This window comes from Vibrio cholerae ATCC 14035 (assembly GCF_000621645.1).
Taxonomy (GTDB): Bacteria; Pseudomonadota; Gammaproteobacteria; order Enterobacterales; family Vibrionaceae; genus Vibrio; species Vibrio cholerae.
Map to the genome: position 1 here is coordinate 57,672 of NZ_JHXR01000003.1, position 57,671 is coordinate 115,342.

The 57,671-nt window shown below is 49.7% G+C and carries 46 protein-coding genes and 1 other RNA gene (2 of these 47 cut by a window edge); 35 read left to right on the forward strand and 12 right to left on the reverse strand.

Translation table 11 applies throughout. The features are described 5' to 3' along the window. From T411_RS0103780 to hldE, 5 genes are all read left to right on the forward strand, one after another. Positions 1-687 carry the end of a CYTH and CHAD domain-containing protein gene (locus tag T411_RS0103780; protein WP_000447083.1) on the forward strand. The gene continues 831 nt to the left of window position 1, outside the view, so the window shows 687 of its 1,518 coding nt (coding positions 832-1,518); its start codon lies beyond the left edge, outside the window; the stop codon is at positions 685-687. Between the two features lie 175 nt (positions 688-862). Then, positions 863-1,003 carry a hypothetical protein gene (locus T411_RS1000000121065; protein ID WP_001912247.1) on the forward strand — a complete coding sequence of 47 codons (141 nt, stop codon included), beginning with the start codon at positions 863-865 and terminating at the stop codon, positions 1,001-1,003. A gap of 166 nt (positions 1,004-1,169) precedes the next feature. Beyond that, a complete protein-coding gene (locus T411_RS0103790; RefSeq protein WP_000224548.1) occupies positions 1,170-2,426 on the forward strand; it encodes a methyl-accepting chemotaxis protein in 1,257 nt (418 codons plus the stop codon). A gap of 123 nt (positions 2,427-2,549) precedes the next feature. Next, positions 2,550-5,396 carry a bifunctional [glutamate--ammonia ligase]-adenylyl-L-tyrosine phosphorylase/[glutamate--ammonia-ligase] adenylyltransferase gene (glnE, locus tag T411_RS0103795; RefSeq protein ID WP_000056830.1) on the forward strand — a complete coding sequence of 949 codons (2,847 nt, stop codon included), beginning with the start codon at positions 2,550-2,552 and terminating at the stop codon, positions 5,394-5,396. Between the two features lie 63 nt (positions 5,397-5,459). Next, entirely contained in the window at positions 5,460-6,890 is a 1,431-nt protein-coding gene (hldE, locus tag T411_RS0103800; protein WP_000805768.1) for a bifunctional D-glycero-beta-D-manno-heptose-7-phosphate kinase/D-glycero-beta-D-manno-heptose 1-phosphate adenylyltransferase HldE, read from the forward strand. Positions 6,891-6,995: 105 nt separating this feature from the next. Here hldE and tolC read toward each other — a convergent pair whose 3' ends face one another. Beyond that, positions 6,996-8,312 (reverse strand): outer membrane channel protein TolC, encoded by a 1,317-nt coding sequence (gene tolC, locus T411_RS0103805; RefSeq protein WP_000735334.1) that lies wholly within the window; start codon positions 8,310-8,312, stop codon positions 6,996-6,998. 231 nt (positions 8,313-8,543) lie between these two features. Between tolC and nudF the strand changes: the two genes are divergently transcribed. From nudF to parC, 6 genes are all read left to right on the forward strand, one after another. Next, complete coding sequence (nudF, locus tag T411_RS0103810) at positions 8,544-9,170, forward strand: ADP-ribose diphosphatase (RefSeq protein ID WP_001150037.1); 627 nt, start codon at positions 8,544-8,546, stop codon at positions 9,168-9,170. 6 nt (positions 9,171-9,176) lie between these two features. Continuing rightward, on the forward strand, positions 9,177-9,623 hold the full coding sequence (locus T411_RS0103815) for a DUF1249 family protein (protein ID WP_000080930.1): 447 nt from the start codon (positions 9,177-9,179) through the stop codon (positions 9,621-9,623). Positions 9,624-9,647: 24 nt separating this feature from the next. Continuing rightward, on the forward strand, positions 9,648-10,466 hold the full coding sequence (gene cpdA, locus T411_RS0103820; RefSeq protein WP_000868844.1) for a 3',5'-cyclic-AMP phosphodiesterase: 819 nt from the start codon (positions 9,648-9,650) through the stop codon (positions 10,464-10,466). Between the two features lies 1 nt (position 10,467). Then, complete coding sequence (gene yqiA / locus T411_RS0103825; RefSeq protein WP_000126995.1) at positions 10,468-11,055, forward strand: esterase YqiA; 588 nt, start codon at positions 10,468-10,470, stop codon at positions 11,053-11,055. A 328-nt stretch (positions 11,056-11,383) separates the two neighbouring features. Continuing rightward, positions 11,384-13,264, forward strand: a complete 1,881-nt coding sequence (gene parE / locus T411_RS0103830) for a DNA topoisomerase IV subunit B (RefSeq protein WP_000139795.1) — start codon at positions 11,384-11,386, stop codon at positions 13,262-13,264. A 3-nt stretch (positions 13,265-13,267) separates the two neighbouring features. Beyond that, a complete protein-coding gene (gene parC, locus T411_RS0103835; RefSeq protein WP_000102510.1) occupies positions 13,268-15,553 on the forward strand; it encodes a DNA topoisomerase IV subunit A in 2,286 nt (761 codons plus the stop codon). A gap of 48 nt (positions 15,554-15,601) precedes the next feature. Here parC and yacG read toward each other — a convergent pair whose 3' ends face one another. The 8 genes from yacG to nadC form a co-directional block, all read right to left on the reverse strand. Continuing rightward, complete coding sequence (yacG, locus tag T411_RS0103840; RefSeq protein ID WP_000162865.1) at positions 15,602-15,799, reverse strand: DNA gyrase inhibitor YacG; 198 nt, start codon at positions 15,797-15,799, stop codon at positions 15,602-15,604. A 141-nt stretch (positions 15,800-15,940) separates the two neighbouring features. Continuing rightward, entirely contained in the window at positions 15,941-16,681 is a 741-nt protein-coding gene (zapD, locus tag T411_RS0103850) for a cell division protein ZapD (protein WP_000207198.1), read from the reverse strand. 31 nt (positions 16,682-16,712) lie between these two features. Then, the gene (coaE, locus tag T411_RS0103855) at positions 16,713-17,321 is read right to left on the reverse strand and encodes a dephospho-CoA kinase (protein WP_000011557.1); all 609 of its coding nucleotides are present in this window, start codon (positions 17,319-17,321) and stop codon (positions 16,713-16,715) included. Beyond that, positions 17,318-18,193, reverse strand: coding sequence for a prepilin peptidase (locus tag T411_RS0103860; protein WP_000418747.1), 876 nt, complete (start codon positions 18,191-18,193; stop codon positions 17,318-17,320). Before T411_RS0103860 ends, coaE begins: the two co-directional genes overlap by 4 nt. A 57-nt stretch (positions 18,194-18,250) precedes the next feature. Continuing rightward, positions 18,251-19,477, reverse strand: a complete 1,227-nt coding sequence (locus T411_RS0103865; RefSeq protein WP_000648511.1) for a type II secretion system F family protein — start codon at positions 19,475-19,477, stop codon at positions 18,251-18,253. A 42-nt stretch (positions 19,478-19,519) separates the two neighbouring features. After that, entirely contained in the window at positions 19,520-21,208 is a 1,689-nt protein-coding gene (pilB, locus tag T411_RS0103870) for a type IV-A pilus assembly ATPase PilB (RefSeq protein ID WP_000957200.1), read from the reverse strand. After that, positions 21,208-21,669, reverse strand: a complete 462-nt coding sequence (locus tag T411_RS0103875; RefSeq protein WP_000649326.1) for a pilin — start codon at positions 21,667-21,669, stop codon at positions 21,208-21,210. Before T411_RS0103875 ends, pilB begins: the two co-directional genes overlap by 1 nt. 244 nt (positions 21,670-21,913) lie before the next feature. Beyond that, a complete protein-coding gene (nadC, locus tag T411_RS0103880) occupies positions 21,914-22,804 on the reverse strand; it encodes a carboxylating nicotinate-nucleotide diphosphorylase (protein ID WP_000665274.1) in 891 nt (296 codons plus the stop codon). Between the two features lie 295 nt (positions 22,805-23,099). Between nadC and ampD the strand changes: the two genes are divergently transcribed. Further along, positions 23,100-23,645, forward strand: a complete 546-nt coding sequence (gene ampD, locus T411_RS0103885; RefSeq protein ID WP_000567318.1) for a 1,6-anhydro-N-acetylmuramyl-L-alanine amidase AmpD — start codon at positions 23,100-23,102, stop codon at positions 23,643-23,645. 222 nt (positions 23,646-23,867) lie between these two features. On the opposite strand, the gene fldB is transcribed toward ampD, so the two are convergent. Beyond that, the gene (gene fldB, locus T411_RS0103890; RefSeq protein ID WP_000690112.1) at positions 23,868-24,386 is read right to left on the reverse strand and encodes a flavodoxin FldB; all 519 of its coding nucleotides are present in this window, start codon (positions 24,384-24,386) and stop codon (positions 23,868-23,870) included. A 137-nt stretch (positions 24,387-24,523) separates the two neighbouring features. Here fldB and xerD point away from each other — a divergent pair, with 137 nt between their 5' ends. From xerD to recJ, 3 genes are read left to right on the forward strand one after another with little or no spacing between them, the layout of a single operon-like run. Continuing rightward, a complete protein-coding gene (xerD, locus tag T411_RS0103895; RefSeq protein WP_001287472.1) occupies positions 24,524-25,432 on the forward strand; it encodes a site-specific tyrosine recombinase XerD in 909 nt (302 codons plus the stop codon). A gap of 16 nt (positions 25,433-25,448) precedes the next feature. After that, positions 25,449-26,201 (forward strand): bifunctional protein-disulfide isomerase/oxidoreductase DsbC, encoded by a 753-nt coding sequence (gene dsbC / locus T411_RS0103900; RefSeq protein WP_000115055.1) that lies wholly within the window; start codon positions 25,449-25,451, stop codon positions 26,199-26,201. Between the two features lie 58 nt (positions 26,202-26,259). Next, on the forward strand, positions 26,260-27,999 hold the full coding sequence (recJ, locus tag T411_RS0103905; RefSeq protein ID WP_000570154.1) for a single-stranded-DNA-specific exonuclease RecJ: 1,740 nt from the start codon (positions 26,260-26,262) through the stop codon (positions 27,997-27,999). Between the two features lie 44 nt (positions 28,000-28,043). Here recJ and T411_RS0103910 read toward each other — a convergent pair whose 3' ends face one another. Then, positions 28,044-29,948 carry a bifunctional metallophosphatase/5'-nucleotidase gene (locus T411_RS0103910; RefSeq protein ID WP_000751250.1) on the reverse strand — a complete coding sequence of 635 codons (1,905 nt, stop codon included), beginning with the start codon at positions 29,946-29,948 and terminating at the stop codon, positions 28,044-28,046. A gap of 483 nt (positions 29,949-30,431) precedes the next feature. Here T411_RS0103910 and pdhR point away from each other — a divergent pair, with 483 nt between their 5' ends. The 19 genes from pdhR (at position 30,432) to lpxC (ending at position 54,780) form a co-directional block, all read left to right on the forward strand. Then, positions 30,432-31,202 (forward strand): pyruvate dehydrogenase complex transcriptional repressor PdhR, encoded by a 771-nt coding sequence (pdhR, locus tag T411_RS0103915; protein WP_000331318.1) that lies wholly within the window; start codon positions 30,432-30,434, stop codon positions 31,200-31,202. 49 nt (positions 31,203-31,251) lie between these two features. Continuing rightward, positions 31,252-33,912: a pyruvate dehydrogenase (acetyl-transferring), homodimeric type gene (gene aceE, locus T411_RS0103920; RefSeq protein ID WP_001281965.1), complete on the forward strand. Its 2,661-nt coding sequence runs from the start codon at positions 31,252-31,254 to the stop codon at positions 33,910-33,912. 18 nt (positions 33,913-33,930) lie between these two features. Next, positions 33,931-35,826 carry a pyruvate dehydrogenase complex dihydrolipoyllysine-residue acetyltransferase gene (aceF, locus tag T411_RS0103925; protein ID WP_000963632.1) on the forward strand — a complete coding sequence of 632 codons (1,896 nt, stop codon included), beginning with the start codon at positions 33,931-33,933 and terminating at the stop codon, positions 35,824-35,826. A 267-nt stretch (positions 35,827-36,093) separates the two neighbouring features. Beyond that, positions 36,094-37,521 carry a dihydrolipoyl dehydrogenase gene (lpdA, locus tag T411_RS0103930; protein WP_000031534.1) on the forward strand — a complete coding sequence of 476 codons (1,428 nt, stop codon included), beginning with the start codon at positions 36,094-36,096 and terminating at the stop codon, positions 37,519-37,521. A gap of 173 nt (positions 37,522-37,694) precedes the next feature. Further along, positions 37,695-38,096: RNase P RNA component class A (gene rnpB, locus T411_RS1000000119855), an RNA gene on the forward strand. A gap of 181 nt (positions 38,097-38,277) precedes the next feature. Beyond that, a complete protein-coding gene (gene rsmH, locus T411_RS0103935) occupies positions 38,278-39,228 on the forward strand; it encodes a 16S rRNA (cytosine(1402)-N(4))-methyltransferase RsmH (RefSeq protein ID WP_000127220.1) in 951 nt (316 codons plus the stop codon). 9 nt (positions 39,229-39,237) lie between these two features. Continuing rightward, complete coding sequence (gene ftsL / locus T411_RS0103940; RefSeq protein WP_001137975.1) at positions 39,238-39,558, forward strand: cell division protein FtsL; 321 nt, start codon at positions 39,238-39,240, stop codon at positions 39,556-39,558. Then, complete coding sequence (locus T411_RS0103945; protein WP_000725937.1) at positions 39,555-41,297, forward strand: penicillin-binding protein 3; 1,743 nt, start codon at positions 39,555-39,557, stop codon at positions 41,295-41,297. The genes ftsL and T411_RS0103945 overlap by 4 nt, the downstream gene beginning before the upstream one ends. 16 nt (positions 41,298-41,313) lie before the next feature. Then, positions 41,314-42,801 (forward strand): UDP-N-acetylmuramoyl-L-alanyl-D-glutamate--2,6-diaminopimelate ligase, encoded by a 1,488-nt coding sequence (gene murE / locus T411_RS0103950; RefSeq protein WP_001091880.1) that lies wholly within the window; start codon positions 41,314-41,316, stop codon positions 42,799-42,801. Further along, positions 42,798-44,159: a UDP-N-acetylmuramoyl-tripeptide--D-alanyl-D-alanine ligase gene (locus T411_RS0103955; RefSeq protein ID WP_000621833.1), complete on the forward strand. Its 1,362-nt coding sequence runs from the start codon at positions 42,798-42,800 to the stop codon at positions 44,157-44,159. Before murE ends, T411_RS0103955 begins: the two co-directional genes overlap by 4 nt. After that, positions 44,156-45,238 carry a phospho-N-acetylmuramoyl-pentapeptide-transferase gene (mraY, locus tag T411_RS0103960; RefSeq protein WP_000587840.1) on the forward strand — a complete coding sequence of 361 codons (1,083 nt, stop codon included), beginning with the start codon at positions 44,156-44,158 and terminating at the stop codon, positions 45,236-45,238. The genes T411_RS0103955 and mraY overlap by 4 nt, the downstream gene beginning before the upstream one ends. Before the next feature lie 23 nt (positions 45,239-45,261). Then, a complete protein-coding gene (gene murD, locus T411_RS0103965; RefSeq protein ID WP_000376400.1) occupies positions 45,262-46,584 on the forward strand; it encodes a UDP-N-acetylmuramoyl-L-alanine--D-glutamate ligase in 1,323 nt (440 codons plus the stop codon). A gap of 16 nt (positions 46,585-46,600) precedes the next feature. Further along, positions 46,601-47,797 (forward strand): cell division protein FtsW, encoded by a 1,197-nt coding sequence (gene ftsW / locus T411_RS0103970; protein ID WP_000480004.1) that lies wholly within the window; start codon positions 46,601-46,603, stop codon positions 47,795-47,797. After that, positions 47,784-48,845, forward strand: coding sequence for an undecaprenyldiphospho-muramoylpentapeptide beta-N-acetylglucosaminyltransferase (gene murG / locus T411_RS0103975; protein ID WP_001038923.1), 1,062 nt, complete (start codon positions 47,784-47,786; stop codon positions 48,843-48,845). Before ftsW ends, murG begins: the two co-directional genes overlap by 14 nt. 13 nt (positions 48,846-48,858) lie before the next feature. Further along, entirely contained in the window at positions 48,859-50,319 is a 1,461-nt protein-coding gene (gene murC / locus T411_RS0103980) for a UDP-N-acetylmuramate--L-alanine ligase (protein ID WP_000152805.1), read from the forward strand. Positions 50,320-50,500: 181 nt separating this feature from the next. Further along, on the forward strand, positions 50,501-51,283 hold the full coding sequence (locus T411_RS0103985) for a cell division protein FtsQ/DivIB (RefSeq protein ID WP_000608980.1): 783 nt from the start codon (positions 50,501-50,503) through the stop codon (positions 51,281-51,283). Beyond that, on the forward strand, positions 51,276-52,538 hold the full coding sequence (gene ftsA / locus T411_RS0103990; protein ID WP_000169466.1) for a cell division protein FtsA: 1,263 nt from the start codon (positions 51,276-51,278) through the stop codon (positions 52,536-52,538). The genes T411_RS0103985 and ftsA overlap by 8 nt, the downstream gene beginning before the upstream one ends. A gap of 30 nt (positions 52,539-52,568) precedes the next feature. Beyond that, complete coding sequence (gene ftsZ, locus T411_RS0103995; protein ID WP_000462806.1) at positions 52,569-53,765, forward strand: cell division protein FtsZ; 1,197 nt, start codon at positions 52,569-52,571, stop codon at positions 53,763-53,765. 97 nt (positions 53,766-53,862) lie between these two features. After that, positions 53,863-54,780 carry a UDP-3-O-acyl-N-acetylglucosamine deacetylase gene (lpxC, locus tag T411_RS0104000; protein WP_000621097.1) on the forward strand — a complete coding sequence of 306 codons (918 nt, stop codon included), beginning with the start codon at positions 53,863-53,865 and terminating at the stop codon, positions 54,778-54,780. A 104-nt stretch (positions 54,781-54,884) separates the two neighbouring features. On the opposite strand, the gene T411_RS0104005 is transcribed toward lpxC, so the two are convergent. Further along, on the reverse strand, positions 54,885-55,358 hold the full coding sequence (locus T411_RS0104005) for a DUF721 domain-containing protein (protein ID WP_001204646.1): 474 nt from the start codon (positions 55,356-55,358) through the stop codon (positions 54,885-54,887). Positions 55,359-55,711: 353 nt separating this feature from the next. Between T411_RS0104005 and secA the strand changes: the two genes are divergently transcribed. Next, positions 55,712-57,671: the 5' portion of a preprotein translocase subunit SecA gene (gene secA, locus T411_RS0104010; RefSeq protein WP_000628943.1), read on the forward strand. The gene runs 752 nt beyond the window's last position; 1,960 of the gene's 2,712 nt are visible here — the first part of the coding sequence; it begins with the start codon at positions 55,712-55,714; its stop codon lies beyond the right edge, outside the window.

The following is a 57,671-nucleotide window of genomic DNA, read 5'->3' on the forward strand; positions in this document are numbered from 1 at the left end:
GCCAGCGCGATTTTGCGCCAAGAGCTCAAATGGTTAGAGCAAGAGTTACAGTGGCTAAAAGAGTTTGAATATCTGGAAAGTTTGCAAGAAGACAAGGGCTACGCGCTGCGTAAACTGGATGCGCGTAAGTTTTTAGTCACCGCGTTGAAAACCTTGCAAGAAAGCTTGCCACAGCGTGAAGATACACTGCGTTTACTGAGCAGTGCCCGTTATACCGGCTTGTTACTGGATCTAAGTCGTTGGGTGCTGACACGTGGTTGGCAGCCGTTTTTAGATGACAAAGCACGAGAAAAAATGGCGCAGCCGCTGGAAGCGTTCTCCGTAAAACAACTTGACCGCACATGGGCGGAGTTGATGGAAGCTTTTCCACCGGGTAAAACCTTAACCGTACAAGAATACCTCGATCAGCAGTATCGCCTAATGCGTAACCTTTACACTGGGGTGAGTTTTGCAAGTTTATACGATGCTGAAAACCGTCAGGCATTTCGGATGCCGTGGGCGGATTTGTTGCACGGTATTGATGATTTATTGCGCCTCAAACCATTAGAGCGTTTGGTGGATTTGCTACAAGGTGAAGAGCAAGATCAACTGAAACGTTGGCTGATTCGTCAAGAGAACTCCATTTTGCATGCGATGGAGCAAAGCCGCACGATGGGTGTTGAAGCGCATCCGTATTGGCGTGAGTAGCTCTGGCTAACGCATTGATATCGATAAATAAGGGAGGCGGGGGCTTCCCTTTTCTTTTTATCGCTTTTCCCCATCTTGGTGATCCTTCACTATGCATGCCCACATCTCGTTATCGTGAGAAAAGACTCTAGATACGTCAGTTTATGCCGATAACACATAGTGAGTTTGATGAGTGATGGATAGAGATAATATCCCCTTCCTACTTGAAGCTGCGGTGGTGTTGGCTACGTTTGTTCACCAATCACATAGTCTGTCTATGTTCATGGGGATGAACTCACTTGCCGTCTACCTGCAACTCCAAGTCGTTTGGGTATAAGTCAAAGATCACAAATAGCGTGATGAATAAGAGAATTAGCGATAACAAACTGATGGGTTTTGTTTCATTTTTGATATTATCGGCTTTCATACGAGGCTCGAAATAATAGGTTGCGGATCTTTTGCATCCTCACTCAGTGGCAATCAAAAAGAATGGAGAACTGACAATGGCAACGATGTCGTTTAAGCCGTGGGAGCGGGTAATTACAGATGTTCGTCTCGTCCCGAAAATGGTGATGCTGATGGTATTCAGCACGGTGTTGATCATTGGCAAGCAGCTTTGGGACGCAGATATCTTTTACCAATCTTTATTGGCGGCTACCAACAGTGTGGAAGTCGCACAGCAGCACTACGATAACTATCTGGTGCAAGTGTTCTGGCAAACCTTGTTACTGATTGTGGTGTTTGTGGTGCTGTTGCTGTTTGCCGCGCGCGTCATGCTGCGACAAACTCATTATCTGAGTGATGTGATCAAGCTGATGGCGCAGCGTAACCTCTCAGAGCCGATCAAAATGGATTGTAAAGATGAGTATGGGGATGTCGCGCGCGAGTTGGAGAAAACCCGCCGCCAGCTACAAGACCTGATCAAGTTGCAAATTGATGCCTCGCAAGAGCTGACCTCGCTCACTGAAGTGATGACCATGAGCATGTCGGAGACCAAAGATTCAGCGCAAGAAGAGTTCAACGAAATTGACCAATTGGCCAAAGCGATGAGTGAAATGTCGTCAACGGTTCAAACGGTCGCGGAACATGCGCAGAACGCCTCTTCCTTAACCGAAAATGCGTCTCAGCAGGCTCAAACCGGTCAGCAGTTTGTCAAAAGCACCATCAGTAAAATGAGTGAGCTTTCGAAAGACATCAGCTCTTCTGCGCAAGCCGTCAATCAGGTGGAAGAGCGAGTGGTGGCGATCAGCAGCGTGGTGGGCACGATTCGCAGCATTTCAGAGCAAACCAATTTGCTGGCACTGAACGCGGCGATTGAAGCGGCGCGAGCAGGAGAAGCCGGGCGCGGTTTTGCTGTGGTTGCCGATGAAGTACGAAATTTGGCACAGCGTACCCAAAATGCGACCGTTGAAATCCAAGAGATGATTTCACAGCTGCAAACTAGTGCCAATAGCGCTGTGAATTTAATGGAAAAAAGTGTGGTGCAAGCGGCGGATGGGGTAGAGCTCATCACCAACGCTGGTAGCGAGTTGGATGGCATCGTTAATCAGGTTCAATTGCTCAATGACATGAACTTCCAAATTGCCGCGGCAGCAGGCCAGCAAAGCAATGTGGCCGAAGAGATGAACGAAAACCTCAACAATGTGCGTGAGTTGGTGGAAGGTTCGGTCACTGTGATGACTGAGCTGCTCGAAACTTCAGAAATCATGCAAAGTAACGCGGAAGAGCTGGATAGAAAAATTACCGCATTTCGCGTGTAGGCTGAGCTATTCAGCAAAACCGCAAAAAATTATTCACCAACCGCCCACAACTGCTCTGTGGGCGTTTTTTTTCCGCCAGAGTTTGCGATATAACTAGTGAACATTCAAAGACAAGGAAGCATCATGTCACTGCCCAGCGCGCTTTTGCCGACCGCCGAATTGCATTATCAATCACTGATTTCTGAACATCCACACATCGCCAATTGGCCTTCATCTGTACTGAATCAATTGCGCTATGTGCTCGGTTTAAGCCAGTTTGTAGCCCAAACCTTGCAGCGCGATGACCCATTGTGTCAGGTGCTCCCCTCGTTATTAGCCGAGCCAAGCCGTGAGCAAGATTATCGCAGTGAATTAGCGCAGTGGCTGGCCGAGTGTCAGGATGAAGCGGTCGCGCAGAAGCGTTTACGCCAGTTTCGTAACCAAGAGATGGTGTATATCGCATGGCGGGATTTTTGTGCGAGCTGGACATTAGAAGAGAGCCTTTCTCACCTTTCCCAACTGGCGGAAGCGCTGATCTTTGAAAGCTATCAATGGCTCTATCAGCGCTGCTGTCTTGAAATGGGCACGCCTTGTAATGCGCAAGGCGAAGCGCAGCCCATGCTGATCATCGGAATGGGCAAACTCGGTGGCGGTGAGCTCAACTTCTCCTCCGATATCGATCTGATTTTCACTTATCCTGAAAATGGCGAGACGCAAGGCGCGCGCCGCTCGATTGCCAATGCGCAATTTTTCACACGCTTAGGTCAGCGCTTGATCAAGCTACTGGATCAATCCACACCGGATGGTTTTTGTTACCGAGTCGATATGCGCTTGCGCCCGTTTGGTGACAGCGGCCCACTCGCGATGAGCTATGCCGCATTAGAGGATTACTACCAAGAGCAGGGGCGTGACTGGGAACGCTACGCGATGATCAAAGCGCGAGTGATGGGGCGGGAAATGTACCCGCAATACCAAGAGCTGCGCCAGATGCTGCGCCCGTTTGTGTTTCGCCGCTACATTGACTTCAGCGCCATTCAATCCCTACGCCGAATGAAATCCATGATCAGCAGTGAAGTGCGCCGCCGTGGTTTGAGTAACAACATCAAGCTCGGTGCGGGCGGCATTCGTGAAGTGGAATTTATTGCGCAAGTGTTCCAATTGATCCGCGGTGGCCGCGAGCCAAGCTTGCGCAAACGCGGCTTGCTAGAAACCTTGGATGCGATTGCGGAGCTTGAACTGCTAACGCGCGAACAAGTGCAAGATTTACGTGATGCTTACCGCTTTTTGCGCCGCTTAGAAAACTTGCTGCAAGCGATGGCCGATAAGCAAACTCAAACGTTACCGGATAAAGAAGACGATCAACTGCGCCTTTCGATCGCAATCGGATTGGCCGACTGGCCAAGTTTACAGCGTGAGGTGAGCGAGCACATGCAGCGCGTGCATCGCGTGTTTGCCACCTTGATTGGCGAAGAAGACGAAGAAGAGGAACACACGGTAGCTCGTCATTTCCATGAGCTGTGGGATATGGCGCATAAACCGGAAGTGATTGAACACATCATTGAGCAAGATCTTGGGTTGAGCGACGCAGGTGAGCAAATTCGCACCATCACTCAATTTAAAGATGATCTGGCTAAACGCACCATTGGTCCGCGTGGGCGCGAGGTGCTTAACCGGTTAATGCCGAAAGTGTATCAGGCCGTGTTTGCTCATCCCGATGCAGAATTTGGTTTGTCGCGCGTATTGGCATTGCTGCACAGTATCGCCACACGCACCACTTACCTTGAACTGCTCGATGAGCATCCCGCTGCTTTGGTGCAATTGGTGCGCTTGTGTACCGCTAGCCCAATGATTTCCGAGCAGCTCGCGCGTTATCCTATCTTGCTTGATGAGCTGATTGATCCACAGCATCTGTATAACCCAATTCCATTGGAGTCTTATCAAACCGAGCTGCGGGATTTTCTGGCGCGCATTCCAGAAGAAGATATGGAGCAGCAAATGGAAGGGCTGCGCCAATTTAAGCAGATCTCTATCCTGCGCATTGCCGCAGCGGATATCGCTGGCGTGCTTCCGGTGATGAAAGTGAGTGACCACTTAACCTATCTTGCCGAAGCGATTGTTGAAGCGGTCGTGAGTCAAGCTTGGTTGCAAGTGAGCAGCAAATACGGCGAACCTACTCATCTCAAAGAGCGTGATGGCCGAGGTTTTGCGGTGGTGGGCTATGGCAAAGTCGGAGGCTGGGAGCTGGGCTATAACTCCGACCTCGACATCGTATTTATGCACGACTGCCCAGTTGAGGTGAACACGGATGGTGAGAAAAGCATTGATGGCCGCCAGTTCTATCTACGTTTAGCACAGCGCATCATTCATATTTTCTCTACCCGCACAGCCTCGGGTATTTTGTATGAAGTGGATACCAGACTGCGCCCCTCTGGTGCATCCGGTTTGCTCGTGAGTCCAACCGATGCCTTTGATGAATATCAGCGTCAAGAAGCATGGACTTGGGAGCATCAAGCCCTAGTTCGCGCGCGGATGATCTATGGTGATGCGCCGCTGCAACAAGCGTTTGCCAACACACGGCATCAGATTCTCTGTTTGCCCCGAGAGGAGCACAAGCTTAAACAAGAGGTGGTCGAGATGCGGATCAAAATGCGTGATCATCTCGGCGGTAAAAAAGCGGGGCGCTTTATGCTCAAGCAAGATGAAGGCGGGATCACCGATATTGAATTTTTAGCGCAATATCTGGTCTTACGCTTCAGTCATCAACAACCTAAGTTAACGCGTTGGTCGGATAACGTACGCATTTTTGAATCCTTGATGAACCATCAAGTGATGAGCGAGTCACAAGCGCTGGCTCTGACTCATGCCTACACCAGTATGCGCGACCAGATTCATCGCCGTAATTTACTCAATCAATCGGCCGATGTGCGAGATTCACAATTTGTGGTTGAACGTGAACAAGTGATACAAGCTTGGCAGCAGTGGCTCGGTTGAGCACTTCTGCCACCTTGGCGGCTGTGATAAACTCCGCCCCAATCTGAATATTGGAGATTGAGAATGAAACCAGTGCTACCTGACTACAGCAAAGCGGGTGTGTTAATTGTCGGTGATGTCATGCTTGACCGTTACTGGTATGGCCCAACGGGACGTATCTCGCCGGAAGCACCAGTACCTGTAGTGAAAGTAGAGCAGAGTGAAGAGCGTCCGGGCGGTGCCGCTAACGTTGCGATGAACATCGCTTCTTTAGGTGGCCACGCGCACATCATTGGCCTGACAGGGCAAGATGAGCCGGCGAATGTGCTTGCCAACAAGCTCACCTCACTGAAAGTCCATTGTGATTTTGTGGCGCTGCCGGATTACCCGACCATCACTAAATTGCGTGTATTGAGCCGCGGTCAGCAGTTGATCCGTCTGGATTTTGAAGACAAATTCGAAAACACGGATGCGCAGCTTATCTTATCGCGCATGGAAAGTGCGCTACCTAAAGTGCGCGCGGTGATCCTGTCTGATTATGCGAAAGGTGCGTTAGAGCACGTACAGCAGTTTATTCAGAAAGCCAAGGCGGCTGGTGTACCTGTGTTTATCGATCCTAAGGGCAGCGACTTTGAACGCTATCGTGGTGCATCGCTGCTTACGCCAAACATGTCTGAATTTGAAGCTGTGGTCGGCAAAGTCAAATCTGAGCAAGAGCTGGTTGAAAAAGGTTTTGCCCTGATTGAAAAGTTCGATCTCGGCGCATTACTGGTGACTCGTAGCGAACACGGTATGACTCTGCTGCGCCGTGGACTGGAACCTTTCCATTTACCCACCCAAGCCAAAGAAGTGTATGACGTGACAGGCGCCGGGGATACGGTGATTTCTGTGCTTGCGGCGTCGGTTGCGGCAGGTAAAGCGCTGGATGAAGCTTGCGCTCTGGCTAATGCTGCCGCCGGTGTGGTGGTCGGTAAACTGGGTACGTCTACTGTTTCTACCATTGAATTGGCGGAAGCCGTGCACGGCAGCAAAGACACTGATTATGGCGTGATCAGCGAAGATGCTCTGATTGAAGCCGTGAAAAAAGCGCAAGCGCGTGGCGAAAAAGTGGTGATGACCAACGGCTGCTTTGACATTTTGCACGCAGGCCATGTTTCTTACCTTAACCATGCGGCAGAGCTTGGCGATCGCTTAATCGTTGCGGTGAACACCGATGAATCGGTGAAACGCTTGAAAGGCCCTGGCCGTCCGGTCAACAGTACCGATCGTCGTATGGCGGTATTGGCGGGTCTTGGCGCGGTGGACTGGGTCGTGCCATTTAGCGAAGATACACCACAGCGTTTGATCGCAGCCATATTGCCAAACCTACTGGTGAAAGGTGGCGACTACAAACCGGAAGAGATTGCGGGTGGCAAAGAAGTGATTGCCGCGGGTGGTGAAGTCAAAGTATTGAACTTTGAAGAAGGCTGCTCAACCACCGAAATCATCGAAGCGATCAAAGGTGGTCGTGGTTAACGTGGATTGATAAGTAATGTGATACTTATCAATTACTTAATCGATATATAGCAAAAGGGGCCAAATGGCCCCTTCATTTATTTCATGCAGCTCAAAAGAGATGGATTACTTCTTCGCGACTTTTAGGCCTGCGTTGACATCCATCACGTCTTGCTCACTCAGAGTACCAATCGCTTGGCGCAGTTGCAGCACACTGAGAATGTAGTCATAGCGAGCATTCGAGAGATTTTTGTTCGCATCATACAGGCGACGTGTGGCATCGAGTACATCGACAATGGTACGCGTACCGACATCAAAACCTGCTTCGGTCGCTTCCAGTGCTGACTTCGCAGAAATCACTGCCTGCTCATAAGCACGCAGTGCACCAATTGAAGCGTTGATGTTGTTGTTGTATGCACGCACATCTTTAACCACTGAGCGGTAAGCGGCTTCCAGATCTTGACTGGCGGCTACATACGCAAATTCAGCCTGCTTGGTCAGTGACGTGGTGTTGCCACCTGTGTACAGCGGTACTTTGAGGTTCACGCCGATTTTGAAATCGTTGTACTCTTCGCCTGAAGTGTTTTTCGCATTGTCGTTGCTATTGTTGCCATAGTTGTAACCACCATCTAAGGTCAGTGATGGCAGATGGCCAGAGCTGGCAAGCGAAATGTTGTCACGTGCGACATCTTGGCTGATACGAGCAGCAAGCAGCGATAAGTTTTGCTGTTGCGCTTTTTCGATCAACGCTTCGCTCGATTCGGTCGTACGACTCGCAGCAAAACGTTTGGTATCGAGCACCGCAAGCTTAGAGTATTCCTGACCCGTAATTTCACGCAGAGCTTCATAGCTATTGGTGAGGCTGTTTTCCGCCAACACTTCATCGGCTAATACACCATCGAATTGTGCCTGTGCATCATGTACGTCGGTAATCGCTGACAAACCGACTTCAAAGCGTTGCTTGGTTTGCTCTAATTGGCGACCTACCGCCGCTTTTTCGGCGCGCACGAATTCAAGGTTATCTTGAGCGCGGAGCACTTCAAAATAAGCCTTCGCCACACGTAAGATTAAGCCTTGTTGCGTGGCAGCGTATTGAGAGTCTGCTTGGCGGGCTTTTTTCTCAGCCGTGTCTAAGCTTACCCAGCTAGAGCGTTGGTACAGTTCTTGTGAAAAGTTGATGCCTGCAGAGAGAAGATCACTTTCGCGTGGATCTTGATCACTGCGGTTGATGTTGTAACCCGCCGTCAGATTAATTTGTGGTAAAAGGGCACTACGGCTAGAAGTCACCGCTTCAAACGCAGCATCACGTTGAGCCGCTACGCTGAGTAATTGGGGATCATTTTCTTTTGCTTGGTTATAAATCTCTGCCAGGTTTTCTGCCCAAACGGCAGAGCTTAGTGTGCCTAGCGCAGCACTAACAAATAATGGAAGCAGTTTTTTCATCGGTCCTATTCCTGACGTGATGTGAAAGGATTTATTCCTCAAGAGTTTAACTCAAATTGATGGTAATTCACTCGAAACTTTGCACTTTTTTACACTTAACTATCCAACTGTGCAATAAAAATTATGAGCCACTTAAAAAATAAGATAATTTTTATATAAAAAGTTGAGCCATCACTTGGTAGTCGGCAAATTCCACGAGTAAACTATAAAGTTCATCAATAGGAGGTACGAATGCAAGACGCGAATCAGCAGCCAGTCTCTTTTAATAAGAAAGATGTCGAAATCCTTAATAAAGAGACACTGTTTAAAGGCTTTTTCCGCATGGTGAAGTACCGTTTTAAGCATAAACGTTTTGCGGGAGGCTGGAGTGAGCCTGTCGAGCGTGAAATGTTTGAACGTGGTCATGCCGCAGCGATGTTGCCGTACGATCCTATTCGTGACCAAGTGGTGATCATCGAACAGATCCGCGTCGGTGCGCTAGAACATGCACAGCCTTGGCAACTGGAAATTGTCGCTGGAGTGATTGATACCGATGAGAGTGCTGAACAAGTCGTGCGCCGTGAAGCGGTAGAAGAAGCAGGGCTGACTGTAGGCAGAATTGAAAAAATTACCTCTTATTATCCTTCTTCTGGGGGATGTTCTGAAAAATTGGATGTCTTTATAGGTGAAGTCGATTGTTCACAAGCGGGTGGCATTCATGGTTTAGACTGTGAAGGAGAGGACATCAAAGTGCATGTGATGAGTCGGACTGAAGCGTATCAATTGGTCAAAGATGGGCGAATTGAAAATGGGGCATCAATCATTGCCTTACAGTGGTTGGCGCTGAATTATCAGCCATTACAACAGCAATGGCAGTAACGAGTAATGAGTCAATTGACAGTTAAAAAAACGTATCATGTTGATCTCCCTGAATTAATGCGGGTGTATGAGACCAACTACGCCAAACTGAATGCTCTGCTGCCTGTGCAGCCGGAGGTCGGAGAGTTGCGTTGTTACCAAGCTGCTCAAATGACCTACCAACTGCAAGTGCTAGAGGTCACAAAGTACACAACTTTGTTGGAGGTCTGTCAAAGTGATGACTTGTCAGTATTTCCATTGCCGACCATGTCTGTCAGGCTGTACCACGATGCTCGCGTGGCCGAGGTTTGCAGTAGTGAACAGTTAGGTCGAGTGCAAGCGCGCTATGATTATCCGAACGAAAACATGGTGCAACCCGATGAAAAAGCGCAACTGAATCGCTTTTTAGGCGATTGGCTGACTTTTTGCCTCAAGCATGGCATCAGTCGCAGTCCAATCACCCTATCACAATAAATAACAGAGTTAGGTTTACCGATTTTGAAAGTGTCGTCTCAATCAGAGGATTCATCGATCAAGCTTATTCAGATCACGGACACCCATTTGTTCGCGGCGGAAGATGGTAGCTTGCTCAGTGTGAATACGGCTGACAGCTTTGCGGCTGTGGTTGCGGCCATTGGTGAAGAGCAGGTCGAATTTGATGCTATTCTCGCCACCGGGGATATTTCACAAGACCACACACCCGAGTCTTATCAACGCTTTGTGCGCGGTATTCAGCCGCTAAAAAAAGCGTGTTATTGGCTGCCCGGTAATCATGATTACAAACCGAGTATGCACGGTGTACTGCCCACTCAGCAAATTCAAGCCGTTGAACATGTGCTGCTGGGGGAGCATTGGCAAGTGGTGTTACTCGATTCGCAAGTGGTTGGCGTGCCGCACGGCAAACTGAGTGAGCAGCAGTTACAACTGCTGGATAACAAGCTGACCGAGTACCCAGAGCGTCACACTTTAGTGCTGCTGCACCATCATCCGCTCTTGGTGGGAAGCGCTTGGCTTGATCAGCACACACTCAAAGAGAGCGAGCGTTTTTGGGATGTCGTCGCCAAGCACAGTAATGTGAAAGCCATTTTGTGTGGGCATGTGCATCAGGATATGGATCGTATTCACCTTGGCGCGCGTGTGATGGCGACCCCCTCAACCTGTGTGCAGTTTAAGCCTAATTCACAAGATTTCGCGTTAGATAACTGCTCACCCGGCTGGCGTGAATTAACCCTTCACGCGGATGGGCAAGTGAGCACCCAAGTGAAGCGACTTAAACAAGGCCGATTTTTACCTGATTTTAACTCGAACGGATACTGATATGACTGCTCGTCCAGCTTTGCTGCTCTACATCCATGGTTTTAACAGCTCACCGTTGTCACACAAAGCGCAAGTGATGCAGCAGTATTGCCAGCAGCACAGGCCTGATATCAAAGTCGTGGTGCCCAAGTTACCGAGCTTTCCTGCGCAAGCGGCGCAGCATCTGTTGTCTGTCGTGGAGCAATATCGCGCGCAATATCGGATCGGGTTGGTCGGCAGTTCATTAGGCGGTTATCTCTCCACTTGGTTAAATGCCCAATTTGGCTTTCGCGCGGTACTGATCAATCCTGCTGTGAAGCCTTACGAGTTATTAGCCGATTTTCTCGGTGAGCAGGTTAATCCTTACACCCAAGAGCATTACGTGCTCGAAGCGTGTCATATTGATGAGTTGAAAGCGCTCGATACGCCAGTGCTGAAACAGCCAAGCGATTTTTGGCTACTGCAGCAAAAAGGCGATGAAGTGCTGGATTATCGACAAGCGGTTGAGAAGTACCAAGCAGCTAAACTGACCGTGGAAGAGGGCGGTGACCACAGTTTTGTGGATTTTGAACGTTACCCAGAGCAGATTATTCACTTCCTTGAACTTTGATTGATGACTGACTTTTGTTGTTTTCGGATTCAATCTGCGTTTTGCTGCGCAAAGCCTCATAAATTTACCTGATCCTTGCGCTGTGCCCTTGACATCAGAGGGCGGCTTCCAGACTATGTTGCCCTTAGACTTTAGCGCCAGCTGTGCGGCGGTGTAAGGGCAGAACGCGAGCTTGCTTGGTCAGTGTCCTCTCGCTCCCATCGTTCAGCTTGCTGAACTGAACACCTGAAATAATGCGATTTTTCGCACAATTTATGCACAAAAAATCAGGTTTTCACACGGCGCTGATAAAGTTACCAATCATTGAGCAAATAAAGCATTCCGTATTATGACTGAACAATATAATGCTGGGGCCATTGAGGTTCTCAATGGCTTAGAACCAGTGCGTCGCAGACCGGGAATGTATACCGACACCACGCGCCCCAATCACCTTGGGCAAGAAGTGATCGACAACTCCGTCGATGAAGCGCTGGCCGGATACGCCTCCAAAATTCAGGTAATTCTTCATGCCGATCAATCGCTCGAAGTGATTGATGACGGGCGAGGCATGCCCGTCGATATTCACCCCGAAGAGAAGGTCTCAGGGGTGGAGCTTATCCTGTGCAAACTGCACGCCGGTGGTAAGTTTTCCAACAAAAACTACCAATTTTCCGGTGGCTTGCATGGGGTGGGTATTTCGGTGGTGAATGCGCTCTCCAAACGGGTAGAAGTGGCGGTTCGCCGTGATGGTCAAGTGTATGAAATTGCCTTTGAACATGGCGATAAAGTGACTGAGCTGACGGTTACGGGGACTTGCGGCCGTCGCAATACCGGTACTAGCGTCCATTTCTGGCCAGACACCAAATATTTTGACTCACCGAATTTCTCCGTATCGCGCCTGATTAATAACTTGCGTGCCAAGGCGGTACTTTGCCCCGGTTTAGAAATCATCTTTACCGATAAGGTCAATAACAACGAGCACCGCTGGTTGTACGAAGATGGTCTAAAAGATTATCTGGCCGAAGGGGTGAAAGGTTATACCTTACTGCCGGAAGAGCCGTTTACCGGCGAATTTACTGCGCAAACCGAAGCGGCAACGTGGGCGGTGATTTGGCTACCCGAAGGTGGCGAGCTCATCACCGAAAGCTACGTTAACCTGATCCCAACTGCGCAAGGTGGTACCCATGTCAACGGTTTACGCCAAGGCTTGCTGGATGCGATGCGCGAGTTTTGTGAGTTCCGCAATCTGCTGCCACGCGGGGTAAAATTGACAGGCGAGGACGTGTTTGACCGCTGTGCTTATGTGCTGTCGATCAAGATGCAAGATCCGCAGTTTGCTGGCCAAACCAAAGAGCGCCTATCTTCACGCCAATCGGCGGCGTTTGTCTCCGGTGTGGTGAAAGATGCCTTTAGCTTGTGGCTTAACGAAAAACCACAACTGGCAGAGCAGTTAGCCGAAGTTTGTATTGCTAATGCGCACAGCCGAATGCGTGCCAGCAAGAAAGTGGTACGTAAGAAGATCGCTTCAGGCCCTGCCTTACCGGGTAAATTAACCGACTGTACAGTGCAAGACCTTAACCGCACCGAACTCTTCCTGGTGGAAGGGGATTCGGCGGGCGGCTCGGCGAAGCAAGCGCGGGATCGTGAATTCCAAGCGGTGATGCCACTGCGCGGCAAAATCCTCAATACATGGGAAGTTTCTGCCGATCAAGTATTGGCTTCACAAGAAGTACACGACATCTCAGTTGCATTGGGGATTGACCCTGACAGCGATAACCTCGAAGCACTGCGTTACGGCAAGGTCTGTATCCTTGCCGATGCGGACTCGGATGGTCTGCACATTGCGACCTTGCTTTGCGCCCTATTTACCCGCCATTTCCGCGCGCTGGTGAAAGCGGGTCACGTCTATGTTGCCATGCCGCCGCTCTACCGCATCGACTGTGGTAAAGAGGTGTTCTACGCACTCGATGATCAAGAAAAAGAGGGCGTGTTAGAGCGTCTGAGCCAGAAAAAAGCCAAAGTGAACGTGCAACGCTTTAAAGGCTTGGGTGAAATGAACCCGCTGCAATTGCGTGAAACCACCATGGATCCCAACACTCGCCGCTTGGTGCAACTGACCATTGATGATGCTGAAGCGACCGACGAGATGATGGATATGCTGCTGGGTAAAAAGCGTGCGGATGACCGCCGAGCTTGGCTGCAACGTAACGGCGATATGGCAGAGGTGTAACGAATGTCTACTGAAATCAGCTTTGATGGCGTTGAACAACTGCCGCTGCGCAAATTTACTGAAGACGCTTATCTCAACTATTCGATGTACGTCATCATGGACCGTGCCTTGCCCTACATTGGCGATGGCTTAAAACCGGTTCAGCGACGCATCATCTACGCGATGTCTGAGTTGGGTCTCTCGGCATCGGCCAAATACAAAAAATCAGCACGTACCGTGGGTGACGTACTGGGTAAATACCATCCGCATGGCGATTCGGCCTGTTACGAAGCCATGGTGTTGATGGCGCAGCCATTCTCTTATCGCTATCCGTTAGTGGATGGTCAAGGTAACTGGGGGGCACCGGACGATCCGAAATCGTTCGCGGCCATGCGTTATACCGAAGCCAAACTGTCAAAGTTTGCCGAGATTCTGCTTAGCGAATTAGGCCAAGGCACCGTAGATTGGCAACCAAACTTTGACGGCACCATGCAAGAGCCGAAAATGTTGCCAGCGCGTCTGCCGCACATTCTGCTCAATGGTGTCACCGGCATCGCGGTAGGTATGGCCACCGACATTCCACCGCATAACGTGCGTGAAGTGGCGGATGCGACGATTCACCTCATCGATAATCCTAACGCGCCGCTGACCGATTTAATGCAGTACGTCAAAGGCCCAGATTTCCCGACCGAAGCGGAAATCATCACCCCAACGGTTGAGCTAGAGAAGATTTACCGCTCTGGCCGTGGCAGCATCAAAATGCGTGCTGTGTGGTGCAAAGAAGGCTCGGATATCGTGATCACCGCGCTGCCGCATCAAGTCTCTGGCGCGAAGCTGCTGGAGCAGATCGCCGCGCAGATGCGTGCTAAGAAACTGCCGATGGTGGAAGACTTACGCGATGAATCGGATCACGAGAACCCAACGCGTATCGTGATCGTGCCGCGCTCAAATCGCGTCGATTGCGATCTGCTGATGAACCACTTGTTCGCTTCTACGGATCTGGAAAAGAGCTTCCGCGTTAACCTGAATATGATTGGTCTCGACAATCGTCCTCAGGTCAAAGGCTTAGTGCAGATCTTGAGCGAGTGGATCTCGTTCCGCCGTGAAACGGTACGCTCACGTTTGCAATATCGCCTCGATAAAGTGCTGGCTCGTTTGCACATTTTGCAAGGTTTGCTGATTGCTTATCTCAACCTTGATGAAGTGATTGAGATCATCCGCAACGAAGACGATCCGAAAGCGGTGTTGATGGCACGCTTTGATCTGACCGATATTCAAGCGGACGCGATCTTAGATACCAAGTTACGCCACTTGGCGAAACTGGAAGAGATGAAGATCCGCGGTGAGCAAGATGAGCTAGAAAAAGAGCGTAAAAAACTGGAAGAGCTACTCGGCTCTGAACGTCGCCTCAATAATCTGCTCAAAAAAGAGATCAAAGCGGATGCCGATAAGTTTGGCGATGATCGCCGCTCACCACTGGTCGAACGCGAAGAAGCCAAAGCGCTGACCGAGCGTGATTTGATGCCAAGCGAAGCGATCACCGTCGTGCTGTCTGAAAAAGGCTGGATCCGTCACGCCAAAGGTCATGATGTGGATTGCCAAAGCTTGAACTACAAAGCAGGCGATAATTACCTCACACATGCCTGTGGTAAGAGCAACCAGCAAGCAGTGTTCTTGGGCAGTGATGGCCGCAGTTACTCGCTCGAATCGCATACGCTGCCATCAGCGCGCGGTCAAGGTGAGCCGATCACGGGGCGTTTGAACGTAGCGGAAGGCACTACGATTCGTCAGGTTGTGATGGGCGAGGAAGATCAGCTCTGGTTGGTGGGTTCAGATGCCGGCTACGGCTTTGTGTGTAAAGGCGATGACCTACTGTCGAAAAACCGCAGTGGTAAAGCTTTGATCAATCTGCCAGAAAACTCGGAAGTGATGACGCCACAAGTGATCGCCGATCTCGATAACGATGAGATTTTAGCCATTACTAACCAAGGGCGAATGTTGCTGTTCCCGATTAAGGATCTGCCGCAACTGAGCAAAGGTAAAGGTAACAAGATCATCAACATTCCTGCGGCGAAAGCGAAAACCCGTGAGGAAGTGCTGTCCAACCTGATGGTGTTGCCACAAGGCGCATCGATTACCCTGTATGCAGGCAAACGTAAGCTAGGCTTGAAGGTGAGCGATCTGGATAACTTCCGTGGTGAACGCGGCCGTCGTGGCGCTTTGTTGCCCCGTGGCTTGCAACGCGTGACCGCGATTGAGATTGAAACCTCAGCGGAGCCAGAATCAACCCCGCATTCGGAAGATGAATAGACTAGAGGAGCCATTTGGCTCCTCTTTCTTTACTCTCAACCCCGTGAACTAATACTGATCTTCTGACCAGCCATCGCTGTCGGACATATCCGGTGCGCCGGGAATGGCTTTCTCTTCATCTGCCCATTCGCCAAAATCAATCATTTGACACTGCTTACTGCAAAATGGACGGTGTGGGCTCTGTTCGCCCCATTCCACATCGGTGCCACATTGTGGGCATTTCACTATGGTGAGTTTTTTGGTCATAACGCAGTCCTATTGAAAAGCAGCCATGGCTTATCCCCTTAAAACCGGCAACGCCAAGTTGTGTGGGGATACTCTTCATCAAAGCCAAGCTGATAATGTATTTTTGGTTCGCAACATTGTTTCGAGAAAAGGTCGCGAGTTTTAGCAGCACACCGCCAAATCAAAGGCGATATCTTGAGTGCAGGCTTGCCCGCTGTGAAAATCGATAAACTTGATAGCAAAGCGGTTTTTGTGCCCAGAAATCATCGGGTACACACCGTATTCGAGCGGAATCGCAAGGCGTAGGATATTGGCATCTTCCGCATCACTTTGGTAGAAACCGTTGCTTGCCATGCGTGAGCGGTAGTGGCCGGTTTCGCGAGTCAATTTAAGCCAGAGTTTGAGTGCATTCGAAAGCGGCGTCACGGTTTGCATCCACTGCTGGGCATCACGCATTTTGCGATCCAGCGGCAGATGCAGCCAGTAGTGCAGCGCTGGCAGATCAAAACAGCAGGAACCACCCGGTAAATTAAAGCGCTGACGAATTGCACTGAGGAAACGGTCTTCTTTGAGTGATTGGCCAAAACGCTCGGCACTCATCAGATCCCGATGAACTTCATCGACTTCGGTGAGCAGCGAGTTAAGCATCTCTTGATCTACGCCTTCTACATGGAGCCAACTGCGGTATGTTAAGCGCTGTTTTTCCATATCTTTAGCCAGTTCACTTTTCAGTTGGATCTGCTCAAAAATCTCCAGCATATCGAACAGTGAGCGGAAAAAGAGTTGATGTTGAATCCCATCACTGAAAGTGGACGCTCGCTCCATCTGATTGAGCAGCGCTTCGACACGCAGGTAGATGCGCGTTTTTTCATTGAGAGGGTGTTCAAACTGGTGCGTAGTCATTGGGCTAGCCTTGGATTCTTTGCGCTTATTCTCACAAATTTTGCCTGCTCATGGCTAGATACTTTTGGTGCAATAGTGTGATTTGAGGCAAAAGTTTCTGGTTTTCTGCGTCATTTTTGAGCACATCATCAGCAATCGCCAAACGTTGAGCGCGTGAGGCTTGCGCAGCAAGGATAGCCTCAGCTTGTTCGCGTGATACTTTATCGCGTGCCATGGTGCGCTCAATCTGTATTTTTTCATCCACATCGACCACTAACACGCGATCGGCCATGGTTTGCAGCTGGTTTTCGACCAACAGGGGCACAATCAACAGCGCATAAGGTGAGGTCGTTTGGGTAAGCGCGTTGCGCATACCTTGGCGGATCATCGGATGCAGCAGTTGGTTTAGCCACGCTTTTTCATTAGGGGCGGCAAAGATGCGTTCACGCAGCGCGGCGCGATTGAGTGAGCCATCAGGGTGCAAGATGGCTTGCCCAAAATGGGCAGCAATCGCTTTTAATCCTTCGGTTTCCGGTTTAACCACGTCACGTGCGATCACATCGGCATCGACCAGATCAATGCCAAACTGATCATGAAATAGATTGGCTACCGTGGTTTTGCCACTGGCGATGCCGCCGGTCAATGCTACGACAAAACTCATAACGGTTGTCCTACCCAAGTGGTGAAGTACCAATCAATTACCTTATCGCCCCACAGCAAGGCAAACCATCCCGCGATGGCGAGATAAGGGCCAAACGGAAAGGCCATATCGATACCTTTTTTCTGCTGGCGCAGTTGGATTAAACCGAAAATCACCCCAACCACCGATGAGAGCAGTACGATGACAGGCAACTGCTGCCAACCCAGCCAAGCGCCGAGAGCGGCGAGCAATTTGAAATCGCCATAACCCATGCCTTCTTTACCTGTCAGCAGTTTAAATAGCCAGTAAATCGACCACAGCGAGAGATAACCCGCCATGGCTCCGATCACCGCATCACTGAGTGAAACAGGAGAAAAACCAAGCAGTGCCAGTGCAATACCGCCCCACAGTAAAGGTAGCGTTAATTGGTCGGGCAACAACAGGGTATCGAAGTCGATGAAGGTTGCCGCAATCAACACATAGCTGAAAAACAGCAGCGCCACGGCAAAAACTCCGAACGGAAAGTGAGTGGCAATCACTAAGCTCATGAGGGCAGTGAGTAGCTCAATCAAGGGATAGCGAGCGCTGATCGGCGCTTTACAGTGTGAGCATTGACCGCGCAGCGCTAGCCAACTCAGTAGCGGGATATTATCAATGACGCGAATCGGCGTTTGACAGTGTGGGCAAGTGGAACGCGGCAAACTGAGGGTCAGTTTACCCTCTGGTGGCGTGATGCCATATTCAGGAAAACTCGCCGCACATTCCGCGCGCCATTCACGCTCCATGATTTTGGGTAAGCGATAGATCACCACATTGAGAAAGCTACCGACAATCAAGCCAAACAGCGTGGCGAGCACCGGAAACAGCCAAGGGTAGAAGTAAAACAGTTCCATTCTCTTGCTCTAAGCGAAATGAGGGCGCGCTCAATGGGCACGCCGTTTGTCGCCATACTAACCCAATACACTCATTAAGTTAAAGATAGGTAAGTACATCGCCACCACTAAGCCGCCCACAACCGTCCCAAGAAAGACGATGATCAGTGGTTCAAGAATCTTGCCCAAGTTATCGACCGTGTTATCGACTTCAAATTCATAGATGGTCGCGACCTTGTTGAGCATGTCGTCTAATTGCCCAGACTCTTCACCGATCATCACCATTTGCAGCACCATTTCGGGAAAAGCTTCGGTATTGCGCATAGCAATGTACATCGGCATACCCGCAGCGGTATCGCGGTACACCTCATTAATCGCGGTTTCAAAGTGCACATTGCCGGAGGTTTTGGCCGTGGTTTTTAAACTGGCGAGAATTGGGATCCCCGCGGCAAAGCTGGTGGCGAGGGTACGGCTGAATTTGGCGATGGAAGCCTTAGCGAGCACATTACCAATAATCGGAAATTTCAGCCCTAAGCGGCTGGTTTTTAAACGGATCTGGAAAGAGTTTTTACGCAGCGCTTTCAAGCCAAAAATGGCTGCTGCGATGGCGATAAATGCCCATAAACTGTAAGCCTGCACCCAGTGTGAGAGTTTCAGCACTTGCTGCGTAAACCAAGGCAGTTCAGCACCAAAGCCTTTAAACATGCTTTCAAACTCTGGGATGACCATGGTGAGCATTAAGTAAGATACCCCGAGCGCGACCAACACAACCATGCTGGGGTAGATGAGCGCTTTAATCACCTTGGCGCGTAGTTGCTCGCTTTTCTCGCGGTAGGTGGCCAAACGCTCAAACACCTCAGGTAAGTTACCGGACATCTCTCCGGTTTCCACTAAATCGACATACAAGGTATCAAAATGGGCGCTGGCGGTGCGCATCGCCTTGGAAAGTGGCGTGCCCGCTTCCACGCTTTTGGTGATTTGCGCCAGAATCGATTTCATCTCAGCTTTACGGTGATTATCGCCCACCAACTTGAGGGCTTGCACAATGGGTACGCCCGTGGTGAGCATGGTCGCCAACTGCCGAGTCAAAATCGTAATATCTTTACTTTTCACGCGATGGGTTAGGCGTGCCAAAAGAGATACACTGCCTTTTTTGAGTTTTTTGATCTGAATATGCTGATCTTTGAGCTTATCGCGCACCTCGATTTCGGAGATGGCGAGCATCTGGCCGGAAACTTTTTTGCCGTTGCTGTTGATGCCTTTCCAGCGATAATTTTTCAGAGGTAAGGTTTGGGTCGCTTTCATGTTGAGGCTCGTGCTGACAGGTTAGGTTATCGAATAAAACAGTTAAAAGTAGAGCACACGCTGCAGCTCGGCAAAGCTGGTGATGCCTTCGCGCAGCTTTTCAAGACCGGACTCTTGCAACGTTTGCATGCCATTGGCTTTGGCTAAACGTTCAATTTGATGAATGCTGGCGCGTTGCATAATGGCCTCCGCCAGCTCGGTATTAAACGCCATCACTTCATAGATCCCAACGCGCCCTGAATAGCCGCCCGTACACTCGTTACACCCCGCCGCATTCGCTTCATACAAGATTTCATTGGGTTGAAATGCAAATTGGCTTTGCAATAGGGCAGAAGGGCGCACCGCGATTTTGCAGTGTTTACATAGGCGGCGCGCGAGGCGTTGGGCGATGATTAAACTGAGTGAGGACGCGAGGTTAAACGGCTCCACCCCCATATTGGCTAAACGAATTACGGTTTCAGCGGCCGAATTGGTGTGCAGGGTGGAAAGCACTAAGTGACCGGTTTGCGCGGCTTTGACCGCGATTTCTGCGGTTTCCAGATCGCGGATTTCGCCGACCATCACCACATCCGGGTCTTGGCGCAGAAACGAGCGTAGCGCTTCGGCAAAGCCAAAGCCGATTTTCGGCTGCACTTGCACTTGGTTAATCCCAGAGAGGTTAATTTCTACCGGATCTTCCGCGGTGGAGATATTGATCTGTGACGTGTTGAGAATGCGCAGCCCAGTATAGAGCGAAACGGTTTTGCCGCTGCCGGTGGGGCCGGTCATTAAAATCATTCCTTGCGGTCTTTTCAGGGCGTTGAGGTAGAGTTGCTTTTGCTGCGGGTTATAGCCGAGCTTATCAATATCCAGATTGGCGGCGCTGCTATCGAGCAGACGCAGCACGATTTTTTCTCCCCATAAAGTGGGAAGTGTCGAAACACGCATATCAATGGCGGTATCGCGGCTTAGGCGCAGTTTAATCCGCCCGTCTTGCGGCAAGCGGCGCTCGGCAATATCTAATTTGGAGAGAATTTTAATCCGCGCAGCTAAACGGCGGCTTAAATGGCTAGCCGGTTGCTGAGTTTCGACCAAGATGCCATCGCAGCGCAGGCGGATCCGATACTGGTTTTCATACGGCTCAAAATGAATATCCGAGGCACCTTTACGTACCGCATCGAGCAGCACTTGGTTGATAAAGCGGCTAACCGGAGAGTCATCTTGGCTGAGATCTTCAATGGATTGCAGCTCGTCGTCACTGACTTTAACCAGATTGGCGAGCTCATCTTGGCTGATCTCTTTCCCTTGGTTGGCTGCGCCTTGAATTGAGCGGCCATACAAACGGCGAATCGCGGCTTGCAGCGCGCGGTGATCGGCCAGTGCCAGTTCAACTTGTAATCCTGTGGCAAAACGAAATTCTTCTTCGGCTTGCAGTAAGGTCGGGTCAGAGACCGCAAGCAGCAATAAATTGCCTTGCTTGGCAATCGGCAAGGCATCGTAGCGGGTAATCAGTTCACGCAGCCCGAGCTGTTGGCACAAGTTGGCGTAGTCGTAGCGGCTAAGGTCGGTTTCCGGCAAGCCGAAAATATGGCTCAGTTGTTCGGTCAGTTCTTGGGCGTGAAAAATACTTAACTCAAGCAGCGCCTCGGGCACCGAAGTCCCCGAAGCGCTAACCTGTGTAACCACCGCTTGTTCTTGCGTTGCGCTGATTAACTCAGCCTGACGCAAGATAGCAACAAGGTTGGTGAGCATTAGTTAATTGTTGCACCTGCAGTACAGCCTTTTGGTGCTATTTCACTAGTAACGGTGGTACTACAAGTCCATAATCCATTGGCATCTCTTGCTAATTGGATTTTTGAACTAGATACTACACCAGCATCGAATGTGTATTTTATTGTACCTCCTAATGCACCTGATGCTGTTGGGGCAATTACAATCTTACCGTCACCCATGTCTTCAACAGTACCTAAGCGTGTAAATCCTGCGGCCGTACCTGCAGTTGTTGCAGGAAAAGAGCCTTCTGTCGCAATATAATCTTCAATATTAGTTTTCAGTGCTGTGATGTTTGCTAAGCCAACCCCAATAGCTGATTTTTTTACATAATTTTGATATTGAGGAATTGCAATCGCTGCCAACACACCAATCACTGCCACCACAATCATCAATTCAATTAAGGTAAAACCTTTCTGTTGTTTGTTTTTATACGCTTTCATAATTTCCTCCGTAGGTGTTTGCGTATTAAGCGCAGTGAGCATATGCCTTGCTACACAAGGGGGGAATCGAGTCGCGAGCGCTCTTCGAGTGAGTTAGGGTTTTAACCTATTGATTTGCATGATGAATGCAAAAAACTTCGAGTCAGTTAAAAACTTATGCAGCTAATTGAGCGATGAGAAATAAAAACAGGAGGCTTGATGCCTCCTGTTAACTGTTTGAAATGTTTGAAGTTAGTCTCAAGTGTTACGACTTAAAACGCATCGACAGATCAAGGGCTTTGAGGTGTTTGGTTAGTGCACCGACCGAGATGTAATCCACACCGGTCTCGGCACACTCTTTGAGGTTATCCAGCGTGATATTGCCGGAGTTCTCCAGCGCCGCACGCCCGGCGTTAATCTTTACCGCTTCACGCATCATCTCAAGGCTAAAGTTATCGAGCATTATGATGTCGGCACCGGCGCTGATCGCCTCTTCCAATTCTGCCAAGGTTTCGGTTTCCACTTCCACCGGTTTGCCGGGATTGAGCTGTTTCGCTGTGCTAATCGCCTGACGGATCCCGCCACAAGCAATAATGTGGTTTTCTTTAATGAGGTAAGCATCAAACACGCCGATACGGTGGTTATAACCGCCGCCACACGCCACGGCGTATTTCAGTGCGCTGCGCAGGCCGGGAATGGTTTTGCGGGTATCGAGCAATCGGCACTGGGTGCCTTTGAGCTCTTGCACATAACGCGCCGTAGCCGTGGCGCAACCGGAAAGGGTTTGAATAAAGTTCATCGCGTTGCGCTCACCGGTGAGCAGAATACGCGCAGGCCCGGTTAAGGTGCACAAGGTTTGGTTGGGCGTGAGGGTATCACCATCTTGCACATGCCATTCAATGCTCACTTGGCCGCCGAGCTGTTTAAACACTTCATCCGCCCACAACTGGCCGCAAAACACCCCCGCTTCACGAGTGATGATGGTCGCGGTGCTGATGCGATCGGCTGGAATCAGGCTTGCGGTAATGTCGGCCGCAGGGTCAAGTGTGCCGCCTAAATCTTCCTTTAGAGTGTCGATCACGCTGCGGGTAATATCGGCAGGCAGTTGCTGTTTCAGGTACGCAAGGCGATCCTGACTGTTGTGAGTCTCTTTCATCGCAAGTCGAATGTCCGTGTTATTTGCTGTGTTAAACCAAACCGCGTCATGATACTGGCTGGCGCGTAGAAATTCAGCTTCTAATCTCGTAATTTGTTAGGTGTAAGGTAGAATCGGGCGCAGGTTATCCCCTTGCTACTTGAAGCTGCAGCGGTGTTGGCTACGTTCGTTCACTCCAATCACAGAGTTTTCCTATGCTCACGGGGACTTACTTGCCGCCTAGCTGCAACTCCAAGTCGTTTGGGGATAGGCTTGGCGTTACTCTCAACCGACAAGATATAAGCAAGGAGTAAGGATGATTGATAGTCAAGGCTGGTACCGCCTCGCCAGAAAAGTACCTTCTCCACATTGTGATGTGCGCCATGATAGTGAGGATATTTCGCTACTTGTGGTGCACAACATCAGCTTGCCCCCCGGCCAGTTTGGCGGCCCGTACATTGAGCAGTTTTTTCTGGGCGAGCTGGATGCCAATCAACATTCGTTTTTTAAGGTAATCGCCAAGATGCGCGTGTCGGCGCACTGCGTGATCCGCCGAGATGGTGAGGTGGTGCAGTTTGTGCCGTTTCATCTGCGCGCGTGGCATGCGGGTGTTTCCTCATTTGCAGGCCGAGCCAAGTGCAATGATTACTCGATTGGTATTGAGCTGGAGGGGAGTGATTTTGTGCCGTATACCGATGCGCAATATCAGGCGCTGACTGAGCTGACCCAAGCCTTGATGGTGCGCTACCCGCACATCACGTTGCCGCGCATTACTGGACATCAATATATTGCGCCGCTGCGTAAAACCGACCCCGGTTTGGTGTTTGACTGGCGGCGTTTTCGGGCTGGGTTGAAGTCATAGGTTTTAGTTGGTGCGAAATACCCCTCCCTGCCTCCCCCTAGAAGAGGGAGGGGTAAGGGCGGTGCTTGGTTTTGAGTTCCCTCCCCTTTTAGGGGAGGGGTAGCGCGGGGTATTTAGCGCTCGCGGTGCTTAAGTTGCTGGGTTTTGCTTGGTTTGGTGTGAAATACCCCCTCCCGATCTCCCCCTATAAGGGGGAGGGGTATTAAGCGCTCACGGATGGGCTTAAATCGCATCGTGATACTCGGTCAGCACTTGCTCGACCCAAGTCGCGATGCGTTCGTCGCTCAAGTCATATTGTGAATCTTCATCGAGCGCGAGGCCGACAAAATGGCTGCCATCTTCAGTCAAAGCCTTGGAGGCTTCAAAGTGGTAGCCTTGATTCGGCCAGTAGCCAAGCAGGTTAGCTCCGCTCTTCTTGATCTGGTCGTGCAGCAGCCCCATCGCATCCAGATACCATTCGCCATAGCCTTCTTGATCGCCTAAGCCGAACAACGCGACGTACTTGTTTTTTAGCGACACGCCACCGATGTGATCCCATACCGCACTCCAGTCCTCTTGGATTTCACCAAAATCCCATGTTGAAATGCCCAGCAGTAAAAGATCGTAATCACTCATTAAAGTGAGAGGCGATTCTTTTACGTTGTGGATATCCACCAGTTCTTCACCCAGTATGGCGCGAATTTTCTCCGCGGTCATTTCGGTGTAACAGGTGCTTGAGCCATAAAATAGACCAATCTTCATCAATAATTTGTATCTGTCTGCGAAGGAATGGCAAATTCTAACCATAAAAATGATCGGAATGCAGCCAATATCCTGCATCCTGCGTATTTTTATGCTATTAAACGCCCAGTAAAAAGAGAGCTAGAGCTGAGGATAGAGTGAGCGAAGCCTTATCTCCCGACCAAGGGTTGGTGGAACAATTTTTAGATACCATGTGGTTTGAGCGCGGTTTGGCAGAAAATACCGTGGCGTCTTATCGTAATGACTTGAGTAAGCTATTAGAGTGGATGGCGCAGAACCAGTATCGGCTCGATTTTATTAGCTTTGCTGGTTTGCAGGAGTATCAAAGCTGGCTGTCGGAGCAAAATTACAAACCGACCTCGAAAGCGCGCATGTTGTCGGCGATTCGTCGCCTGTTTCAATATCTGCATCGGGAAAAGGTGCGCGCTGATGATCCGAGTGCGCTGTTGGTGAGCCCGAAACTGCCAACGCGCTTACCAAAAGATTTGAGCGAAGCGCAAGTTGAAGCTTTGCTGAGTGCGCCAGATCCGCAAAGTCCACTTGAGCTGCGTGATAAAGCCATGCTGGAATTGCTGTATGCTACGGGACTGCGTGTGACAGAGCTGGTCTCACTGACCATGGAAAACATGAGCTTGCGCCAAGGTGTGGTGCGAGTCATGGGTAAGGGTGGTAAAGAGCGTTTGGTGCCTATGGGTGAAAATGCCATTGAATGGATTGAAACTTTTTTGCAGCAGGGACGGTCTTTACTGCTAGGGGAGCAGACGTCGGATATCGTTTTCCCCAGTAGCCGCGGTCAGCAGATGACCCGGCAAACCTTCTGGCATCGCATTAAACACTATGCGGTTATTGCAGGAATTGATGTGGAAAAACTCTCGCCGCACGTATTGCGCCATGCGTTTGCCACTCACTTGCTCAATTATGGGGCCGATCTGCGCGTAGTGCAGATGTTGCTTGGGCATAGTGATTTATCGACCACACAAATTTATACTCATGTCGCCACTGAGCGGCTTAAACAACTCCACAACGAGCACCATCCAAGGGCTTGAAAATAAGGTGATTTTCATGAGCGTACTGCGCCGACTAACATGGCTGGCATTTCCTTTACTGAGTATGGCATTCAACGTACAAGCGAACACTGCACCAGCACAATTGAATAAAGCCGAGCTTGAGCAGCGCTTTGCCAAACTCGGATTGCAAGTGGAAGAGATAAAAACCTCTGATATCAATGGCTTGCTTGAAGTGCAAACGTCTGGTGGTGTGTTGTTCTCTTCGCCTGATGGTGAGCACTTTATCGCGGGTACTCTGTATGCGCTGGATGGTAATGGCGGTTATGTTGATGTGCTGGCTAAACGCCAAGCGCCACTCAACGCCAAGAAAATTGCCGCATTGCAAGACAGCATGATTGAGTTTAAAGCGCCCAATGAGAAATACGCGATCACCGTATTTACCGATATCACGTGTGGTTACTGTGTGCGTCTGCACAGCCAGATCAAAGAGTACAATGATCTCGGCATTACGGTGCGTTATCTCGCCTACCCGCGTCAGGGGCCGCAAGGTCAAGTCGCGGATCAAATGGCGGCCATCTGGTGTTCTAACGATCCGAAAGCGGCGATGCACGATGCGAAAGTGAATCGTAAAACCATTACCGCCGATAAAGATATCGCCCAATGCCAAAAGACCATCGCGCAGCACTATATGCTGGGTCACGAGCTCGGCATTAGCGGTACTCCAGCGATTTTCTTACCCAATGGTGAGATGGTTGGCGGCTATTTGCCTGCGCCGCAATTGCTGCAACGCCTGCAAGCCACACAATAGTTTTTCATTTTCGACTAATTAAGGAAACAGGCCAGAGGCAACTTTGGCCTGTCACAGCATGATAGAAATCCAGCGACGCCCCGAACCTGATCTCTCACTTCTCCCCGACCACATCGACCCACTGTTACGTCGGCTTTACCTGAGCCGTGGTGTAAGCAACGTGGCACAACTTGAAAAAGCCGCCAAAGCGCTGCACTCATTCAAGCAGTTACATGGTATTGATCGTGCGGTTGAGTTGCTGTTCGCAGCGATTGCTGAGCAAAAACGCATCATAGTCGTCGGTGATTTTGATGCCGATGGCGCAACCAGTTCGGCACTTTCCGTGCTCGCGCTGCGTATGCTCGGTAGTCGTAATGTCGATTACTTAGTGCCAAACCGTTTTGAAGATGGTTATGGTCTGAGCCCTGAAGTGGTTGATCAAGCGATTGAGCGTGGCGCAGAGATGATCATGACCGTGGATAACGGCGTTTCATCACTGGAAGGGGTGCGTTACGCCAAACAGAAAGGGCTGCAAGTGGTGGTCACCGATCATCACTTACCGGGACAAGAACTCCCTGAAGTCGATGCCATGGTAAACCCGAACTTGCAGCAGTGTGCTTTTCCTTCTAAGGCGCTGGCTGGGGTGGGGGTTGCTTTCTATTTGATGATGGCACTTTGTGTGCACATGCGTCAGCAAGGTTGGTTTGCCGCGCAAGGCATGGTTGAACCGAAATTGATGGAACTGATCGATTTAGTGGCACTCGGTACGGTCGCCGATGTGGTGCCACTGGATGACAACAATCGTATTTTGGTGCACCAAGGTTTGCAGCGTATTCGTGCGGGTTTAGCGCGCCCCGGTATTCAAGCTCTGATTGAAGTCGCCAAACGGGATGCGCGCCGTTTGGTCGCTGCTGATTTTGGCTTTGCGCTTGGACCACGGATTAACGCCGCAGGGCGTTTGGATGATATGTCGTTCGGCGTTGAACTTTTGCTGTGTAACAACATTCACGCTGCGCGGCGTATGGCGAGTGAGCTGGACGGCCTCAATCAAACCCGAAAAGAGATTGAAGAGGGGATGAAGCAAGAGGCGGTCGCGTTTTGTGAGCGTTTGCAACTGAGCGATGATCGCGAGCTGCCTTACGGTTTAGTGCTGTTTCAGCGCGATTGGCACCAAGGGGTGATCGGCATTCTTGCTTCGCGCATCAAAGAGAAATACCACCGACCCGTGATTGCGTTTGCTGAAGGTGGTGATGGCAAGCTAAAAGGTTCATGTCGCTCGGTTCCCGGTCTGCATATGCGTGATGCACTAGATAAAATTGATACGCAAAACCCGGGCATCATACTCAAATTTGGTGGTCACGCGATGGCGGCTGGATTAACCATTGAAGAGCAAAATTTTGAACATTTTTGCCGATTGTTTGACCAGCTAGTGCGTGAAGAGCTGGATGAAGCAGCACTCCAAGGCATCATCCTCAGCGATGGCGAACTGAAACCGGAAGAGTTTTCGCTGCATACCGCCGAATTACTGCGTGCCGGTGGCCCGTGGGGGCAAGCGTTTCCTGAACCCCTATTTGATGGTGAATTTAAAGTGCTGCACCAAAAACTGGTTGGCGAAAAACACCTCAAACTGATGCTTGAGCCGCTGTATAAAGGCTTTCCAACCAATGTGATGATCGACGGGATTGCGTTTAATGTCGACCTACGCCGCTGGCCGGATGTCTCAGTCAAAACGGTACGTTTGGCGTACAAACTCGACATCAACGAGTTTCGCGGTAATCAATCATTGCAACTCATGATTGATTATCTGGAAGCGAAATGATTGAAAACAACGCCCTCTCTCATAAAAAGAGGGCGTTTTCGTTATTAAGGATTAAGTGCTTCCAACAAAATCAGTTCACGTTTTAGCGTGGTTTTTTCATTCTCTGGCGCACTTTCTAGGCGCGATAGGCGCTGCGTAATCGCCGCGTTTTTCGCTTCTGAGTTTTTCAAAATCAGGTCTTGGACATTAATTGATTCAATATTGGTGTAACGGCCATCAGCGCTGGCAGGGACATCCATTTTTCCACTATTAATCAGCTCTTTAACGATCTCCCGTTCCTTCTCAAATCCTTCTAAACCAGACAGTTTCCAGCGTTGCATCGGTTTACCTTCATACTTACCTTGCTTTTGCTCGGTGAGGTATCGAATGGTGAGGTTGCGAATCGTGCCTTGTTCTTCACCGTATTCGGCTTCAGTGTCAAACAGCACTGGGAATTGTTGTCCTTCCAGTACGCCGCCTTTCTTAGTGAGATGCCCCATACGGTAGCTATTCATGCCTAGACGAATTTCACTGTTGTCCTTTACTGGTGTGCCATCTGCAAATTTTAAGTCGGTAATACGTTCACCTGCTGGCTGAGTCAGATCGATGGTGTAAGTGACTCCCGCAAAAAAATCGTTAGTGGAGTATTTTGATGCACGACGTTCAGGGTTAAAGCTGTAAGTGACGTCACCGGGCTTGACGGAGTTGAAGTAGCCTGCCGACCATTCCATATATTGTTTCAACTCTTTGCCTGTCATTTGGTAAACCGTAATTTCACCGCCAGCATATTGGTAGTTGTAGGCGATGTCTTTGGCTTTGATCGAGCCAACGTCTAACTTGGCATTGTCGTTATCAATTTGCAGCGCAATCACATTGGCTTTGGGCGCATAGAAAAAGCTGGCTTCTTGGAATAGAGCACTGATGCCTGTGTCTTGCACATGCACTTGTGGGATGCCACGAATTTCGTTTTCTGGCACCAAGTTCACCCCACTCAGTTGGGCAATTTCGCGGTTCGCCATTTCACGTAAGCGTTTATGGTAAGGCTCGTAGAGCGACTCCATTCTGCTGTCAGAGGTAATGTCTTTGATTTTGTAGGTCAGACTATCTTTATTGATGAGAGTGAACTTGCCATTTTGCTCTTCAAATTGCAGGTCGATACGCGATAGCGCACGGCCGTATTTGTCAGGCTCGGTGATGATCACGCCATTTACCACGGCTTTATCAATCAGCGTATGCATGTGACCTGCTACAATCGCATCGAGCTCAGGGTTGCCGTTAGCTATGTCAGTAACACCGGTATTGGTGATGTCGTTTTCATTCTCAATCCCCATGTGTGCCACTAATACAATCGCATCTACCTGCGGATCAATTTGTTTGATGATCTTTTGCACTTCGAGAGTTGGGTTAGTGAAGGTCATGCCTTCGAGCCGATTTGTCCCTTCAGCAAACACTTGGGTCATTGGAGTATCCATACCGATCACCCCAATCTTGATGCCACCACGTTCAATAATGGTGTAACCGGGTAGGAAAGGATTACCATCAGGACGTTGGATGTTACCCGCCAGAGAGCGCCCTTTAAATTGAGTTAAGGATCGATTAAGAACTTTGAGACCAAAGTCGAACTCATGATTACCGAGAACCCAAACGTCGTACTTCATTTCGTTGAAGCCCAGCATCATCGGATCAATCGCTTCATCTTTGAAGGTTTCAACAAAGTTGCCCTGAATGGTGTCGCCCGCATCAACCAAAATTACGTTAGGTTGCTCTTGGCGGATGGTTTTCACCTTGGTGGCAATTTGGCTCAAGCTGCCACTTAGATTGAGTTTATCCGCAGAGTAATCCCAAGGCATGAAATGGCCGTGCAGATCTGAAGTACCCAAAATGGTGACATTATGGATATCTCCATTGGCGGCCAAGGCCGGAAAAGCAAAGGAGAGCGCGATAGCGCTGGTTAAGATTGTTTTTTTCATTGTCAGTCACGTTATCAGTTAAAACCCCATGCATACTAACTAATTGAATAATAACTAAATGTGATTGGTGTTGGTAAAACAATGAAATGGCCTAATAGTTTGCATTGAGTTGTGAGATTTGAGCAACTTTATAGCGACGAAGATGATCCTATGTCCTCCTTCTCAACTGGATTTAGCGCCTCGCTAAAAAATCAGAAATATTTATCTTGCTAAAAAATCTTCATTTTTCTTCAAAATCAGCAGTGTACTGACACTTCTAGCCCATCAAGTCCCCATCTGTATATGAGTTGTAATTGGTCTGACCAATATTTTTGCTGTTTTAATCAACTATTGTTGCTGGATTGTTAGAGCGTGAGCGGTTCTATGATTTAGGTCAATTTTCGGCTGGACACTGGCGTTTTAATTATGTTAATTTCTGCACCAACTTAAAATTGGTATTACCAATTGCCAGCAAGAAGAATAAGAGTAGAAGAACAATAAATTATGGCTTATCAAAGGATCCGTCAGCCAAAGCTCTCCGATGTGATTGAACAAGAACTGGAGAGACTGATAGTGGAAGGAACACTCTCACCCGGTCAGCAACTTCCTCCGGAACGCGAACTGGCCAAACAGTTTGAAGTGTCTCGCCCCTCGATCAGAGAAGCCATACAACGCTTGGAAGCCAAACGCTTGCTTACCCGCCGTCAAGGTGGCGGTACATTCGTTAGTGACCGAATTTGGCAGAGCTTTTCTGATCCTCTGCTAAATTTATTGTCTAGCCACTCCGAAACTCAACTGGATCTGCTGGAAGCGCGTCATGCGCTGGAAGGTATTTGCGCCTATTTTGCGGCGTTGCGTGGTACCGAAGAAGATTTTGCTCGTATTCAGCACTGTGTCACGCGTATCGCGGAGGCTCAGGCATTGAATAATGTGGATGAAGAAGCAGAGCGGGTGATGGCCTTTTTGATTGCCATTACTGAAGCGGCGCACAACGTTGTGCTTCTGCACATCGTACGCAGCTTGAGTCCACTGCTTGAGCAGAATATTCGTCAGAATTTTAAACTCTTACATCGCCGCCCTGAAGCGGTAGAGAAAGTAAGCAAACACCGGGCTAACATTGTGGATGCGATTGTTTCGGGTCAGCCGGAAAAGGCACGTGAAATGTCCCATTCTCACTTAGCTTATATCGAAGAAACGTTGTTGGATTTGACTCGTGAACAGACTCGCCGTGAGCGATCTCTGCGTCGAATTCAACAAGGTAATGAGCCGCAATAGCGGCCATTGCGATTCAACTTAAATCCAACCAACAGAAGGATAGATCGCCATGTCTGACATGAAGCATGACGTAGATGCACTGGAAACTCAGGAGTGGCTTGCTGCCCTTGAATCCGTTGTCCGTGAAGAAGGCGTAGAGCGTGCGCAGTACCTGCTTGAACAAGTACTGGAAAAAGCGCGTTTGGATGGGGTAGACATGCCAACAGGCGTGACCACCAACTACATCAACACGATTCCTGCGGCGCAGGAGCCTGCTTACCCAGGTGACACCACGATCGAACGTCGTATCCGTTCAATCATTCGCTGGAACGCGATCATGATCGTGCTGCGTGCATCGAAGAAAGATCTGGAACTGGGTGGCCACATGGCTTCTTTCCAATCTTCCGCTGCTTTCTACGAAACCTGTTTCAACCACTTCTTCCGTGCTCCAAACGAGAAAGACGGTGGCGACTTGGTTTACTATCAAGGTCACATCTCTCCAGGGATCTACGCGCGTGCTTTCGTTGAAGGCCGTTTGACCGAAGAGCAACTGGACAACTTCCGTCAGGAAGTGGATGGCAAAGGTCTTCCTTCTTACCCACACCCGAAATTGATGCCTGAATTCTGGCAATTCCCAACCGTATCTATGGGTCTGGGTCCAATTTCTGCGATTTATCAAGCTCGTTTCCTGAAGTATCTGAATGGTCGTGGCCTGAAAGACACCACGGCACAGCGCGTATACGCCTTCCTTGGTGACGGTGAGATGGACGAGCCAGAATCACGCGGCGCGATCTCTTTTGCTGCGCGTGAGAAGCTGGATAACCTGTGCTTCCTGATCAACTGTAACCTGCAACGTCTGGACGGCCCTGTTATGGGTAACGGCAAGATCATCCAAGAACTGGAAGGTCTGTTCCGTGGCGCAGGCTGGAACGTTGTGAAAGTAATCTGGGGTAATGGCTGGGACAAACTACTGGCGAAAGATACCACAGGTAAACTGCTGCAACTGATGAACGAAACCATCGACGGCGACTACCAAACGTTCAAAGCGAAAGATGGCGCTTACGTTCGTGAGCACTTCTTCGGTAAGTACCCAGAGACTGCAGCACTGGTTGCTGACATGACTGACGATGAGATCTTCGCTCTGAAACGCGGTGGTCACGAATCATCTAAACTGTACGCGGCGTTCAAGAACGCTCAAGACACCAAAGGTCGTCCAACCGTTATCCTAGCGAAAACCGTTAAAGGTTACGGCATGGGTGATGCGGCAGAAGGTAAGAACATTGCGCACCAAGTGAAGAAGATGGATATGACCCATGTTCTGGCGATGCGTAACCGTCTAGGCCTGCAAGATCTGATCTCTGATGAAGAAGTGAAGAACCTGCCGTACCTGAAACTGGAAGAAGGCTCAAAAGAGTTTGAATACCTGCACGCTCGTCGTAAAGCACTGCATGGTTACACACCTCAGCGTCTACCTAACTTCACGGGTGAGTTAGTGATCCCTGCGCTGGAAGAGTTCAAGCCACTGCTGGAAGAGCAGAGTCGCGAAATTTCTTCAACTATGGCGTATGTACGTACTCTGAACATCCTGCTGAAAGATAAGAACATTGGTCAAAACATCGTTCCTATCATCGCGGACGAAGCGCGTACGTTCGGTATGGAAGGTCTGTTCCGTCAAATCGGTATCTACAACCCGCATGGTCAGAACTACACTCCACAAGATCGCGATATCGTTTCTTACTACAAAGAAGCGACGTCAGGTCAGGTACTGCAAGAAGGTATCAACGAGCTGGGTGCCATGTCATCTTGGGTTGCGGCGGCAACGTCATACAGCACCAACAACCTGCCGATGATCCCGTTCTACATCTACTACTCTATGTTCGGTTTCCAACGTGTTGGCGACATGGCGTGGATGGCGGGCGACCAACAAGCGCGTGGCTTCCTACTGGGTGCTACTGCGGGTCGTACCACGCTGAACGGTGAAGGTCTACAGCACGAAGATGGTCACTCGCACATTCTGGCGGGCACAGTACCAAACTGTATCTCTTACGATCCAACCTTCGCTTACGAAGTTGCGGTAATCCTGCAAGATGGTATCCGTCGCATGTACGGTGAGCAAGAGAACGTGTTCTACTACCTGACACTGATGAACGAAAGCTACGCTCACCCAGCAATGCCTGCTGGCGCTGAAGAAGGTATCCGTAAAGGTATCTACAAGCTAGAAACGCACGCTGGTAACAAAGCAAAAGTTCAACTGATGAGCTCAGGCACCATCATGAACGAAGTACGTAAAGCGGCACAAATTCTGAGTGAAGAGTACGGCGTAGCGTCTGACGTTTACTCTGTGACTTCATTCAACGAGCTGGCGCGTGATGGCCAAGCGTGTGATCGTTTCAACATGCTGCACCCAGAAGCAGAGGTGAAAGTACCTTACATCGCACAAGTGATGGGTACTGAGCCTGCTATCGCAGCGACTGACTACATGAAGAACTACGCGGATCAAGTACGTGCGTTCATTCCTGCACAGTCTTACAAAGTGCTGGGTACGGATGGTTTCGGCCGCTCAGACAGCCGTGAAAACCTACGTCGTCACTTTGAAGTGAATGCTGGCTACGTGGTAGTTGCAGCGCTGAATGAACTGGCAAAACGTGGTGAAGTTGAGAAGTCTGTGGTTGCAGCAGCAATCAAGAAATTCGACATCGATACTGAAAAAACCAACCCGCTGTACGCTTAATTGAAGGTAGGAAAAGTAATGGCAATCGAAATTTATGTACCTGACATCGGTGCGGATGAGGTTGAAGTCACTGAGATTCTCGTCAAAGTCGGCGACAAAGTGGCTGAAGAGCAATCTCTGATCACGGTTGAAGGCGACAAAGCTTCTATGGAAGTTCCTGCGTCTCAAGCGGGTATCGTTAAAGAGATCAAAGTAGTGGCAGGTGACAAAGTGTCTACTGGCTCTCTGATCATGGTCTTTGAAGCGGAAGGTGCAGCAGCGGCAGCACCAGCTCCTGCGCCTCAAGCGGCAGCACCAGTTGCTGCGGCTCCAGCGGCCGCTGCACTGAAAGAAGTGCAAGTACCAGACATTGGCGGTGATGAAGTTGAAGTGACTGAAATCATGGTCAAAGTGGGCGATGTGGTTGCGGAAGAGCAATCTCTGATCACCGTTGAAGGCGACAAAGCGTCAATGGAAGTACCTGCACCTTTCGCTGGTACGGTTAAAGAGATCAAAATCGCTGCGGGCGACAAAGTATCAACAGGTTCACTGATCATGGTGTTTGAAGTAGCCGGTGCTGCGCCAGTTGCAGCACCAGTTCAAGCTGCGGCACCAGCGGCAGCTGCTGCTCCAGCTGTTGCAGCACTGAAAGAAGTTCAAGTACCTGATATCGGCGGTGACGAAGTGACCGTAACGGAAATCATGGTTAACGTGGGCGACAGCATCAGCGAAGAGCAATCTCTGATCACCGTAGAAGGCGATAAGGCTTCTATGGAAGTACCAGCACCTTTTGCTGGAACTCTCAAAGAGATCAAAGTGGCTGCAGGCGATAAAGTGAAAACAGGTTCGCTGATCATGGTGTTTGAAGTTGCTGGCGCAGCGCCAGTCGCGGCACCAGTTCAAGCAGCACCAGCACCAGCACCTGCGGCAGCGCCTGCTCAAGCAGCAGCTCCTGCGGCGGCTGCACCTGCAACAAGTGGTGAATTCCAAGAAAACCATGAGTACTCACACGCTTCTCCAGTCGTGCGTCGTCTGGCTCGTGAATTTGGTGTTAACCTAGCCAAAGTCAAAGGCTCTGGCCGCAAGAACCGTATCCTGAAAGAAGACGTACAGAACTACGTGAAAGAAGCGCTGAAACGTCTGGAATCTGGCGCGCAAGCGGCGGCTTCAGGTAAAGGTGATGGCGCAGCGCTGGGCTTACTGCCTTGGCCAAAAGTGGACTTCAGCAAGTTCGGTGATACCGAAGTGCAACCACTGTCTCGCATCAAGAAAATCTCGGGTGCTAACCTGCACCGTAACTGGGTGATGATCCCGCACGTGACCCAATGGGACAATGCAGACATCACTGAGCTAGAGAAATTCCGTCAAGAGCAAAACGCGATGGAAGCGAAGCGCGACACTGGCATGAAGATCACTCCGCTGGTGTTCATCATGAAAGCCGCTGCGAAAGCGCTGGAAGCTTTCCCTGCGTTCAACTCTTCTCTGTCTGACGATGGCGAAAGCTTGATCCTGAAGAAATACGTGAACATCGGTATTGCAGTGGATACACCAAATGGTCTGGTGGTTCCTGTGTTTAAAGATGTGAACAAGAAAGGCATCTACGAGCTGTCAAAAGAGCTGGCTGAAGTCTCGAAGAAAGCCCGTGGCGGTAAGCTGACTGCCGCTGACATGCAAGGTGGCTGTTTCACTATCTCTAGCCTAGGCGGTATTGGCGGTACAGCGTTTACCCCAATCGTTAACGCACCTGAAGTGGCTATTTTGGGTGTGTCTAAGTCTGAGATGAAGCCAGTGTGGAACGGCAAAGAGTTCGCGCCACGTCTGCAACTGCCACTGTCACTGTCTTACGATCACCGCGTGATCGACGGTGCAGAAGGTGCACGCTTCATTACTTACCTGAACGAGTGTCTAAGCGACATCCGTCGTCTGGTACTGTAAGCGCATTCTCGGGTGGCGAAAGCCACCCGATTTAATGGTTATCTCCCAATTTGACGTTGAAACTGATTTTCCGTTGAATTGTTGTCTAGCTCACAGGCTACATGGATTTACTTTTCACACCATTAACATCTCTGTAAACTGTTGCGGTCTGAAAGTAATCGTTTTACATGCTTGATTTGAAACATTCGTTTTTGATTCGTTTGTAAATAAAACAACTAGATAGAACACCCATCAGCCTGTTAGGGATATTGACTACAAGAGGTCGAAATGAGCAAAGAAATTAAAGCCCAAGTCGTGGTGCTTGGTGCCGGTCCTGCTGGTTACTCCGCCGCATTCCGCTGTGCAGACTTAGGTCTGGATACCGTCATCATCGAACGTTACAACACGCTAGGTGGTGTGTGTTTGAACGTTGGTTGTATTCCTTCTAAAGCACTGCTGCACGTGGCAAAAGTGATTGAAGAAGCCAAAGCGCTGACTGAGCACGGTATCGTGTTTGGCGAGCCAAAGACAGACATCGACAAAGTTCGTCTGTGGAAAGAAAAAGTGATCAATCAGCTGACCGGTGGTCTGGCTGGTATGGCAAAAATGCGTAAAGTGAACGTAGTGAACGGCTACGGTAAATTCACCGGCCCGAACACTATTGAAGTGGAAGGCGAAGAGGGCAAAACTGTCGTAACTTTCGATAACGCGATCGTTGCTGCAGGTTCTCGTCCAATCAAACTGCCATTCATTCCGCATGAAGACCCACGTATTTGGGATTCAACTGATGCGCTGGAACTGAAAGAAGTGCCTGGAAAACTGCTGATCATGGGCGGCGGTATCATCGGCCTGGAAATGGCGACCGTTTACCATTCACTGGGTTCTAAAATTGATGTAGTTGAGATGTTTGACCAACTTATCCCTGCTGCGGATAAAGACATGGTTAAAGTCTATACCAAACGCATCAAAGATAAGTTCAACCTGATGCTGGAAACCAAAGTTACCGCCGTTGAAGCGAAAGAAGATGGTATCTACGTTTCAATGGAAGGTAAGAGCGCACCAGCACAAGCTGAGCGTTACGATGCGGTTCTGGTTGCAATTGGCCGTGTACCAAACGGTAAACTACTGGATGCTGAGAAAGCGGGTCTGGAAGTGGACGAGCGTGGCTTTATCCGCGTGGATAAGCAAATGCGCACTAACGTTCCGCACATCTTCGCGATCGGTGACATCGTGGGTCAACCAATGCTAGCACATAAAGGCGTGCATGAAGGCCACGTAGCGGCAGAAGTGATCTCTGGTAAGAAGCACTACTTCGATCCAAAAGTGATCCCATCCATCGCTTACACTGAGCCAGAAGTGGCTTGGGTTGGTAAGACAGAAAAAGAAGCAAAAGCAGAAGGCATCAACTATGAAGTTGCTACTTTCCCATGGGCAGCCTCTGGCCGTGCGATTGCTTCTGACTGTGCAGACGGTATGACTAAGCTTATCTTCGATAAAGAGACTCATCGTGTGATCGGTGGTGCTATCGTAGGTACTAACGGTGGTGAACTGTTGGGTGAAATCGGTCTGGCGATAGAGATGGGCTGTGATGCAGAAGACATCGCACTGACCATTCATGCTCACCCAACGCTGCATGAGTCTGTGGGTCTGGCCGCTGAAGTCTTCGAAGGCACCATCACTGACCTGCCAAACGCCAAAGCGAAAAAGAAAAAATAATTTCTGATTCACTGGTTTGGTTAAACAGTGTTTGATTGAAGAAACCGCTGCTTGCAGCGGTTTTTTTCGTCTTTGATTCCCAATTGAATGCAAAGTAAGCAGTTAAACCGAGATTTGATACACTGGCCGATTGTTTCTGGACTCTGTTCACACTTCTCGCTACAATCCGCCGCGGAGTTGACTGGGTAGTCGCTGCCTTATTGACGTCCCTTGGCCTATCGCCAGGGAGACTGATAAGGGGGAGGAAAGTCCGGGCTCCATAGAGCAGGGTGCCAGGTAACGCCTGGGGGGCGCAAGCCTACGACAAGTGCAACAGAGAGCAAACCGCCGATGGCCTCTCCTTCGGGATGGGATCAGGTAAGGGTGAAAGGGTGCGGTAAGAGCGCACCGTGCGACTGGCAACAGTTCGTAGCAGGGTAAACTCCACCCGGAGCAAGACCAAATAGGCCTCCACATAGCGTTGCTCGCGTTAGGAGGCGGGTAGGTTGCTTGAGCCAGTGAGTGATTGCTGGCCTAGAGGAATGGCTACTACCGCGCAAGCGGAACAGAACCCGGCTTATACGTCGACTCCACCTATTGCAGACCCATCATAGCCTTGTGTTATGGTGGGTTTTTTGCTTTTTGCTGACTCAGGTCGTAGCAAAACCATTAAACTTAGCGCAAAGTCACGTCCTGTATACGCTTATGGCTAGCGGTAGTGTCTGAAATCGGTACACTAACCCATATGACGGGCATGCCCAGCACAACGAGAAAATCATGACTGCTTCTTTCCAACACATCTCTGTATTATTGAACGAATCGATTGAAGGATTGGCGATCAAGCCGGATGGTATCTACATCGATGGCACCTTTGGCCGCGGTGGTCACAGTCGCACCATTCTCGCTCAGTTAGGCCCAGAAGGTCGTCTGTACAGCATTGACCGTGATCCGCAAGCGATTGCCGAAGCGCAGAAGATTGATGATCCGCGTTTTACCATCGTCCATGGCCCTTTCTCGGGCATTGCCGAATACGCACAGCGTTATGATCTGGTGGGTAAAGTCGATGGTGTGTTGTTCGATCTCGGCGTTTCTTCACCGCAGTTGGATGATGCTGAGCGCGGTTTTAGTTTTATGAAAGATGGTCCACTCGACATGCGTATGGATCCAACCAGTGGTATGCCAGTTTCCGCGTGGTTGGCACAAGCCGACTTGGATGACATCACTTGGGTGATTCGCGAGTTTGGTGAAGATAAACATGCGCGCAGAATAGCTAAAGCCATTGTCGAATATCGGGAAAACGAGCTCAACGAGCCCTTGACGCGTACTAGCCAGTTAGCAAAACTCATCTCCGACGCGGCGCCTAAAAGTTTCAAAGAGAAAAAGCACCCTGCCACCCGCGCTTTTCAAGCTTTTCGGATCTACATCAACAGTGAATTAGAAGAGATTGATACCGCATTGCGCGGCGCTTCTGACATTCTGGCTCCACAAGGCCGCCTGTCCGTGATCAGTTTCCATTCACTAGAAGATCGCATGGTGAAACGCTTTATGCGTAAAGAGAGCCAAGGCCCAGAAGTGCCACACGGCCTTCCTTTGACCCAAGAGCAAATTCGTGCGCTCGGCAGTGCCAAGATGAAAACTGTGGGTAAGGCACTCAAGCCATCGGATCAAGAAGTCGAACTTAACCCGCGTTCACGCAGCTCTGTTCTGCGCGTGGCAGAAAAACTGTAGAGGGTTACTATGCCTCGTCAGTCGCCGCCGAACCTCGCGAAGTTAATTGCCCTCGATCTACTGACGGTAGGTCGGGTGCCCTTGCTGCTTTTAGTGCTGATTTTTAGCTGCGCTATGGGCGTGGTGTTTATGACTCACCATACTAGACAGGCGATCAGTGCTAAAGATCAAGCCTTTATGGAGCGTGAGCGGCTCGATAACGAATGGCGCAACCTGATTTTGGAAGAAACTGCTTTGGCTGAGCACAGCCGAGTACAACAATTAGCAAGAAAAGATCTGGAGATGAAACGTCCAGATTCAGACAAAGAAGTCGTGATCAACCTTAAATGAAGAAGAAAGCCCCAGCCAAAGCCTCCCGAGTTTCTCCCCGTGTTACCACGGCTGAGCCTGCACCTATCTTTATCCGCTGGCGTTTCTATCTGCTGCTGTTTTTTGTGCTAACGGCGTTCTGCGCTTTGGTTGCACGAGTGGCTTATATCCAAATTATTGAACCTGACAATCTGATTAAAGAAGGGGATTTGCGCTCGATTCGCGCCAAAACCTTGCAATCAGCGCGCGGCATTATTTCCGATCGTAATGGCGAAGCGTTAGCGGTGAGTGTGCCAGTCGAAGCGGTCTGGGCCGATCCTGTCGCTATTTATAAAGAAGGCGGTCTGGTTGAGAAAGACCGTTGGTATGCGCTGGCCGATGTGCTCGGACTGGATCGTCAGGAGATGATGAAGAAAATCGAGGATAACCGTTCGCGCCGCTTTATCTATCTGCAACGTCAGGTTAGCCCTGCGATGGCCAAATACATCCGTGAACTCAAATTAGCGGGGATTGGCCTAAAAGAAGAGTCACGCCGCTATTATCCCGCAGGTGAGGTGAGTGCCCACTTAGTCGGGGTGACCGGAATTGATGGCCACGGTCTTGAAGGGGTAGAGCGCAGCTTTGATAGCACCTTAACGGGTGAGTCAGGTAAAAGCGTGACGCGTAAAGATAAGTTCGGGCGAGTGGTGGAAAACATTGCCCTGGAAGAGCGTGAAGAAGGTAAGCCTATCCAGCTCACCATTGACCAGCGCTTACAAGCGATCGCTTTTCGTGCCGTGAAACAGGCGATGGCGGATTATCGTGCGACTTCTGCATCGGCAGTGATGTTGGATGTGAAAACCGGCGCGGTACTGGCGATGGTGAATGCGCCTTCTTACAACCCGAATAATCGCAATGACTGGCAAAGCTTTAAAATGCGTAACCGAGTGATAACCGATGCGTTTGAACCCGGTTCAACGGTTAAGCCTTTTGTGGTCTTGGCGGCGCTCGCCAATGGTATCGCCGACAAAAACACCATCATAGATACCGGAGATGGCACCATGCAGATTGGCGGTAGCCGCGTGCGTGATACCTCCAAAGTTGGCAAAGCCGATCTCACGCTGATTTTGAAAAAGTCGAGCAACATTGGTGTGGCTAAATTAGCCTTAGAAATGCCGTTAGAGGCGTTATTGGGCATGTATAGCTCGGTGGGCTTGGGCGAAATGTCTGGCTTGGATTTGGTGGGCGAAACGATCGGTATTTTCCCGAATCGCCGCCGTTGGTCACAGTTTGAAATCGCCACCTTATCGTTTGGCTATGGTTTGGCGATCACGCCTATTCAGTTGGCTCACGCCTACGCGACCTTAGGCAACCATGGTAAATACCAACCTATTCATATTATTAAAGGTGATCAACATGGCGAGACGCGCCAAGTGGTTGATCCTAAATATGTCAATCAGGTGCTCGAAATGCTGGAAACGGTAACTCAGCCCGGCGGAACGGCAACGCGTGCAGCGGTACCGGGGTATCGTATTGCGGCCAAATCCGGTACGTCACGTAAAGCGATTGCGGGCGGTTATAGTGATGAATATTTTGCCTACACCGCAGGGGTGGCTCCGGTGAGCGACCCAAGAATTTCACTGGTGGTCATGGTCAATGAGCCGCAAGGCGACTCTTACTATGGCGGCGCAGTGGCCGGTCCGGTTTTCTCGGAAATCATGAAGGGCGCATTACAAATCCTCAACATTGCTCCTGATGAAAACCGCTTCCAAAACAAATAATAGTGTGAGACGGAACATGAACACGCATTCAGCGATCTCCGAACTGATCGCGCCATGGCTAGAGCTGACCGACCCTAAGTTGGCCGCGCTGGTCATTACTCATCTTGAACTGGATAGCCGCCTGATTAAATCGGGTGATACCTTTGTGGCTATTCAAGGCCATGCAGTGGATGGTCGCCAATTTATCGATAAAGCCATTGCGCAAGGTGCCAATCTTGTGTTGGCAGAAGCCGATGCTCAGCATCTCAATGGGTGGGTTGAGTATCGTGCTGGTGTCCCCGTCATCTATTTGGCTGAACTTGGTCAACATCTGTCAGAGTTGGCTGGGCGTCTGTATGGCGGCCACCACAATCAACTGATTGGCGTGACGGGCACGAACGGTAAAACCACCATCACCCAGCTGATTGCTCAATGGCTCGAATTGCTCGGTCATAAAGCTGCCGTGATGGGCACCACGGGGAACGGTTTTTTAAATGCGCTTGAACCTGCGGCCAACACCACAGGTAACGCACTGCAAATTCAGGCCACACTGCGCGATTTAGCCGAGCGCGGCGCGCAATATACGGCGCTGGAAACCTCGTCTCATGGTTTAGTGCAAGGGCGCGTGAAAAAGCTCCATTTTGTGGCCGGTGTCTTTTCCAATTTGAGCCGTGACCATTTGGATTATCACGGCACTATGGAGGCTTACGCCGCCGCGAAATTCTCTCTATTTAGTGAGCATGCCTGCCAAAACGCGATTATTAATGTCGATGATGCGGTCGGCGCGCAATGGGTCAAACAATTGCCGCAGGCGATCGGGGTTTCCTTAGTGACGAAACCAAACACAGCGCAAGCCATCTGGGCGCGCGAAGTGGCATACGCTGAAAGCGGTATTACGCTGAACTTTGAGAGTTCGTGGGGAGAAGGCGAATTGCACGCACCACTGATTGGTGAGTTCAATGCCTGTAACTTGTTATTGGCATTGGCAACCTTGCTCAGCTTGGGTTTTGAGAAAAGTGCACTGCTCGCCACTGCGCCAAAGCTGCGTCCAGTCTTAGGACGGATGGAGCTATTCCAACGTGAGCAAAAAGCCAAAATGGTGGTCGATTATGCGCACACGCCGGACGCTTTAGAAAAAGCACTGCGCGCGTTACGTGTACATTGTGCGGGTCAGTTGTGGGCTATTGTGGGGTGTGGCGGCGATCGTGATCGCGGTAAACGTCCGATGATGGCTGCGATTGCTGAGCAGTTTGCCGATCGCGTGATCTTGACCGATGACAACCCACGCAGTGAGTCGCCGCAAGCGATTGTAGCGGATATGGTTGCAGGACTGACTTACCCCGAGCGCGCTCATATCGAACACCACCGTTTCCAAGCCGCGAGTTATGCGCTTCAGCATGCAGGTGCGCAAGACATCATCCTGCTCGCGGGTAAAGGACATGAAGATTATCAGGTGCTGGCCAACGAAACGATTCACTACTCGGATCGTGAAACCGCCCAACAGTTACTGGAGTTACAACCATGATTCGCGTAATGCTTTCTCAGCTCAGCTCAGTATTGAATGCTCGTTTAATTGGTGAGGATCGCGCGGTCAGTGCCGTATCGACGGACAGTCGTGCTATTCCCGCCGAAGCGCTGTTTGTTGCCTTGGTCGGTGAACGTTTTGATGCGCACGATTTTGCCTCTCAAGCGGTAACTGGTGGCGCAGTGGCGCTGTTGGTTGAGCGTGAGCTCGATGCAGAGTGTTCACAACTGGTTGTTGCCGATACCAAACAGGCCTTAGGTCAGCTTGGCTCTTGGGTGCATGCGCAGTGTCAAACGCCTACGGTCGCGATCACCGGAAGTTGTGGCAAAACCACGGTCAAAGAGATGGTGGCCAGCATTTTAAGCCAGAAAGGCCAAGTGCTTTACACGCAAGGAAACTTCAATAACGACATCGGCGTTCCGCTGACTCTGCTGCGCTCAACGACCGAAGATGATTATGCCGTGATTGAATTAGGGGCGAATCATGTAGGTGAAATTGCCTACACCACCGCCTTGGTTAAGCCGGATGTTGCCCTAGTCAACAACGTAGCGGCAGCGCACTTAGAAGGTTTTGGCTCGATGGATGGCGTTAAACGCGCTAAAGGTGAAATCTATCAAGGGTTACAGGCGGGTGCCGTGGCGATTGTTAATTTAGACAGCAACGGTGGTGACTACTGGAAAGCGGTACTGGCGGACAAAACCGTGAAAACATTTTCCGCTACCGATCACAATGCTGACTTTTATCCACGTGATGTGCGGTTAAATGCGCTCGGTATAGCTAGCTTTACTTTGGTTACCCCGGTTGGTGAAGTGGCTGTTGAGTTGGGCATCATGGGCCAACACAACGTGGCCAATGCACTGGCTGCTGCGGCCTTATCACTGGAAATGGGCGCGAGCTTGGCGGAAATTGGTCAAGGTTTAGCGCATTTATCCAAAGTGAAAGGTCGAGTGGATATGGCACCGTTGCGTGACGATATCACGCTTATTGATGACAGCTATAACGCTAGCGTGCCAGCCATGAAAGCGGCGGTGGAGCTGTTAGGCAGCTTTTCCGCTGTACGCTGGTTAATTTTGGGCAATATGGCGGAGTTGGGTGATGAAAGTCTTGCACTTCATCAGCAAGTCGGTGAACATGCTGCACCATTCGGTTTTGAGTTTGTCCTGACGTATGGCAAGGACGCAAAAGTGATCAGCGACCTTTGCCAAGGGCATCACTTTGCTACCCATCAGGACATGATGACATTTATTGAGCAGCACATAGAACAACAACAGGGTCGTACTCAAGTATTGTTGGTGAAAGGTGCCAACAGTGCAGGGATGAGTAAAATTGCCGCTGCTCTCAAGGAGAAATTTGCATGATTATTTGGCTTGCTGAACTGCTCCAGCCATATTTTTCGTTTTTCCGTCTGTTCGAATATCTCTCATTTCGCGCCATTGTCAGCATTCTGACTGCGCTTGGGATCTCGTTGTGGATGGGGCCGCGCATGATTAAGCGCCTACAAATGTTGCAGATTGGGCAAGTAGTGCGTAATGAAGGGCCTGAATCTCACTTCAGTAAACGCGGTACTCCGACCATGGGTGGGGTGATGATCCTTGCCGCGATCACCATCACTGTACTGCTGTGGGCCGACCTGACTAACCCTTATGTTTGGGCTGTGCTTGCGGTACTGCTCGGTTACGGTGCGGTCGGTTTTGTCGATGATTACCGTAAAGTGGTGCGCAAAAATACCGATGGCTTGATCGCGCGCTGGAAATACTTCTGGCAATCTGCGATTGCTTTAGTGGTTGCGTTTGCTCTGTATGCGCACGGCCAAGATACGGCGGCAACGCAGTTGGTGGTCCCTTTCTTTAAAGATGTGATGCCACAGCTGGGCTTGATGTACATAGTGCTGACCTATTTCGTGATTGTTGGTACCAGTAATGCGGTGAACTTGACCGATGGTCTGGATGGCTTGGCGATCATGCCAACCGTATTGGTTGCAGCCGGATTTGCGGCGATTGCATGGGCGACCGGTAACGTTAACTTCGCGAACTATCTGCATATCCCTTATATTCCTCACTCTTCTGAGTTGGTGGTGGTGTGTACCGCGATGGTCGGTGCCGGTTTAGGCTTTTTATGGTTTAACACCTATCCAGCCCAAGTATTTATGGGCGACGTCGGCGCGTTGGCGTTGGGTGGTGCGTTAGGTACGATTGCGGTACTGGTTCGCCAAGAATTTGTGTTGGTGATCATGGGCGGTGTATTCGTGATGGAAACCCTGTCAGTGATTTTGCAAGTTGGTTCTTACAAACTGCGTGGACAACGTATCTTCCGTATGGCACCGATTCACCATCACTACGAATTAAAAGGCTGGCCAGAACCACGTGTGATCGTGCGTTTTTGGGTCATCTCTATCGTTTTAGTATTGATTGGCTTAGCGACACTCAAAGTTCGTTAAGTGGATTAAGGATGTCAATTTCAATGGACCGTTGGCAAGGCATACAACATGTGGTCGTCGTGGGGCTCGGGATTACCGGGCTCTCTGTCGTTAATTATCTGCGAAAATATCATCCGTCGGTAACCGTGCAGGTTATCGATACGCGCGAAATACCACCGGGGCAAGAGCAGCTTTCGTCGGACGTTGCACTGCACCGTGGCGGGTGGAATCTTGAGTGGTTACTCAATGCCGATTTGGTAGTCACCAATCCAGGCATTGCGTTGGCGACGCCGGAAATCCAACAAGTGCTGGCCGCTGGAATTCCTGTTGTCGGTGATATTGAGCTCTTTGCATGGCATGTGGATACACCCGTTATTGCGATCACTGGCTCGAACGGCAAAAGCACCGTCACTGATTTAAGTGGTGTGTTAGCCAATGCTGCTGGTGTGAAGGCCGCGGTAGGCGGCAATATTGGGGTTCCGGCACTGGATCTGATTTCTCCAGACGTTGAACTGTATGTGCTTGAGCTATCAAGCTTCCAATTAGAAACCACCTCTAGTCTAAAACTGAAAGCGGCTGCGTTTCTCAATCTTTCTGAAGATCATATGGATCGTTATCAGGGGATGGGAGATTACCGCCAAGCCAAACTGCGCATTTTCGATCATGCCGAAACCGCAGTGGTGAATGCCGATGATACTCAAACTTTTCCTGACCACGCGGCGCATCTGCAAGTGGTGACGTTTGGTGTCGAGCAAGCTGCACAATTTAGCCTTGCTCAACATCAAGGCCGCGAATACCTTTTTGCGCGCGATGAGGCCGTCATGGCGTGTGCTGAGCTGAGTTTAGTTGGCCGTCATAACGTGACAAACGTACTTACCGTGTTAGCTTTGCTGGATTCAGCCGGAGTAAACTTCCGTTTGGCTTTGGATGCACTCAAGTCTTACACGGGTTTGACACACCGCTGCCAAGTGGTTGCCGATAATCACGGCATCAAGTGGGTCAATGATTCTAAGGCGACCAATGTTGCGAGTACGCTGGCAGCATTGTCGGGATTAAAAATCGAAGGCCAGCTCTATTTGTTGGTTGGTGGCGTAGGTAAAGGGGCGGATTTCACGCCGCTCGCCCCCGTATTGGCGACATTGCCTGTGCAATTGTGCTGCTTTGGTGTGGACGGCCATCAATTTATGCCACTGCACCCTTCGGCTCGGTTTTATGACTCGATGGAGAGCATAATTCGCTCAATTCGCCCGCAATTAAAAAGTGGGGATATGGTGCTGCTCTCTCCCGCTTGTGCGAGCTTTGATCAGTTCAAAAACTTTATGGCGCGTGGGGATATTTTTGCCCAACTCGCTCGGCAATATGCATAAGCGTTAGGTAAGTCACTTGTTTTTATCCGGATCTTTCACAAAACTGAGCCACTGGTTGAGAACCTCCTCACCAGAGGCGCTGTTTGACCGTCAATTGGTCTGGATTGCTTTTGGCTTGATGCTGATTGGTTTGGTGATGGTGACATCAGCCTCATTTCCCATCAGTTCTCGCCTAACCGATCAACCGTTTCACTTTATGTTTCGTCACGCCATCTTTCTGCTGTTGGCTTTTCTCACCTCAAGCATGGTGTTACAAGTCCCTCTAGATCGTTGGATGAAATACAGCTCGTTACTACTCGGCATCTCCTTTTTCTTATTGATTGTCGTACTGGTCGTGGGCAAATCGGTCAACGGTGCATCACGTTGGATCCCGCTCGGTCTTTTTAACCTTCAGCCAGCGGAAGTGGCTAAGCTGTCACTGTTTATCTTTATGTCCGGTTATCTGGTGCGCAAGCATGATGAAGTACGACAGACTTTCTTTGGCGGCTTTTTAAAACCTATCATGGTGTTTGGTACGCTCGCGGTGTTGCTGCTCGGTCAGCCGGACTTAGGTACCGTGATCGTAATGCTGGTGACACTGTTTGGCATGCTGTTTATTGCCGGCGCGAAACTCTCTCAGTTTTTGGCCTTGATGGTGGCAGGAGTGTTAGCGGTGGTCGCGCTGATTGTCGCTGAACCTTATCGTGTACGCCGTGTAACCTCGTTTTTAGATCCGTGGGAAGATCCCTTTGGTAGCGGTTACCAGCTGACTCAATCCTTGATGGCGTTTGGCCGCGGTGAGTGGTTTGGTCAAGGATTAGGCAATTCGATTCAAAAACTCGAATATTTGCCTGAAGCGCATACTGACTTTGTATTCGCCGTCTTGGCCGAAGAGCTTGGCTTTATCGGCGTGGTATTAGTGCTCGTGCTGATTTTCAGTTTGGTACTGAAAGCGATTTTTATCGGCAAAAAAGCCTTTCAACATGATCAGCAGTTTGGCGGCTACCTCGCGTTTGGCATCGGTATTTGGTTTGCGTTTCAGACCTTAGTGAACGTCGGTGCGGCAGCGGGTATGGTGCCCACCAAAGGCTTGACCTTACCACTGATCAGTTACGGTGGTTCCAGTTTAATTATTATGTCAGTGGCGGTGTCGATTTTACTGCGCATCGATCATGAATGCCGTTTAGCGGATCGCCACGCACCAGAAGAAATCACAGTTGATGAACAAGAATAAAAAATTAATGGTGATGGCCGGAGGAACCGGCGGTCACGTATTTCCCGGTTTGGCTGTCGCCAAACAACTACAGCAACAGGGTTGGCAAATTCGTTGGTTGGGAACGGCTGACCGAATGGAAGCGGAATTGGTTCCTAAGCACGGCATTGAGATTGACTTTATTCAAGTCAAAGGGCTGCGCGGCCAAGGGCTGATGCGCTTACTCAAAGCACCTTTCCAAATTGTGAACGCGATTTTGCAAGCGCGCCGCCATTTGCTGGCTTATCAGCCAGATGCAGTACTCGGCATGGGCGGTTATGTGAGCGGACCCGGCGGGATTGCCGCTTGGTTAATGGGTATTCCAGTGGTGTTGCATGAGCAAAATGCGGTTGCTGGGCTGACTAACCAATGGCTGGCTAAAATTGCACGGCGTGTATTTCAAGCCTTCCCCGGAGCATTTGCTGACGCGCCTGTGGTGGGTAACCCAGTACGTCAAGATGTCGTACAACTTGCCGCGCCAGAGCAGCGTTTTGCCACGCGTAACGGTGCCATTCGAATTTTAGTCATGGGTGGCAGCCAAGGTGCCCGTATCCTAAACCAAACCTTGCCAGCGGTGATGGCGGCATTAGGTGAGGGTTATGAAATCCGTCATCAAGCCGGTAAAAACAGCCAACAAGACGTGGCTGAGGCTTATGCTGCTGCTGGAGTGGAAAGCGCGCAAGTCACCGAATTTATTGATGATGTGGCAGATGCATACGCTTGGGCGGATCTGCTTATCTGTCGCTCTGGCGCATTGACCGTCTCAGAGGTCTCAGCGGCGGGCGTTGGGGCGATTTTTATCCCTTTCATGCACAAAGATCGCCAGCAAGCACTCAACGCTGATCATTTAGTGGCTTGTGGAGCCGCCAAAATGATTGAGCAGCCCGATTTGAGTGTGGAAAAGCTCACCCAGATGGTGCGCGAACTCGATAGAGCACAATTATTGTCCATGGCACAGAAGGCGCGCCAAGCCGCCAAATTAGATGCTGACAAGGTGGTGGCGCAAGCGATCATCGCCATTACCGAATAACGAGAACAGAATTATGACGATTAAACATACCCAAGACCTCGCCCAAATTCGCGCTATGGTGCCAGAGATGCGCCGTGTAAAAGCGATCCACTTTATTGGCATTGGCGGGGCGGGGATGAGCGGGATTGCGGAAGTGCTGCTCAATGAAGGCTATCAAATTTCAGGCTCCGATCTGGCCGCGAATGCGGTCACTGACCGTTTAGCTGACAAAGGCGCGACCATTTTTATTGGTCATGAAGCGCACAATGTTGCTCACGCAAGCGTGGTCGTGGTCTCGACGGCTATTAATGAACAAAACCCTGAAATCCAAGCGGCGCGTGAAAAACGCATCCCGATTGTTCGTCGTGCTGAAATGTTGGCAGAGCTGATGCGTTTTCGCCACGGTATTGCGGTCGCGGGAACTCACGGTAAAACCACCACGACGGCACTCGTCACTCAGATTTATTCTGAAGCCGGATTGGATCCGACCTTTGTGAATGGTGGTTTGGTGAAAAGCGCTGGCACCAACGCACGTTTGGGCTCTAGCCGCATTTTGATCGCTGAAGCGGATGAAAGTGATGCTTCATTCTTGCATCTGCAACCTATGGTCACCATTGTCACCAATATCGAAGCGGATCATATGGATACTTACGGCGGCGATTTTGAAAACCTTAAACAGACCTTTATCGACTTTTTGCACAATCTGCCTTTTTACGGCCAAGCGATTTTGTGTATTGATGATCCAGTGATTCGTGAGCTTATTCCGCGTGTCAGCCGCCAAGTGATCACTTATGGATTCTCAGAAGATGCCGACGTGCGCATTGAAAATTACCGCCAGAATGGTCAGCAGGGCCAATTTACCGTGGTACGTAAAGGCAAAGCGAATTTGGATATCACGCTCAATATCCCCGGCCGTCACAATGCGCTGAATGCCGCTGCGGCTATTGCTGTGGCTACCGAGGACGATATTCGCGATGAAGCGATTTTACGCGCAATGGCCAATACGCAAGGCACAGGTCGCCGTTTTGACCATCTTGGAGAGTTTGAAACCGGGAATGGCGTCGCTATGCTGGTGGATGATTACGGTCACCACCCCACTGAAGTTGACGTGACGATTAAAGCGGCGCGTAATGGCTGGGCAGAAAAACGCTTAGTGATGATTTTCCAGCCGCATCGTTACACGCGAACTCGCGATTTGTATGATGATTTTGCCAACGTACTTGAGCAAGTTGATGTACTGCTCATGCTCGATGTCTATGCTGCTGGTGAAAAGCCTATCGCAGGTGCTGATGGGCGATCTTTGTGTCGAACTATCCGCAGCCGAGGCAAAATCGATCCGATTTTTGTTCCGGATAGCCAAACCTTACCTTCGGTGCTTGCCAATATCTTGCAGGATGGTGACTTGGTACTGACGCAAGGCGCGGGCGATGTCGGGAAAGTAGCAAGGCATTTAGCCGCGCTTGAACTCAATATCGGGCGTATGCAACAGATTTAAAACAGCCTAAAGGTTGTCTCATTGGTGAATTCCTTGGTATCAAGCCCAGATTTCTGATGTTGGGTATTTGATACTTTGGATCACCTCAGTATAATCCGGAGGTTAAAGTCATTGCTTTAACCCTCTATGACGCTACGAAATAGGGAATCAAATTGCCAGTCGATAACAGGATCACCGGGCTTTGATCAACAAGGTACTTTTAGAAGGCCAGAGAATCACCCGCTCACCACAAGTTAAACAACATGCCTGTGGTGCGAGTTTTTTTCTGGTGGTGCTATTGCTGATAGGTGGTTTGCTGTATTCGACGATCAGTTGGATGTGGGACGAACAACGTCTGCCTCTCTCTAAACTCGTTTTACAGGGTGACTTACATTATGTTTCTGCTCTCGATGTTCAGCGGGTATTAGCACGCTTAGATCATATCGGGACATTTATGTCACAAGATATTAATGTTCTGCAAGAGAGTGTGCAGTCGATCCCGTGGGTTTCCCATGCATCGATAAGAAAACAGTGGCCAGATACGATTAAAGTCTATTTAACCGAATATCAGGTTGAAGCTCTGTGGAATGCGAATGCGTTATTAGATAAAAATGGCACGGTATTTTATGGCGATATTGCACGAGTAAATGGTGAATACGTCAAATTATATGGGCCAGATGGCACTGCGCCACAAGTATTAAAAGCATGGCGAGATTACAACCCGAAATTTGCTCAGCTAGGTTTAAATATCTCTTCATTAGTATTAAATGATCGACGAGCTTGGCAAATTATTCTCGACAATGGTATTCGTCTGGAATTGGGGAAAGAGTCATTAGAAGAACGAATATCGCGCTTCTTTTTGCTCTATAAACAATTAGGTAATAAAGCTGAACAAGTCAGCTATATCGACCTCAGGTATGATACTGGAGCCGCGGTGGGTTGGTTCCCTGAACAAGAGTTAACACAAGAGAAAAACGATGACTAAGACTGTCGATGACAACATTATTGTTGGTCTGGACATAGGCACTGCCACCGTCTCCGCTCTCGTGGGTGAAATACTCCCTGATGGTCAAATCAATATTATTGGCGCTGGCAGTAGCCCATCTCGCGGGATGGATAAAGGCGGCGTGAACGACCTTGAATCGGTAGTAAAATCGGTCCAACGGGCGATTGATCAAGCGGAGATGATGGCTGAATGTAAAATCAGCCATGTGTTCCTTTCGATTTCTGGACGGCACATTGCCAGCCGTATAGAGAAAGGAATGGGGACGATTTCGGATGAAGAAGTCTCCCAAGAAGATATGGATCGCGCGATCCATACAGCAAAATCGATCAAAATTGGTGAAGAACAGCGTATCCTGCATGTCATTCCACAGGAGTTCACCATAGATTATCAGGAAGGCATCAAGAATCCGCTGGGTTTATCCGGGGTTCGCATGGAAGTGAGTGTGCACCTGATCACTTGCCATAATGATATGGCAAGAAACATTATTAAAGCGGTTGAACGCTGCGGTTTAAAAGTTGAACAATTGGTGTATTCCGGTTTGGCGGCTAGCAACGCAGTGATTACGGAAGACGAGCGCGAGCTTGGGGTCTGTGTGGTTGATATTGGTGCTGGCACCATGGATATCGCCATTTGGACCGGCGGTGCCCTGCGTCATACCGAAGTATTTTCTTACGCAGGCAACGCGGTAACCAGTGACATCGCGTTTGCTTTTGGTACGCCAGTCAGTGATGCGGAAGAAATTAAAGTAAAATATGGTTGCGCACTGAGTGAATTGGTCAGCAAAGACGACACGGTCAATGTACCGAGTGTCGGCGGCCGTCCATCAAGAAGTTTGCAACGACAAACCTTGTCGGAAGTGATTGAGCCTCGCTACACTGAATTAATGGGGCTGGTCAATCAAACCGTGGATTCGGTGCAAGAATCCCTACGCAAAGAAGGCATCAAACACCATTTGGCTGCCGGCGTTGTGTTGACAGGGGGCGCAGCACAAATAGAAGGTTTAGTGGCATGCGCAGAACGCGTATTCCGCAATCAAGTTAGGGTGGGTAAACCGCTGGAAGTGAGTGGCCTTACCGACTATGTAAAAGAGCCGTATCATTCTACGGCAGTGGGATTGCTTCATTACGCAAGAGATAGTCAAATCAGCGACGATACTGAATATCAGGAACCTAAACGACCCTCTATGACAGGTTGGATAGGCCGCTTGCGCAACTGGATACAAAAAGAGTTTTAACCTGAGAGACAGGAAAAACGGAGATAACACATGTTTGAACCGATGATGGAAATGTCTGACGATGCGGTAATCAAAGTCGTTGGAGTGGGTGGCGGCGGCGGTAACGCGGTTGAACACATGGTGCGTGAATCCATCGAGGGTGTGGAATTCATGAGTATCAATACTGATGCTCAGGCACTGCGCAAAACGAGCGTTGGTACTGTTATTCAGATTGGTGGCAATATCACCAAAGGTCTAGGTGCAGGTGCGAATCCACAAGTGGGTCGTGATGCAGCACTAGAAGATAAAGAACGCATTAAAGAATTCCTAACTGGTGCCGATATGGTATTTATCGCAGCAGGTATGGGTGGCGGTACAGGAACCGGAGCTGCACCAGTGATTGCCGAAGTGGCAAAAGAGCTGGGCATTTTAACGGTTGCTGTAGTAACCAAACCTTTCAGCTTTGAAGGCAAAAAGCGTTTGGCTTTTGCTGAGCAGGGAATTGAAGAGCTATCTAAGCACGTTGATTCACTGATCACGATTCCAAACGAAAAACTGCTCAAAGTGTTGGGTCGTGGTATCACGTTACTGGAAGCCTTTGCGAGCGCGAACAACGTACTTAAAAATGCAGTGCAAGGCATCGCTGAACTGATTACTCGCCCAGGCATGATTAACGTCGACTTTGCGGACGTACGCACTGTGATGTCGGAAATGGGTCACGCCATGATGGGTAGTGGTGTTGCAAGGGGTGAAGACCGCGCGGAAGAAGCTGCTGAAATGGCAATTTCTAGCCCGCTGCTGGAAGACATCGATCTTGCTGGTGCACGTGGTGTTCTGGTGAATATTACTGCCGGCCTAGATATGCGACTGGATGAATTCGAAACTGTCGGCAATACTGTTAAGGCGTTTGCTTCTGACAATGCAACTGTGGTTATCGGTACTTCGTTAGACCCTGATATGGCAGACGAAATCCGCGTAACTGTCGTGGCAACCGGTATCGGTAACGAGAAAAAGCCAGATATTACTCTCGTTGCAGGTGGCAAATCTAAAGTTGCACCTGTATCGGCTCCGGTGACTTCTCGCGTGGAAGAGAAAGCGGCACAGCCTTTGCATGAAAGAGTTGAAGTGAAAACTCAACCAGCAGCAGCGCCATCGCACTCTTCGGCAAGTCAGAGTGTCGCGCCAAAGCCAGAAAAAGAGAGCGGATATCTTGATATTCCGGCTTTCCTGAGACGTCAAGCTGACTAAAATATCAGCGTAATTTGACAGTGTTCAGAATTCTGGTAGGATGTCGGTCGGTGTTATGCCGGCCGTTCATTGTGGCTAAATAAATCGAGGCAACTAGATGATCAGACAACGTACTCTGAAAGAAATAGTGAAAACAACTGGGGTGGGCTTACACTCTGGTCGTAAAGTTACGCTGACTCTTCGCCCGGCCGCAGCCAATACGGGGATTATTTATCGTCGTACTGACGTCAACCCACCGGTTGATTTTCCTGCCGATCCGGCTTCTGTGCGTGACACCATGCTTTGTACCGCTTTGGTTAATGATCAAGGTGTACGAATCTCTACCGTAGAGCATCTTAATGCTGCTTTAGCAGGGATGGGGATCGACAATGCGATTATCGAAGTGGATGCACCCGAAATTCCAATTATGGATGGCAGTGCGAGTCCTTTTGTTTACTTGCTGCAACAAGCGGGTATTCAAACACTCAATGCACCAAAACGCTTCATCCGTATCAAGAAACCTGTACGCATTGAAGATGGCGATAAGTGGGCTGAATTTGTTCCATTTAACGGCTTCCGTATGGATTTCGAAATTGAGTTCAACCACCCAGCGATTGATGGCGATGACCAACGCCTCGTGTTTGATTTTTCTTCACAGGGTTTTGTGAAAGAAATCTCTCGTGCGCGTACCTTTGGTTTTATGCGTGATATCGAATATCTGCAATCACAAAACCTCTGCTTAGGTGGTAGCTTTGATTGCGCGATCGTGCTGGATGATTACCGTATCCTGAATGAAGAAGGACTGCGTTTCGATAACGAGTTTGTGACTCATAAAGTGCTGGATGCGATTGGTGATCTCTACATGGCTGGTCATGCGATTGTTGGTGAGTTCCGTGCCTACAAATCAGGCCACGGCTTGAACAACCAACTGCTGCGTGCGGTATTGGCCGATCAAGAAGCATGGGAATGGGCAACCTTCGAAGAAGAAGTGGGTTCACCTGTTGCTTTTGCTGAACCGAACATGGTTCTCGCGTAAGCCATTCAGAAAGAACAATCATAATAAAGCCAGACAGATGTCTGGCTTTATTTTTTCTTTTAAATTCAATGATATTTAAACGCTATTCTGTGAGTGTAACCTGCTCAATCGTCTTTCTGATTTGCTTTCGCTAAACGCGCTAAGCTCTGTAAGCGTTTTTTGACTTTATCAGAAGCTTGATCGGCAATCGCGAGCAGCACATGAGCGGCATGTTCAGAGAGCGGTGGGCGAGGATTTGCCGCCCGAGCATCCTCAGAGGTGATTTTGCTTTGCCGATACAACTCAGGATTGACTCGCACTTCGATACTGATCAAATGGCCAAACCCGTTTTGCCTAAGCTGAGTCAAAATATGTAAACGCTCATAATCGACTTTCATTTTGAGCGCTGCGCTGGCTGCTTCAAGCACCAAATTGCCACCGCGCACATTGGCGGCGCGCACTTGGGTTTTTAAGCCTTTGGGCAGGATGTCTTGTAATTGGCGATTAATAAGCAAAATCGCTTTTGCATGCTCTTGGATCTGCTTGAGTTTGGATGCCTGAATCAACTCATCGGTAGCGGTAGGGCGGTGATCACGCATCGGATTCTCCTTTGGCTGGTGTGACGCTATTCTAACGCGCTTCTTGGCACATCGAAACGTACATCTTAGTTTGCCAAGATGAATTAAAAAGCGCGAGAAACCTTGTAAACATTGGGCTTAGTGCACAAAACCGCAAGCTCGTATTCAACAAATCATAGAGAACCTTGGTTGTTGAGACAAAAATTCCTTAAACTAGGCAGCACTTAATTAACTGCGTGCCTTGAAAATAAACGCTGTCATCACAATATCTCACACAGATGACTTATCTCAGTATCCTTAGTTGAAAATAGGTAGAGACTAAAGACATTCCAAGGTCGATAGACAGCGATTTAGCACAGAGAGATTCACAACAAATGATAACTAAGCTACTGACAAAGGTGATTGGCAGTCGCAATGACCGCACACTGCGCCGTTTACGCAAGATTGTAAAAGAGATTAATAACTACGAACCCGCCTTTGAAGCCCTCTCCGATGAAGAGCTAAAAGCGAAAACTGTCGAGTTCCGTCAACGCATTGAACAGGGCGAAAACCTTGATCAACTGTTGCCAGAAGCTTTTGCCACCGTGCGCGAAGCTTCTAAGCGTGTGTTCGGCATGCGCCATTTTGATGTACAGCTGATTGGCGGTATGGTGCTGCATGGCGGTCAAATCGCTGAGATGCGTACGGGTGAAGGTAAAACGCTAACCGCAACGCTGGCTGCTTACCTGAATGCCCTACCTGGCAAAGGCGTACACATTGTTACGGTCAACGACTACTTGGCCAAACGTGACGCAGAAACCAACCGACCACTCTTCGAATTCTTAGGCATGACCGTGGGTGTGAATATTCCCAACATGCCGCAGCCTGCTAAAAAAGAGGCTTACCAAGCCGACATCCTGTACGGCACCAACAACGAATTTGGTTTTGACTACCTGCGCGATAACATGGCGTTTCGCCCTGAAGATCGCGTGCAACGTGCTCGCTTCTTTGCTGTGGTCGATGAAGTGGACTCAATCTTAATCGATGAAGCACGTACCCCGCTGATTATCTCAGGTCCTGCGGAAGACAGTTCGGATCTCTACATCCGTATCAACAAGTTGATCCCGCTACTGCAAAAGCAAGATAAAGAAGATTCGGAAGAGTACCGCGGTGACGGTCACTTCACCGTGGATGAAAAATCTAAGCAGGTGCATCTGACCGAAACGGGTCAAGAGTTCGTTGAAGAGCTGCTAGTGAAAAACGGCATGATGCAAGAGGGTGATACGCTTTACTCTCCCGCTAACATTAGCTTGCTGCACCACGTTAACGCGGCATTACGTGCGCATGTTCTGTTTGAAAAGAACGTCGATTACATCGTGACACCCGATGGTGAAGTGGTGATCGTTGATGAACATACCGGTCGTACTATGCCGGGTCGTCGCTGGTCTGATGGTCTGCACCAAGCGGTAGAAGCAAAAGAAGGGGTGAAGATCCAGAACGAAAACCAAACTCTGGCTTCGATCACTTTCCAAAACTACTTCCGTCTGTATGAAAAGCTGTCTGGTATGACGGGTACCGCTGATACCGAAGCGTTTGAATTCCAACAAATTTATGGTTTGGAAACAGTTGTTATTCCAACCAACAAGCCGATGGTGCGTAACGATATGCCGGATGTGGTGTATCGCTCTGAGGCGGAAAAGTTTGCCGCGATCATTGAAGATATCAAACAGCGTGTTGAGAAAGGTCAACCTGTGTTGGTGGGTACGGTTTCGATTGAGAAATCAGAATTGCTCTCCAATGCACTGAAAAAAGCAGGCATCAAGCACAATGTTCTGAACGCGAAGTTCCATGAAAAAGAAGCGGAAATTGTTGCTGAAGCCGGTAAACCTGGCGCAGTCACCATCGCAACTAACATGGCGGGTCGTGGTACGGATATCGTATTGGGTGGCAGCTGGCAAGCCAAAGTGGAGAAGCTGGACAACCCAACCCAAGAGCAAATTGATGCGATTAAAGCTGAGTGGAAGCAAGTGCACGATCAAGTGTTGCAAGCGGGCGGCCTACACATCATTGGTACTGAGCGTCACGAATCTCGCCGTATCGATAACCAGCTACGTGGTCGTTCTGGTCGTCAAGGTGATGCGGGTTCATCGCGTTTCTATCTCTCAATGGAAGATACTTTACTGCGTATTTTCACCTCTGATCGTATGGCGGCATTGATCCAAAGCGGTATGGATGAAGGCGAAGCGATTGAGTCAAAAATGCTCTCTCGCTCGATTGAAAAAGCGCAGCGTAAAGTAGAAGGCCGTAACTTCGACATTCGTAAACAGTTGCTGGAATACGATGACGTAGCGAACG

Excerpts from the sequence above, each read along its gene's own strand:
- T411_RS1000000121065 (WP_001912247.1), top strand. The coding sequence starts at position 863 with ATGGATAGAGATAATATCCCCTTCCTACTTGAAGCTGCGGTGGTGTTG.
- T411_RS0103790 (WP_000224548.1), top strand. The coding sequence starts at position 1,170 with ATGGCAACGATGTCGTTTAAGCCGTGGGAGCGGGTAATTACAGATGTT.
- glnE (WP_000056830.1), top strand. The coding sequence starts at position 2,550 with ATGTCACTGCCCAGCGCGCTTTTGCCGACCGCCGAATTGCATTATCAA.
- hldE (WP_000805768.1), top strand. The coding sequence starts at position 5,460 with ATGAAACCAGTGCTACCTGACTACAGCAAAGCGGGTGTGTTAATTGTC.
- tolC (WP_000735334.1), bottom strand. The coding sequence starts at position 8,312 with ATGAAAAAACTGCTTCCATTATTTGTTAGTGCTGCGCTAGGCACACTA.
- nudF (WP_001150037.1), top strand. The coding sequence starts at position 8,544 with ATGCAAGACGCGAATCAGCAGCCAGTCTCTTTTAATAAGAAAGATGTC.
- T411_RS0103815 (WP_000080930.1), top strand. The coding sequence starts at position 9,177 with ATGAGTCAATTGACAGTTAAAAAAACGTATCATGTTGATCTCCCTGAA.
- yqiA (WP_000126995.1), top strand. The coding sequence starts at position 10,468 with ATGACTGCTCGTCCAGCTTTGCTGCTCTACATCCATGGTTTTAACAGC.
- parE (WP_000139795.1), top strand. The coding sequence starts at position 11,384 with ATGACTGAACAATATAATGCTGGGGCCATTGAGGTTCTCAATGGCTTA.
- parC (WP_000102510.1), top strand. The coding sequence starts at position 13,268 with ATGTCTACTGAAATCAGCTTTGATGGCGTTGAACAACTGCCGCTGCGC.
- yacG (WP_000162865.1), bottom strand. The coding sequence starts at position 15,799 with ATGACCAAAAAACTCACCATAGTGAAATGCCCACAATGTGGCACCGAT.
- zapD (WP_000207198.1), bottom strand. The coding sequence starts at position 16,681 with ATGACTACGCACCAGTTTGAACACCCTCTCAATGAAAAAACGCGCATC.
- coaE (WP_000011557.1), bottom strand. The coding sequence starts at position 17,321 with ATGAGTTTTGTCGTAGCATTGACCGGCGGCATCGCCAGTGGCAAAACC.
- T411_RS0103860 (WP_000418747.1), bottom strand. The coding sequence starts at position 18,193 with ATGGAACTGTTTTACTTCTACCCTTGGCTGTTTCCGGTGCTCGCCACG.
- T411_RS0103865 (WP_000648511.1), bottom strand. The coding sequence starts at position 19,477 with ATGAAAGCGACCCAAACCTTACCTCTGAAAAATTATCGCTGGAAAGGC.
- pilB (WP_000957200.1), bottom strand. The coding sequence starts at position 21,208 with ATGCTCACCAACCTTGTTGCTATCTTGCGTCAGGCTGAGTTAATCAGC.
- T411_RS0103875 (WP_000649326.1), bottom strand. The coding sequence starts at position 21,669 with ATGAAAGCGTATAAAAACAAACAACAGAAAGGTTTTACCTTAATTGAA.
- nadC (WP_000665274.1), bottom strand. The coding sequence starts at position 22,804 with ATGAAAGAGACTCACAACAGTCAGGATCGCCTTGCGTACCTGAAACAG.
- ampD (WP_000567318.1), top strand. The coding sequence starts at position 23,100 with ATGATTGATAGTCAAGGCTGGTACCGCCTCGCCAGAAAAGTACCTTCT.
- fldB (WP_000690112.1), bottom strand. The coding sequence starts at position 24,386 with ATGAAGATTGGTCTATTTTATGGCTCAAGCACCTGTTACACCGAAATG.
- dsbC (WP_000115055.1), top strand. The coding sequence starts at position 25,449 with ATGAGCGTACTGCGCCGACTAACATGGCTGGCATTTCCTTTACTGAGT.
- recJ (WP_000570154.1), top strand. The coding sequence starts at position 26,260 with ATGATAGAAATCCAGCGACGCCCCGAACCTGATCTCTCACTTCTCCCC.
- T411_RS0103910 (WP_000751250.1), bottom strand. The coding sequence starts at position 29,948 with ATGAAAAAAACAATCTTAACCAGCGCTATCGCGCTCTCCTTTGCTTTT.
- pdhR (WP_000331318.1), top strand. The coding sequence starts at position 30,432 with ATGGCTTATCAAAGGATCCGTCAGCCAAAGCTCTCCGATGTGATTGAA.
- aceE (WP_001281965.1), top strand. The coding sequence starts at position 31,252 with ATGTCTGACATGAAGCATGACGTAGATGCACTGGAAACTCAGGAGTGG.
- aceF (WP_000963632.1), top strand. The coding sequence starts at position 33,931 with ATGGCAATCGAAATTTATGTACCTGACATCGGTGCGGATGAGGTTGAA.
- lpdA (WP_000031534.1), top strand. The coding sequence starts at position 36,094 with ATGAGCAAAGAAATTAAAGCCCAAGTCGTGGTGCTTGGTGCCGGTCCT.
- rsmH (WP_000127220.1), top strand. The coding sequence starts at position 38,278 with ATGACTGCTTCTTTCCAACACATCTCTGTATTATTGAACGAATCGATT.
- ftsL (WP_001137975.1), top strand. The coding sequence starts at position 39,238 with ATGCCTCGTCAGTCGCCGCCGAACCTCGCGAAGTTAATTGCCCTCGAT.
- T411_RS0103945 (WP_000725937.1), top strand. The coding sequence starts at position 39,555 with ATGAAGAAGAAAGCCCCAGCCAAAGCCTCCCGAGTTTCTCCCCGTGTT.
- murE (WP_001091880.1), top strand. The coding sequence starts at position 41,314 with ATGAACACGCATTCAGCGATCTCCGAACTGATCGCGCCATGGCTAGAG.
- T411_RS0103955 (WP_000621833.1), top strand. The coding sequence starts at position 42,798 with ATGATTCGCGTAATGCTTTCTCAGCTCAGCTCAGTATTGAATGCTCGT.
- mraY (WP_000587840.1), top strand. The coding sequence starts at position 44,156 with ATGATTATTTGGCTTGCTGAACTGCTCCAGCCATATTTTTCGTTTTTC.
- murD (WP_000376400.1), top strand. The coding sequence starts at position 45,262 with ATGGACCGTTGGCAAGGCATACAACATGTGGTCGTCGTGGGGCTCGGG.
- murG (WP_001038923.1), top strand. The coding sequence starts at position 47,784 with ATGAACAAGAATAAAAAATTAATGGTGATGGCCGGAGGAACCGGCGGT.
- murC (WP_000152805.1), top strand. The coding sequence starts at position 48,859 with ATGACGATTAAACATACCCAAGACCTCGCCCAAATTCGCGCTATGGTG.
- ftsA (WP_000169466.1), top strand. The coding sequence starts at position 51,276 with ATGACTAAGACTGTCGATGACAACATTATTGTTGGTCTGGACATAGGC.
- ftsZ (WP_000462806.1), top strand. The coding sequence starts at position 52,569 with ATGTTTGAACCGATGATGGAAATGTCTGACGATGCGGTAATCAAAGTC.
- lpxC (WP_000621097.1), top strand. The coding sequence starts at position 53,863 with ATGATCAGACAACGTACTCTGAAAGAAATAGTGAAAACAACTGGGGTG.
- T411_RS0104005 (WP_001204646.1), bottom strand. The coding sequence starts at position 55,358 with ATGCGTGATCACCGCCCTACCGCTACCGATGAGTTGATTCAGGCATCC.